Below are 56,052 nucleotides of genomic sequence, written 5' to 3' on the forward strand. Positions count from 1 at the left end.
ATAAGTGTTTGTATAATCTCTTGAATCGTCTCTATCGCTAGTTGAATAAAAAGCATCTAATACAATATTATGATCGTCTTTATTGAAGTCATGCTTATAATTTAAACTATAATCAGAACTTTTTGAATCTGAGAAAATATCATTTTTATTTAAATCACTTTTGTCTCCTTTTATGATATTCGTATAAATTCCGGATGTGTTATTTCCGTTCCATTGGTTTGTATAAACAGTTAATGCATTTTTGTCATTTATAAACCAGTCAAAACCTACTTTGTACGATAAATTATTGTTCTTTTTATTTTCGATATCAAATAATTGGTCAATATTATCTGAAAAATTTTTTCCAATTCCATTTTGTTTTGATGGACGATCAGCATAATTTACGTTTCCGAAAAGGTTAAAATCTCCAATATTTACGTTGGCATTTACAGAAGAATTAAAACGTGCTCTTTTTCCTTGTTCATATCCTGTAACTAATCCTAAATTATATCCTTTCTTTTGACCTTTAACTAAAATAATATTTATGATTCCCGATTTTCCATCTGCCTCGTATTTCGCTGATGGATTGGTTATAATCTCAATGCGTTGAATTTGATTAGAAGGAATTTGTTTTAATAATTGAGCTGCTGACTGTGAAGATGGTTTTCCATCAACATATACTTTTACATTTTCGTTTCCTCGTAACGATAGCGCACCAGATTGTTGATCCACATTTACTGATGGAATATTATTAAGGACAGATGCTGCATCGGTACCAGCAGAAACCAAATCGCTACCTACTTCTACTACACGCTTATCTATCTCATTACGATATTGTGAGGTTTCTTTACGAATGTAAACTCCTTTTAGCTCGATTGAAGCGTCTGATTTAATTTCTACTAATTGGATATTTCCTAAATCTAAAACACCATTATTTACTTCAATTAATTGTTCATGTTGTGCATAACCAAATTCAGTAATGATTAATTTATATTTTCCATCTTCAACATTCTGAAAATTGAAGTTACCATCATCATCTGAAGTAATATCTGTTACATATGTTTTTCCATCTTCTTTATATAACGTAACAGAAGTATAAGTTAGATTTTCATTTTTTTGATTAGCCAAATGCCCTTTTATATGTTGTCCTTCTTGTGCAAAAGCAAACATGGAACATAAGGCAAATGCTAGACTTAGTGTATATTTTTTTATCTTCATTGTGTATAGATTATCAAATTAATAAATAAAGCAAGGTACTTTGTTTTACAAACTACATATGCGTTAGTTTTTCTCATTTTACTTATTAGACGAACAAATTTTAAAAACGTTACAAAATATTTTAAAAAAATTTCATTTTTTTTATCACCTCGCATAAATAGATTACTTTTATGGAACTTGAAAAATTAATACACACACGATCTTGAATTCAATAGTTATTTTAGGTGCCGGAAACGTTGCATTCCACCTAACTCGCGCTTTAATAGAAAATACAATGAATGTTCGTCAGATATTTAACCGAACATTATCGCATGCACAAGAAATTGGAGAGGCAAATCGTATTTCATATACTGATAAAATTTCTGAAATTGAAAAAGCGGATCTATATATTATTGCTTGTGCAGATAGTGGGATTGAAGAATTTTCACATTATATTCCATTTGATGATGTATTAGTGGTTCATACCTCTGGATCTTCTCCAATTTCAGTGCTAAAAGGAGATTACCGCAAAGGAGTTTTGTACCCATTACAAACTTTTACAAAAACTAAAAAATTACGTTACGACGAAATTCCATTTTTTATAGAAGCTGAAAACGCGGAGGACACTCAAAAATTAAAAGAAGTTGCTTTACGAATTTCAAATGATGTTTTTGAGTTAGATTTTGCAAGCCGAATGGAAATACAAATGTGTGGTGTATGGGTAAGTAATTTTGTAAATCATATGTACAAAATTGCAGGGGATTTCTGCGAAAAAAATAATGTACCATTTGATGTCTTATTACCTATTATTAAGGAAACAGCTGAAAAGGTAGATGAAATGAAACCATATGATGCACAAACTGGTCCTGCAAGAAGAGGTGATGAAGTAATTATAAACAGACATTTAGAATTACTACAAAAAGATTCAAGATTATTGCAAATTTACCAAATCTTAACAGATTCAATAAAAAGAGAATACGAATAATGATTAGCTATAAAGAAAAGTTGAATAACATAAAAACTGTTATTCTTGATGTAGATGGAGTTTTGACAGACGGAAATTTAATTCTTTTACCAACAGGAGAAATGGTTCGTAGTATGAATACTCGTGATGGATATGCTATGCAACTCGCTATAAAAAAAGGCATTAAAATAGCTGTAATATCAGGAGGAAAGGATCAGGCAGTTGTAGCTCGTTTAAAAAATTTAGGAATTGTAGATATATACATGGGAGCTAATGATAAGGTGGATGCTTTCCAAGATTTACTTTTTTCTTATGGTTTAGATCCTGATGAAATAGCCTATATGGGTGATGATTATCCAGATCTAGCTGTGATGAGCTTGGTGGGATTATCAACTTGTCCAAACGATGCTTGTATGGACGTTCGAAAAGCTGCAGAATACATTTCTCCAGAAAATGGTGGAAAAGGTTGTGTTCGCGATTTATTAGAACAAATACTTAAAGTACAAAGATTATGGTATACTGAAGATGCTAAATATATTCCATCTGTATAGCTATGTTACTTACCGAAAAATTAAAAGACAAAAATATAATACTCGCTTCTCAATCACCTCGTAGACGAGAATTATTAGCAGGATTGGAAATAGAATTTTCCACCATTTCTTTGGATATTGACGAATCTTTTGATCGAGATTTTTACAAAGCAAATAAGATTACAGAATATTTATCTGCAAAAAAAGCGAATGCTTATATAGATCTAAAGCCAAATGATATCATTATTACATCTGATACTACCGTATGGGCTAATAATGAATCGTTAGAAAAGCCCGAAAATAGAGAAGATGCTTACAGAATGATAAAAGCATTAAGTAATACTACTCATTCTGTTTATACATCAGTAACTCTTAAGTCTACTGAAAAGGAAGTTACTTTTACAGCAGAAACTAAAGTAAAATTTGCTGAACTTAGCGATGAAGAAATTTATTTTTATATCGATCAATACAAACCTTTTGATAAAGCTGGTGCTTACGGAATTCAGGAATGGATTGGTTACATTGGTGTAGAAAGCTTAGAAGGAAGTTATTTTAACGTAATGGGATTACCAGTCCATCAATTGTATAAAGAATTACAGAAATTTTAAATATTTAAAAGACGTTCTTAGGAACGTCTTTTTACATTCAAGTAGATTGTCCACATATTTATCCACAAAAGTTAATAAGTTTGTAAAAATTAATAAGCATGAAAATCGGTTTATACTTCGGCTCATTTAATCCCATTCATATTGGGCACTTAATTATAGCTAATCATTTTCAAAACTTTACTGATTTAGATCAAGTTTGGTTTGTTATTTCACCACAAAATCCGTTTAAGAAGAAATCTTCATTAGCAAGTGAATTTGATCGGTTGGATATGGTTGAAATTGCGACTAGAGATTATCCACATCTTTTAGCTTCTGATATAGAGTTCAGACTACCAAAACCTTCTTTTACAATTGATACATTAGTACACTTAGAAGAAAAATATCCTAATCATCAATTTTGTTTAATTATGGGATCTGATAATTTAGAAGGTTTACCTAAATGGAAAAATAGTGAATTAATTTTATCTAAATATCCAATATATGTATATCCTCGCCCAGGCTATGTACAAGAGGAAAATCTAGAAAATGTAGTAATTGTTGAAGCTCCATTAATGGAAATTTCTTCGACGTTTATACGTTCGGCTATTAAAGAAAATAAAAATATAAAACCAATGTTACCTCATTTAGTATATGAACATTTGGATAAAATTGGTTTATATAAATAAAATACATAAGACACAAATTTTAAAATCAAAAATGATGTTCATTTGTATGAAAATAAAATAAAGAAGGATTGCAATTTGCAATCCTTCTTTATTTTATAATTTAAATTTAACTCCCAAATTGGCTATTGATACTCCTAAACCAAATTCAGCGAAAATTGAAGTATTGTCACCATAAGAAAATCCTATGGGATTTATTTGATAAATAAAATTAGTATCAGATTCTTTATCTCCATCATACTTCGTAGATATAAAAGCAAGTCCTAACATTACATTACCATACATTTTAAATTTATTTCTTTCAAAATATCTATAATCTAAACCAGGCATAAAAGTAACTATAGAATTTTTAACATCTTTTTGATCAATTAAAAAATTCTCTCGATTAAAAGTTTGTGTAGTTCCACTGTAACCAAAATATCCAACCTGAGCACCTATTTTTACCTTATTAGAAAGAGGAAAGCGATAATCAACAAATAAATAAGGAAAATCCATACTGAGATGGGACTGATGAGTGTTGCCTGTAAAAATTGCATCAAAAATATCAACAACAATATTTTCTAAATCGAAAAGTGCTTCAAATGTAGTCGCATCACCAATTCCAACTTTTATTTCTGAAGATTCTTGGGAAAAAGCTGTAGTAGACCCAAAAGATAGCGTTAAAGCTAATAATATTTTTTTCATACGTTAAGTGTTAATCAAATAAAAGTAATAAGTATAAATTACATATTTAATTTTTAAACACTTAAAATACAATGATATAAAACAACTATTCTGTTATGAATAATTCTTTTTTAATTGATAAATTATTTCTTCAAGACCATTAATTTTAATTTCATAAACAGTAGATAATTGAAGTCCTAATTTACCTTTTGGAAATCCACCTTTAGACATAAACCATTCTAAATATGAAACAGGTAGATCACATAATAAATACCCTTGGTGTTTACCGAAGGGCATTTTTGTAGTAACTATATCTTTTAATAATTCTGGTTTTAAACCGTCCATTATTTTTCAATTTGTCCTTTATATGTTAACATACCATCTTGGAAAGTATGTACACTTTTTAAATTATTTTCAAGCATAATTGCCTCCGCAGACTTTGCTCTAACTCCAGAGCGACAATAGATATAATAATTCTTTGTAGAATCTAACTCAGCAACATTCTTCGAGAAATTATCATCCTTAACGTTTAGATTAATTGCTCCTGGTACGTGTCCCTCCGCATATTCTTCCGGAGTACGAACATCAATCAAAATATTACTCCTATCACTCAAGTCAACCAAATCAACATTATTTAACGATACTATAATCTGTTGAATTTCGTCTACTGTAATAACTTGTTCCACTTGGTTAGTTTGACAAGATGTAAAAAATAAACCTACGCCTAAAGCGATAGTTAATCCTAATTTATTTCCCATTGTATTGATTCATTGTATTATTTAAACCTGCAAAAACAAATGATAACGCTGCATCAGCACAATGATTCAAACGTTCATTCAATAATTGCTCTTCTTCTGCGGTCCAACCTCCTAAAACATAATCAGCTTGCTGACCTTTTAAAAATTCATTTCCAACACCAAATCTTAAACGTGGATAAGCTTGAGTCTGAATTTTATTCTGAATATCCTTTAAGCCATTATGACCTCCGTCGCTACCTTTGCTTCGTATACGAATTGAACCGAATGGTAAATTTAAATCATCTGTGATTACAAAAATATTTTCTGGGGATATGTTTTCCTTCTTTAACCAAAATTTAACAGCATCACCACTTAAATTCATATAAGTATTTGGTTTTAACAAAGTCACAGGTCGACCTTTGAATTTAAATTGTGCAATTTGACCAAAATTTGAGGAACCAAAATTTACATTTACTTTTTCGGCTACTCGATCAACAATCTTAAAACCAATATTATGACGTGTATGTTCATACTTGTCACCAATATTTCCCAATCCAATGATTAAAAACTTTTGCATGAAACAAAGTTACAATTTTTACCAACTTTTGAAAAAAAATTAAATTTATTATTCTAATTCTATCACTTTGGTATAGATTTGGTAATACCAAGACGAGTTTACAGAAATGAAAAAAATATTTAGCGTTTTAAGTTTAATTATAGGTTTGTTTGTTTTCGGGCAAAAAATTCCTAATGTAATGAAAACAGAGTTTACAGAAATAGGATTACAAAATACTGTAATATCTACTGAGGGTAATTCTCTTACCATTGATCAAGTTTTAGATCAGTATAAAGGAAAAATTGTTGTATTAGACTTATGGGCAACTTGGTGTGGAGATTGTATTACTGGAATGCCAAAATTGAAAGATTTACAAATAAAGAATAATGATATCGAATTTGTTTATTTTTCTATGGATAAAACAGTTGAATCTTGGAAAAATGGTATTGAAAAATATGATATTAAGGGGCATCACTATTTTATTGGGAACAATTGGAAAAGTGAATTTGCAACTTCTATCGATTTAAATTGGATACCAAGATATTTAGTAATAGACCATAATGGGAAAATTGCTAATTATTATTCAGTTAAAGCAGATGATCCTAAAATTCAGCTTACAATTGACACTTTAAGAAATAAATAGAAAAGTTTAAAAGTTTACACATATTTAAGGTGATTGTTTATAATGAAGCAATCACCTTAATATTTTTACAAAAGAAATTTTCTTATTGATTTTCTTACATTTACAGCTCCTAAAATTAATTTTTAAGTAAAAGTTGATACACTGATTTTTGTATCAAACTTTTAGCTAATATTGCATCAAATTAAAATCCGTTTATATCATATGAAAATATGCTTCGTAATGTACCCTTGGAACAAGGTTGAGCCAGAAAAAGATACCACTATGCGTTTGATAAAAGAATGTACAGATCGTGGTTTTGAAGTATCATATTTAACAACTAGCGACATTTCTATAAGCAAAGGAAGTGTGATTGGAAAATGCAGAAAACTAATTTTCACTGAAACGGAAGATTGTGTTGAGTTTTACCATACAATGCAATTTGAAACAGCTATTAAAAATTTAACTGATTTTGACATGATATTTATGCGAAGTGATCCTCCAGTGGACCCACTTTTATTAAACATGTTAGAAATGATCGAAGATCAAGTGTTTTTTGTGAATAAACCTTCAGGTCTTCGAAAAGCAAATAATAAAATTTACGCAGCATCTTTTGATGATGGTAAAGAATCTATTGTTCCACAAACCCTAATTACCAGAGATATAGATCTAATCAAAGAATTTGTTGAAGAAAATAAATTTGATAAATTTATTATTAAACCATTAGATGGAATGGGTGGTAAAGGAGTTGTTCTTTTTCAAGCAAATGATATAGGAAACTTAAGCGCTATAGCAGATTTTTACATCAACCATGCAGGTAAACCTCAACCTATTATTTGTCAGAATTATATTGAAGGTGCTGAAAAAGGTGATGTAAGAGCTATTGTTATTAATGGTGAGCCAATTGGAGCTATTATGCGTGTTCCAGCAAAAGGAGATCATAGATCAAATATTTCAGCGGGAGGATCAGCTGTAAAACATGATCTTACTGAACATGAAATGGATTTGTGCCGACAGATGGGAAAACGATTAGTAAAAGATGGAATATTCTTCACAGGAATCGATTTAATTAATGGAAAAATGGTCGAATTAAATGTTGTTAGTCCTGGAGGTATTGTTCCTCACAACAATGTAAACGGAAATTTAGACATACAAAAACAAATTGTCTCTATGTTATTAGAGACCTATGAAGAATTCAAATAATGAAAATTTTATCCATACAACAAATCATTAAAAATATTGAAAATGAAATTGTTTTCGAAGCATATGCCGAAGACGAATCATTCAAAATAAAAATTGATGAGTATATTCCTTACGTATGTACTGCTATACATGATGGCGGACAAATGCGTGATGATGTTTTAGAAAAATGTAGTTTATCCAATTATGAACGTTGGTACGAAGAAGATCCTCATACCGCAGAATTTATTGGAAATTTTCCAATTATTGTACAAGGATGTGACTCTAGATTTGAATACGATTTAAATCGTCCACCAGAGTCAGCTATATATGAAGAAGCATGGGGAAAAAATGTATGGTCAACTCCATTAAGTGAATCTCAAAAACAACGTAGCTTAGGCAAGCATCATGCTTTTTATGAAGTATTTGAAGCTCTTATTCAAAAGTTAGAATCTAAATTTAAAAAGTGTATTGTTTATGACATGCATTCTTACAACTGGAAACGTTGGGACAGACCAGTTCCTGTTTTTAATATTGGAGCTGAAAAAATAGATCAAGAAAAGTTTGGAGCTTATGTAGAAAGCTGGAGAAATGAATTAAGTTTAATAGAACTTGGTGATATCCATAACTATACAGCTATAAATGATGTATTCTACGGACGTGGATATTTATTAAGCTTTGTTACAGAAAAATTTAAAAATACATTAGTTTTAGCCACTGAAGTGTCTAAAATATATTGTGATGAACTAACTGGTGAATCATTTCCTGAAGTTATTAATCAAATAAAAGAAGGTTTTAAAAATGCTATTCTACACCATGCGTATTCATTTATTCGTGATGAAACAACTTATAAAGTTTCTAAACAGGTAAATATTTTACACAACGAGCTAGAGTCAGATTTAATTAAAATTGATAAACAGCTTTATAACTTGGTTAAAGATTTTGAACTTTTAAGTGTTATAAATCCTGTTAACCTTCAGTTAGAAAAGAAAAAATTTCTAGCCTCAAAATATACCTACGAACCACAGTTTAAGTATAACCCGTTAAACATCGATCCTTTCGATTTTAAACGTAAACTATCCAATATACAAGTAGAGAAAATTACTGATATTAGTATTCAAAACATGTATGTTGATACAATAAATGCTTATTTTGATAAAGTTGATTTATTAGCAAACCTTGGTACAAATAAATTTCTTTATAATTCGTTGCGCTACTTTGGTGAACCATCAAAGAAAGACGTTGATAATGCAAATTTTGTCCTGTATTGTCCTGAATTTCGTATTGAAAAAGAAGGAGAATATAATGAGCATGATGTTGTAGAATTATTTAAAAATTCGACAAAAGATTATGGGTTCGATTTTGATATTGAAATTTCTGATCATATTGCCTCAAAAGCATTAGTCATCAATTCTAAGAAAAAAGTGATGATTAAAAAAGGTGTTAAATTTGATAAACGTTTTACAAAAGGTTTAATAGAGCACGAAATTGGTGTACATATGGTTACAACAATGAATGCAATAAAGCAACCTCTTAAAATATTTTCGATTGGATTACCTGTCAATACTCTTACACAAGAAGGATTAGCAATTTTGTCGGAATATTATTCAGATTCAATTAATCATGATCGTCTACGAGAGTTAGGATTACGTGTATTAGCTGTAAATATGTTAACAAATGGTAATACATTTAATGAAACATTTTTGACTTTATTAGAAGAATATAAAATGACTCCTGAAAATGCATTTTACTTAACAACACGAGTTTATAGAGGTGGAGGTTTTACAAAAGATGCACTTTACTTAAAAGGTTTAAAAACAATCCTAAATTATATTGATCAAGGTAAAAAATTAGACAATCTTTTAATTGGAAAAACATCTGTAGAATATGTAGATACAATTAATGAATTAGTTGATCGTAAGATGATTAATTCACCCCAGTATTATACAAAAATTTTCAAGAAACATCTTGAAAAGCCAGAAATTAATCCAATCTTACAATATATTTTTAACGGTATAAAAGACTAAATAAAAAAGTCCCTTCTTTTGAAGGGACTTTTTTATTTATTGAATAACAATATTTGCAAAATAAATTCCATCAATCTTAATTTTTTCAAATATTGTATTTTTATTAGTAGAGAATTTAAATTCCTTTAAAGACTTTATCCCATTCACATAAATTGTACGATCAATTGGTAAACGTAAAATTTCATTGATTTGAGATTTAGTTATAAATTCTTTTTGCAACTGTTTGTACAAATAAATTAATATCACACCATCTGCCTTTTCAAAATATGAATCAGATTCCTCCCCTTTCAAAATTTTAATTGAATCTATTCGATCTTGGTCCAAATTCATCCGATCACTTCCAGTTAAAATTACTTCATTATTATAGATAGTGAAGACATTTAGCATTTTCTTTTGTGCGAATCCTAAAATTGAGCAAACGAGTAGAAAGGTTACAAAATAGATTTTCATAAATTATTTATCTTTATCAGGTTTAATTCGCTGATCAAAATAGAACAAGATTATACCTACAAGTATTATACCTAATCCAAATAAACTTTCTTTCGGTTTAGATTGTAAAACAAAATAACAAATGTATAAACTAAAGAGTAAAAATACAGTAGGCAAAACATAAAACAATTTTGACCGAATGATGATTAAATCTTTGGATTTTATAAAGAAAGCTGTTGATATTGCTAAGGTTGCTAAAATTTGTAAAACAAATGATGTGTACGTAAAAATCACTTCAAAATCAACTGTAAAAATTAAACCAATACTAATACATGCATGCACCCAAATAGCACGAATGGGAATTCCATTTTTACTTTCTGGAGCCATAAAGTTCCATAATTTATTTTCTTTTGCTGTGGCTTGGGTTAAGCGAGATCCAATCCATAAATACCCACTAACCGTAGCAACAAGTTGCAAGGCGATAAAAAAACTAACCCATTTTACTCCATTCTCACCTAAAACATTTGCAAAAGCAATATTGGCAACATCTTCTTGGTACGCTAAACTTTCAACAGATGCGTGTTTTATAAAAACATAATTTAACAAGACATAAACAATTGTCACGAAAACAACACCGATAAACAAAGCTTTTGGAAGATTAATTTTAGGATTTTTAATCTCAGAAAAAATGTACGAAACAGAATTCCACCCTGTATAGGCAAACGTAACATACACTAAAGAAGTTGCAAAAGCAGGCAATAATAATTCGTCCGTCCAACTATCGTCTAATAAAATAGAATTTTGAGGAATAGATGGCACAAAATAAATTCCTAAACCAATGAGTAATAATATAAAAACAACTTTAAGAATAGTGAATACATTTTGAAAATGACTACTTAAATTCAAACTATACGATTGAAAAAGTGCAACAATCAAAATAATTCCGACTGCATATTCTTTTCCTAAATCCAAGCCAAAAACATTCAAATATTTAAGCATTGCTAAAGCCGCTAAAGAAATGGGAGCTGAAAAACCAACAAACAAGGAAACCCAACTGGATAAATATCCTAAGACTGGATGATAAGTACGAGAAAGATAAATGTAATCTCCTCCGGATTCTTTGAATTTTGAGGCTAATTCTGAATAAATAAAAGCACCAATCAAGGCTAAAAATCCACCAATTGTCCACAACAATAAAATCGTATAAGTGTTTTTTAAATCCCCAATCTGGTAACCTAAGCTAGTGAAAACACCCGTTCCAATCATATTTGAAACTACCAAAGCGGTGGCAGTTTTCCATCCTATTTTTAGTTTTCCCATTCGTTTAAAAATAAAATCGTGTCATTTATTGACTTATAAAAAATACAATTAAAATGACACGATAAAAAATGATTATATTGGGTTAAAAGTTAAAATTTAATCGAGCAAAATAATATGCTCCTGTCACACCCATTTGTACGGGAGCGTATTGAAATACGCCGTAATATGAATTTTCATACACTTGTTTGTCAGGATAAATATTAAAGATATTATTCGCTCCAATTGTTAAGTTCACATTCTTGGTCAAATTGTAACCAATCGAAGCATCCGTCACCACTTTTCCGCTATGCTCTTGCACACTTCCCCATGGATATCCATCTTTTGTCACTTGTCCGAAATAGGTATTTCGAACCAAGAAATTAAATCGATCAATTGAATATCCTAAATTTAAAGTTCCTTTGACTTTTGGCGATAACGATTCAATGATATTAACTTGGTCAGGACCAAAATATTGATTATAATCTACCGATAATGAACTTGGGAAATGATAGTTGACAATTTTAGTTTCGTTTACATTGGCCGATAAATTGGCATTAAAATTTCCTTTGCCCCATCGCGTTTGGTAAGAAACGACTAAATCAATCCCTTTAGTCTCGGTGTCGATTGCATTCGAGAAAATACGAGCAGCATCCACACCATTTTCTTCTAAAACAGGATCTGTAATATCTGATGTTAACACGATACGATCATCTACTTTAATAAAATATCCATCTAAGGTGATAAATAATTTAGAGGTTGGTCTAAAGGTTAATCCCAAAGAATAATTGATCGATTGTTCTTCTTTTAATTTATCTAAACCGATTACATTTTGAGCGATATTTGATGCATTACGAATAATTCCTTTCGTCACTAACTGCTGTGTTCCGTCATCGTTAACGTATAAATCCGTATACGAATTACTGAAATATTTTTGTTGTAATGATGGTGCTCGGAAACCTGTGGAAACTGCTCCACGAACCGAATATCCTTTGGCATATTCATAACGCAAAGCTAATTTACCATTGATGGTATTTCCGAAATCCGAGTAATTCTCGAATCGCCCTGCTATGTCCGCTGTAAAGTTTCCGAATTGTAAACCTAAATCTGCATATGCAGCAACAGAATGACGATCCCCTTTTACCGCATTATCTGGTGAAAATCCGACAAAAGATTGAGATCCACCATCGATATAAGATCCTTCTTCACCGGCTTCGATTTGGTATTTTTCGTAGCGGTATTCCCCACCAAAAGCGATATTGATGTTCGAATTAATTTTTTTTGAAAAATCTAAATTGACAGTATTTTGCAAGAAACTGTGTTTCCCTGCGTAAAAAGATGTTGGCGAATCAGTACCTAAAGAATAATTGACTGTATTATCGACATTATATTTGAACTCATTGAATCCAAAAGTATTGGATAAATCAATGTTCCAATGATTTAACGTTTTATAACGTAATCCTGTGGAATTCGAATAATCATTGACATTTGAATTTAAAACAGCTTGAAATCCATTTGGGTAAATGGTTTTCGAAGTATCCGGAACCTCACTTGGTAAACGACGGAAACCGAAACCTTTCCCTTGTCGTAAACTTACACCTCCAAATGTATACAGTTCTAACTGATCGGCTAATTCCGTTTCTGCATTCACAAAAAATTGTTGATTACTAATTTGTGCATCTCCAATTTGGAATCTAAAATCTTTACGAGATAATCCATTTGCAGCTATAATGTCATCATCATTCGCACGCGCTCCAGCAGGATCATCCGCAAAATCATAAGCGAAATTATCTCCATAAATATCTAAATTATGATCACCAGTTCGAGTTGTTTTCTTACGTTCAGAAACGACTGCTGAAAAAACAATTGATCCATTTTCCCCTAATTTAGCACCATAACTTCCGTTAAAGTTATATGTTTCACCATCACCTTTAGACGTTTGTCCATATGTTAATGATGCATCTCCTCCGGGTGTATTTTTTAATACAATATTGATGACCCCTGCAATGGCATCTGAACCATATTGCGCGGCTGCACCGTCACGTAAAACTTCTATATTTTTTATGGCCGAAATTGGAATAGCGCCTAAGTCTGTTCCAACCGAACCATTTCCAACTGTATTTTGATAATTGACCAATGATGTAGTATGGCGACGTTTTCCGTTGATTAAAACTAAGACTTGATCTGGACCCATTCCACGTAATGTAACTGGGTCAATATGTTCTGTACCATCTGATGAAGATTGGCGCACAGAATTAAATGAAGGAATTACATAATTTAAGATATCATTTAACGTTAATTGTGGGGCTTGTTGAATCAGTTCTTCCACTTGAATAACATCGACAGGAACTGCAGAATTCACCACTGTACGGTTATTGTTTCGATTTCCTACTAATACAACCTCATCTAATGAATTATTTTCTTCCAATTCTTGTGCAAATATTGCTGTACTTGCCACAAAAGCTAGAGTAGCAAGTAAAAATTTGTTTCTTTTCATCTTTATTAAAATCTTAATAAATCAAGAAATCGAAACCTTAAATAAAAAGTCTGTAGGAATTTGTTTTGAAATTCACCACTCATCTTTCCCTTTTTAAGGTTGGAATTAGCACCTTGATAAATACATCCGGTTGCTAAGGTTTCATCGGGCCAAATCCCTCCACCTTTCTTGATAAGTTGCTGCAAAGTTATATAAAATAACGTATATTCAAAATAACTCTAGTAATTTTATAGATTTTGTAGTAAGATCTGAATATCAAAAGTTTGCGCCTCCTCAAAATTCATCATGGCATTGATTCTTTTGAAAGAATAATATTTGCTTAAGTCACGTATTTTTAAATTTTTTTTCTTGATTTTCCCCTCATCAATTAATGACGCCTGCATTGTCCCATTTAATAAACTTGTGGTAGGAGTATGCCATTCTACCCCATCAAAAAAGATTAAATTGGTATAAGTTGTATCTGTAATATAATTTGCCCGAACTAAAACTAAATCGTCGCATTGAGTTTCTTTTAAATATAAATCAAAAAACCAACGATCTGCATATTTGTAGCCGTAAGTTATTTCACGATCAAGATGATATAATGCTATTTTTTGAATTGGTTTAATTTGATACGGAATTATTTCAATCAGCGTAATTTCTTTTGCATATTCTACTCTAACCTTAAATTTTCCTATTTTTTTATCTTCAGGAATTTCAATCGCTTCTTCCAAACTGATAAAAGGCGCATCTGGAAAATGTACAACGCGTGTATTTTCAAACCTTGCTTGGTGATAAGTAAGGTTTCTTAGTTTTCCGTCTAATAGACAGATGGTTTCAATAAATTGGAACATATACTTTTTGGATCATTTCATTATATTCATTTTCGCAATTACTTTTTGCAGTAATTCCGCCACCACTTTTAAAAATTAGGTGATTATTTTCTTTTTCAATAAATCGAATCATTACTGCAGAATCAACATTTTTACCATCAAAAATGCCAAAAACTCCAGTGTAAAAATTTCTGTTATAATTTTCGGCTCTTAAAATAATTTCTACCGTTTTCTTTTTTGGAGCACCACAAATAGATCCGGCCGGTAATAATTTATCGAAAATAGTTCCGATTTCTGAATAATAATTTTCGCCTAAATCTCCGCTAATTTCTGAACTGACTTGTAACAAAGTTTTATCATTTGTTTTTAATTCATCAATATAGCGATATTTATTAACAGTAACATTTTGAGCAACTAAGCTTAAATCATTTCGAATTAAATCTACAATAGTTGCATGTTCTGCGGCTTCTTTTTCGTCTTCTAAAATAATTTTTTCTGCATTTGTAATTGATGCATCTATTGTGCCTTTCATAGGAAAAGAGCTTATTTTCCCTTGGTTGATTTGTACAAAAGTTTCAGGTGAAAAACATACAAATTGATTCTTATAATTCAGCTTATATTTCGCTTGAGTAAAATGATAAATTTCCTGAAATGATAAATTAATTTCTATCGGTGTTGCACATGTTAAATTGGTAAGATATGAATTTCCTAATCTTAAATTTTCGTGTACGATTTTAAATTGTTTTATATATTCAGAATAAGGAATAGGATTTCTCAGAAAACTATATTGCTTAGGATCTGTATTTTTTTTTGGCGTATGAAAACAGAATTGAATATCATCTGATAATTCACTTATTGGAATGACCTCGCCATTTTCTTTGAGAAAATCAATCATAAAGAAAAAGGGAACTTTTTGAGCTCCCAATTCATTCATTTGTTCAAAAATCAAATGTTTAGCTAACATTCTATAAAAATATTATAATTATTAAGATTGCCCAATAGTATCAATTTCATTTTTATCATCTGTTAGTAAAATATCTTTTACTAATAAATAGGCCATGATATATGCAATAGGAATTGAAGCGAAAACACCTATTAAACATAAATAAGTTCCTATTTGAGAGATGATAGAAAATAGAAGTACGAAAAGTAATAGATACCAAAAATTATTTTTATTAATATTAATACACACTTTTATACTCTCTAATACTCCTATATTTCCGTAATATATAACATATGGTACTAAAAATACAATAGCAGAAACGACAATTCCTAAGATTATAATTACAGGAAAGATAGCAAATAATGAGATGCCAAAAAATGGTACCATATCTGCATTAAGTTGCATCATACTTCCTACTCCGCCTAGTATAATAATGGGAATAAACAAAATGATGATAAGACCTAAGAATAAAAGTAATAGAGGAATAAATTTGGTCCATTGTTTAAATCCTATAAAAAAATCGTTAAATACAAATTCTTCATTATTTTCTATTTTATCAATTACATGTCCATAACCCATTTGCAACGGAAACATAATAAAATAAGGACCAACAATTGTAATGGCTGAGACTAAGGATAAAATCATTGAAACAAAAGCAAATAGCATAAATTGTAACCAATGCTGGCTAAATATTGAAAAAGATTGATTTAAATAATCTCCAATTCTTATATCAACTTGGTTTGTTTTTGCTCTTTGTAATTTAACGGAATCTAAAGTTCTCATCTTTGTTATAAATTTTTGGTTTTAAAAAATGTAAATTTGCAGTATAAGTCGTCTAAAAAATTAATTCGTTACAGACATATGAATCCAACAGAATTATTAGATCTAATACAATCAAGAAGATCTGTATTTCCTCCTCAATATAATCAAGAAGAAATTACAAAAGAAGAATTAAATCAAATCTTTGAAGCTGCAAATTGGGCACCATCACACAAAAAGACAGAGCCGTGGCGTTTTGTTGTATTAGAAGGTCCTGCAAAAGATCGTTTCCGTGAATATGTAAAACGTATTTATGTGCAATCTACTCCACCTGAAGATTTGAGTGATCGTAAAATTAATGCATTAATTGAGAAATGTGATAAATCAAATAAAATCATTTTAATCAATTTTGTAGATTCTTACAAAGTTCCTGAGTGGGAGGAATTAGCTGCAACTGCTATGGCTGTACAAAACATGTGGCTAATGGCCTCAGCTCTAAAAATTGGTGCGTACTGGTCATCACCATTAAATGTAATTTCTAATGCAGATGATTTTGTTCCAATGGAAGAAGGAGAAAAGTGTGTGGGAGTTTTCTATATGGGTAAATATGATGGAGAATTACCAACTGCCATTCGCAAACCAGTTCAAGATAAAGTGAAATATTTAGAATTTTAATTTTTGAATGTTATTAAAATAAAAAAGCTCAATCACTAGATTGAGCTTTTTCTATTTTTAAAACGGAATATTCTTTTTTAAACTTAAAATATATCCCAAATGCATGGCTTCATGTATATTGTTGTATAAAATTGCATCTTCAATACAATTTAACTCAATACCAAATGAGGTCTGATATGTTCTATAACGAGATAATTTTTCTGCACGATAATCTTTGTGCAATTGCATTGGAGTAGACTCTAATAATTCTATTAGTTCTTTTACATCTTCTTCAGAACTTGAATTATTTCCGAAAGTTCCTTTTTTAAACATTCGGATAAACTCCATATCGACTAACATTCTATTTTCTGAAAGATAATAATGTACTAATTGTTGTGTGGCTAAGACATGAGCGGCATTCCAAAAGATATTATTTTTATATCCTACAGGAATGTACAACAACTGATCTAAAGTGTGTTGAGAAAGCTCATCAATTATCTCTCTTCTAATCTTATTTAGATAAATAATATGTTCCTCCATAGTGAGATTTAAAAGTTAAAGATAACATAAATTACTTCTATTTATCAAAAAATAAGGCAAAAGAATTAAAATCACTATGATAGATTTTCTTAAGTTGTATGTTCTTAGTAATTTTGTAAAAATATAAATCAAAAATGGCTTATACAAGAGATCAGATATATCAAGTCTTAGAAGAGCTGGGAATTCGTAACTGGATGCGTAATGCACAAGTTATGGGTAATGATATCATTTTAGATATTGTTTCTCCTTCTCCAGCAATGCACGAAAGAAAGCGTTTAGAAATCGCCTTAAAAAATGCCTTCAAAGAAAATTTACCAGAAGCTAAATTAAAATTAACTATTTCAGTAGAAGCTGAACCTAAGGCAGAAGAAATTAAAGGTTCTGAACTACCAGGTGTTAAAAATATTATAGCAGTTGCTTCAGGGAAAGGAGGAGTTGGAAAGTCTACAGTTTCATCAAACCTAGCCATTAGTTTATCTAAAATGGGATTTAAGGTTGGATTATTAGATGCCGATATCTACGGACCATCTATGCCAATTATGTTTGACTGTGAGGATGCTCGTCCTGTTTCTGTTGAAGTAAATGGAAAAACTAAAATCAAACCAGTTGAATCTTACGGGATCAAAATTTTATCAATTGGATTTTTTGCAGATACAGACCAAGCTATTGTATGGCGTGGGCCAATGGCTGCAAAAGCTTTAAACCAAATGATTCGCGATGCACATTGGGGCGAATTAGATTTCTTAGTAATCGATTTACCTCCTGGAACTGGAGATATTCACCTATCTATCGTTCAACAAGTTCCAATTACTGGAGCCGTAGTTGTTTCAACACCTCAAAATATTGCTTTAGCAGATGCTAAAAAAGGGGTAGGAATGTTCCAAATGGAAGCTATTAATGTCCCAGTATTAGGAATTGTAGAAAATATGGCTTATTTTACACCTGCGGAATTACCAAATAATAAATATTATATTTTTGGACAGAATGGTGCTAAAAATTTAGCAGATCAAATTGGAGTACCTTTCTTAGGTGAAATTCCAATTGTTCAATCAATCCGAGAAGCTGCTGATGTTGGACGTCCTGCTGCATTACAAGAAAATACTATTGTAGCTGATATCTATACTAATATTGCAAGAAATGCTGTAGCTAGCTTGGTAGAGCGTAATAACACGTTACCTCCTACAGAAGCTGTTCGTATTACAACAATGGCGGGCTGTTCGTCTAATAACAATAAATAAGAAATGACTGCAGAAGAAAAATATTTAGAAGTAGAAAAAGCGTTAGCAGAAATTCGTCCTTTTTTAAATTCGGATGGAGGTGATATTGAATTATTATCTGTTGAAAATAACATAGTAAGAGTTCGTCTAACTGGTGCATGTATAGCTTGTTCAGTTAATCAAATGACTTTAAAGTCAGGTGTAGAGATGACAATTAAAAAATATGTTCCAGAAATTGTTCAAGTAATTAATGTTTCGCCTTTAGAAACTTCTACTGAAGCAGTTGACATTGACAATCTTGATATAAATGATATTATAGAAGGATAATATTATTTTAATAAAATAATAATATATTTAACTCGTTTTCAAATCACTTAATGGGATTTTGAAAACGAGTTTTTTTTTGGCAAACCTTTTGAATCTTATAAACCACAAATTATTAAAAATGAAAAAACTATTTATCTTACTTATTGCTTTTATTTTTTCTTTTTCATTTGCCAATGCTCAAAATTTTAAGGTTGGAGAGTTTTTAAAATTTAGAATACATTATACTGGTCTTAATGCTGGATATGCAACAATAGAAGTAAAAGATGCTAAATATAATGGAGAAAATCATTATCATATTGTAGGTAAAGGAAGCTCTAGTGGTGCTGTAAAAGCATTTTACAAAGTAGAAGACTTATACGAATCTTACATCAATAAATCAACCATGAAACCTTCTAAATTTGTACGAGATATATATGAAGGTGGCTATACCCGAAACCAGATATATTATTTTGACCATGCACGTAAACAAGTAAAAGTTGATAATATAAAACATAAAAAGGTTACGTATGAAACTATTCCTTCTGATGCTCAAGATTTATTATCTGCTTTTTTTAATTTAAGAAATGTTGACAATAGTAAATTAAAAACTGGTGATTATATTAATGAAAATATATTTATGGGAGAGGAAACTTTTAAGTTTAGATTAAAAGTTTTAGGTCGTGAAGTTAAAAAAACCAAGTTTGGTAAGATTAATACGATTAAAATACGTCCATATGTTCAATCTGGACGTGTATTTAAAGAATCTGAATCTGTTACAATGTGGGTTACAGATGACGATAACTTAGTCCCTGTGCATATAAAAGCCTCGTTAGTAGTAGGCTCTTTAAATGCTGAATTATACGAATATAAAAACCTTAAATATCCTATAAAATTTACAAAATAAAAATATAAAGCGGCTAAAGTTATAGCCGTTTTTTTTATTCTTGAGAATCTAAATAATTTAAGAATATATCAGATGGAATTTCAATTGCACCTAAAGAAGCTAAATGCTCTGAATAGACTTGACAATCTATAACTTCATATTTTTTATGATATTTAGCGACAAATTGAATAAAACCTGCTTTGGAAGCGTTACTTACTTTTGCAAACATACTTTCTCCACAAAATACATTACCCATATCCAATCCATAAAATCCGCCTACTAACTCATCATTTTGCCAAACCTCAATACTTTTAGCAACTCCCATCTCGTGTAATTTGCAGTAAGCTTCAATCATCTCGTTAGTAATCCAAGTACCATCTTGGTCTTTTCTAGGCGCTTGAGAGCAATTGGTAATTACTTCTCTGAAAGCTTTATTTTCCGTATATGTAAATATTTTATCTCTAAAAACCTTTTTCATGGATTTAGAAACATATAGATTTTCAGGAAACAGTACAAAGCGATCATGAGGGAACCACCATAAAATAGGTTCATCTTCATTAAACCATGGAAAGATTCCTTTCTTGTAAGCTAATATAATTCGTTCTGGAGAAAGATCTCCTCCTACTGCAATAATTCCTTCCTCTGAAGTCTCTGAATAATCAGGAAAGCTTAAATCTTGACTTAACCAATACATTTTACTACAATTAAAAAAACGTACCCCGCAAAGGATACGCTTAAATTATTATTTCTTTTGAAAATTTCCAATATTAGAATGGTAAATCATCATCATCAGATGATCCAAAAGTATCTACTGGTGGAGCAGGTGCAAAATCTTGGTATCCTCCTCCATTTTCTGTTGGTTGCTCTGGAGTAAGTGCTTCAATTCTCCATCCTTGGATAGAATTAAAATATTTAGCCACTCCTTCTGGATTAATCCACTCACGACCACGTATATTGATTGAAACTTTAACTTCAGCTCCTTCTTTGTATGCATTTAAAACATCAGTCTTATCTTGAGTAAATTCAATTAAAATATCTTGAGGATATTGTTCTTGAGTAGTAACAACAAGTTCTCTCTTCTTAAAACTAGCTGTAACATTCTGTGTTTCAAATATTTTTTTAATTCTACCTGTAATTTCCATAATTTCTAAATGCTTTGTGCAAATTTAAATTTTAAAAAAAGATTAAAAAAATTTTATTTGTAAATTTTGTTAACTAGAAAACTTGTGTATATTTGCACTCGTAATCAGTAAACGATTCAAGCGGGCGTGGTGGAATTGGTAGACACGCTAGACTTAGGATCTAGTGCCGCAAGGTGTGGGAGTTCGAGTCTCCCCGCCCGTACAACTTCAAAAAAGGGAACTAATAAATTAGTTCCCTTTTTTTATTTCATATAATTTTATAAATATAAAAAAACAGATTAAGAAGAATCCTAACCTGTTTGTGCTTATTATATTCTATAATTTTTTTTCTAAATTATTTATTTTGCTTTCTGTTAAATACATATAATATGTAAATAAATGAAAGAACAACCATTCCGAAGAATAAAAGCAACATCTGCATAACATCAATATTTTAAGTGAATAATATTTATTATTAAATATTAAACCAAATTATCAATCAAAATTAGTTAAATCTATCGAGATTGTATTTAATATTTTATCAATTAATTCTTTAAATCCATAATACTGATAAATTTCGTCACATTAATTTATATAATTCAAAAATAAATTTAATCATTCATTAACAAATACTTATAACTATTTTAATAATTATTAGATTTTGATTTACGTAACTTTAAATTAATAATAACCAAAACTATAAATTACAATGGAAAATTTAGAATTAGAAGGAAAATGGAATCGCGTAAAAGGAGCTGTTAAACAAAAATATGGTGAATGGTTTGACGATGATAAAGTTTTTGCTGAAGGAAAATGGGATGAAATAGTAGGTAAAATTCAGGAAAAATCTGGACGTACAAAAGAGGATCTTGAAAAAGAGATTTCTGAATGGAAAGAAGATAATGAAGTGAGATAAAATCTCTTTTTATAATATAAAATGGTCAGTGCATGCACTGACCATTTTATATTATAAGTCTTTTCTGAAAGTTTTTCTTCTTTTGTGAATCACAGGATTGAATTTACTCCACAGTTGTAAGATTTTTGTATTCTCTTCTAATAATGGATTAGTCTCTATCGTTTTAATTCCTCTACGTTCAAAGTTTTCATGCAATTGTTTAAAAATTAAAGCATTTATTCCTTTATTTTGATATTCAGGATCTATTCCTATTAAATAAAGCTCTACATGGTCGTTATGCTTCATTGCGCGCAATAAGTGCCACCACCCGAAGGGAAACATACTTCCATTTGCTTTTTGGAATCCTGCCGAATAAGAAGGCATAGTTATGGCAAATGCTACCATTTTTCCTTTTTCATCTTTAACGCATGAAATAAAATCAGGATGTATAAACTTTAGATATTTTTTCTTGTAATGCTCAACCTGAAATTTTTCTATAGGTACAAAACTTTGTAAATCTGCATATGTTTTATTTAGCAAATCAAACATTTCGTCAACATGAGGCATTAAGTCTGAAATAGATTTAAAATGATAGTTAGAAACCTTATAACGCTTTTCTATAATTGCATTTAACTTTTTTGATTTTTCAATTTCTATATCATCAAATCCAAATTTATATTCTAACCATTGTGCTTCAGGTACAAATCCTAATTCTTTGATGTGTTTTGCATAATATGGATGATTATAAATGCCAATCATCGTTGCGCGACTGTTAAAACCTTCGGTCAACATCCCTGCTTTGTCCATATTAGAAAACCCCATAGGACCTTCCATATATTTAGTCCCATGCTGTTTACCTAACTCCTCTACCTTATTTAATAAAGCTTTTAAGATTTCGATATCATCTTCATAATCTAACCAACCAAATCTAACTTTATTCTTATGTAGTTCATTAATCTCTGTTAAGTTAATTATTGCGACAATACGACCTACAACCTTATTATCTTTATACGCTAATAAAAATTTAGCTTTTACAGTTTTAAAAATGTCATTAGAAGGATTAAAACCCTTTAATTCATTTTTTTTTATTGGAGGAACCCAATAAGGATTATCCTTATAGATTCGAAAAGGTAAATCGACAAATTCTTTTCTTTCTTTTGAAGATTTTACTTCTCTAATATTAATCATTAGGATTATTTTTTTTAAAATGAAATCAGAATACAAATATACTACGGAACAATTTTTTCTACGACAGATTTATCATTTTGATTTCTTCCGTATATCAATATATATTCAACTTTAGTCTTTAATGCTGAGGAGTTTTTTTCTGTTTGAATAAAAATTCTATCTACTTTAATAATTTTCCCATTTATAACAACTTCTACCCAATAGGATTTTCCTACAGATTTTATCTTAAATGGTAACTTTTTTTGGGCAGATAATACAAATTGATTTTTAGTTGAAGTTAAATATGTAATTCCATATGCAAACTCTTTCTGAAGAGTCGTTAACTCATCTTTCTTTCCATCCTTTTCATAATTTATTCTATATACATTTATAGGATTTACTTTTTCTAAGACGTTATTTTTTACATTAGCATGATATACAAATGTGTTTTTATTTTTATTGTGCTGTATATAGAATAGTAAAAAAGGATGTGTAGGAATTGGATAATTTTCTTGACTAAATGCCAAAGATAAAGTTGAGAAAAATAATAGAAAAAATTTTAATTTCATGGTTCGTAAAAGACTAAAACAATCTAATAAATTTATAACAAAAAACCATTAAAACACTGAATATGTTGACTTAAAATGAATTTTAATTAAAAATTTAGTAAAATAAATTATAACTATATTCTTTTTGATTTTATCCATTCTATCATCATCGGAAGTATAGAAAAAAGTATAATTACACCCACAACTATCTCAAAATTATTTTTAACAACAGGAATATTACCTAAGAAGTAGCCTAAAAGTGTAATCCCTAAGACCCAAATAGTTCCCCCTAGAATATTATATTTTATAAATGTAGCGTAATGCATTTTAGATATTCCTGCCACAAAAGGAGCTAACGTGCGTACAATAGGTACAAAACGTGCAATAACAATTGTTTTAGATCCATACTTTTTAAAAAAATCTTCTGTCTTATACACTGCATCATCTTTAATAATTCTTTTACCAAAAATCGTTTGATGCACTAATTTATAACCTAGATATTTCCCTATCAGATAATTTACTGTATCTCCTAATATTGCAGCAATACATAACATTATAATGATTATATACACATTAATTTGATCTGGAAATGCAGCAGATAACATACCTGTCGCAAACAAAAGTGAATCTCCTGGTAAGAAAGGTAAAACAACTACCCCAGTTTCAATAAAAATTAAACTAAAGAGAATAATATAAAACCAGTTAGGATATAACATTAAAAAATGTTCTAAATATTGATCTATATGTAATAGATAATCTAAAATTTCCATGATATAAAATAAAAAACTCGGTTCAAATATTGAACCGAGTTTTTTGAAAAATTATTTAGTTGATGTTTCTTTTTTTGAAAATTTCTCTTTCAAGAATTCAAATATAATTGGTAACACTGAGATAATTGTGATAGCTAAGATTACTTTAGAAAAATTTTCTTTAATAAAAGGTACATTTCCTAAAAAGTAACCAGCCAAAGTAATGCCGACAACCCAAAGTATGGCACCAATTACATTGTATGTTAAGAACGTTTTATAGGACATTCTACCAATTCCCGCAACAAATGGAGCTAAAGTTCTTACAATAGGCACAAAGCGTGCAATAACAATTGTTTTAGATCCATATTTTTCATAAAATTGATGAGTTTTATCAATATGCTCTTGTTGAATAAATTGTTTTCCTAAAATTTTTACTTTAGTAGCTTTATAACCGAGATTCTGCCCAATTTTATAATTTAATGTATCTCCTAAGATGGCTGCAATAAGCAATAATCCTATAATAATCCAAACACTCAAATCGTTTGGTTGAGCGGCAAGCATACCAGCTGCAAATAACAAGGAGTCTCCAGGTAAAAAGGGCATTACTACAACACCAGTTTCTACAAAAATGATTAAAAATAATATAGCGTACAGCCATAATCCGTAATCATTTGCAAATTGACTTAAATGTTGGTCAATATGCAATAAAAAATCAAATAAATTTAATAAAATTTCCATTATAAAAGTTAAAGTTCGATAGCACTAAAGGCATTGATAATATGATTGGTTTCCCATTCACCTTTTTGCTTTAGAAGCGCTAAAATATCAAATCTTACTTCACCATCAATGCCATTTTTTAAAATAAAATCATTTGCGGCTGAAATAAGTAATTTTTTCTTTTTGGTTGTGACTGAATTTTCAGGCAAATTTACATGATTTGTAGTTCTTGCTTTAACTTCAATTATTAAGATAACGTTATCTTTTTCAACGATTAAATCTATTTCTGCTTTCTGAAAAAAATAATTACGCGCTAGTATTTTATAATCTAAATTTTCAAAATAATCTACTGCGAAATTTTCTGCTTCTTTTCCGAAATCATAAGATTTACTCATTCCACACTCAATTTTATGCTCTATTTAGTTCCGTATAAACGATCACCTGCATCTCCCAAACCAGGAACGATGTAACCATTTTCATTTAATTTTTCATCCAAGGCTGCTAAATAGATCGGAACTTCTGGATAAACAGCTTGTACAGCAGTTACACCCTCAGGACATCCTACTAAGCAAGCTAAACGAATAGAAGTTGCACCTTTTTCTTTTAAAATTTCTATAGCTTTAATAGCCGAACCTCCAGTTGCTAACATTGGATCTACCAAAATAACATCTCGTGATGGTAAATCTGTAGGAAGTTTACATAAATATTCTACCGGTTGTAATGTATCATGATCACGGTAAAGACCAATATGACCTATTTTTGCTGTTGGGACCAATTGGTGAATTCCTTTTACCATTCCTAATCCAGCACGTAAAATTGGAACAATAGCAATATCATTTCCTTTTACTTTATAACCAACAGTTTTTGTAATTGGCGTTTCAATCTCGATTTCTTCCAATTCTAAATCACGTGTTATTTCATAGCACATTAATCCAGAAATTTCATCTACCAACTCACCAAATTCTTTAGTTGTCGTGTTTTTATCACGCATTTGCGTAATTTTTGCCTTAACTAATGGGTGTGTAAATACTGTTAAATTATTTTGTTCCATATGATTTTATTATATAGAATACAAATTTACTGAATTTGCATCGACTTTTAGGTGTACTTTATCACCCATTTTTAAAGATAAATTGTAACCCGTATGACCTGCAGGAAATTCGTAACCTATTGGTATATTTAAAGTTTTTGTCAACTCCTGTATTACGTTATATGTGTTGGGATCATAAGGATGATAATAATTTTGGCTATTTTCTTCTTCAGTATCCATATGGGTAAAACTTCCTAAAATAAGTCCATTAATTTGATCAAATATTCCATTACGTTTTAAATTCATCAACATACGATCTACTGCATACCAATTCTCAAACCAATCTTCTATGAATAATATTTTCCCCTTCGGATTAATTGCAGATATGCTTCCTAACAAAGAATATATGATGGATAAATTTCCACCCACTAACTCACCCTCAGCTTCCCCAACTTTATTAAATAGATGAGTTGTAGGTATTGTATAATTTATTTTTTCTCCAACCAAAGTTTTATATAAACTTAAATATGAATTTTCATGATAATCTACTCCTACTAATTTTTTAGCTGTAACACCATGAATTGTTTGAAAGCCTAATTGATTTATGTGATTATGAAAAACAGTAATATCTGAGTAACCAATTATCCACTTAGGATTTTGTTTAAATGTTGAAAAATCTAATTTATCAATGATTTTAACGCAACCATATCCCCCACGTGCACACCAAATTGCTTTAATAGATGGATCATCCAAAGCCCATTGAAAATCTTCTGCTCGCTCTTCATCCGTTCCTGCGTATAAATATCCGAGATTGTATTCCTTATAAATATTTTTTCCTAATGTTACTTCAAATCCCCATTCTTGGATTAAATTTATTGCTTCTTCTAGTTCACCTTCAATCATTCGTTTTGCTGGTGCTACAATGGCTATTTTATCTCCTTTTTGTAAATATGCAGGTCGAATCATATAATTTTTAAAAATTTTGATAAAGTTAAACACAAAAAAAAGACGAACTTGAAAGTTCGCCTTTTTTATATATGTAAGATTTAAATCTTATTAGAATGTGAATTTAACAGAAGCATTCCATGTTCTTCCGTAACCGAAATAAACTTGGTTGTTTACGTTAACACCATTGTACATTCCTGTAGTACCATTTTTGTCTGTGTAACCATCTTGGTAGTTTGTAGACGATTCAGAAATATAAATATGGTTTAATACATTATTTACGTTAAAACGAACTGTTAACTTATTTTGTTTTGTTAAGTTATAGTTCCAAGTAACTCCAGCATCCATTAAGTTGTAAGATGGTAATTGTAAGTTACCGTTTGCTTCGTCAACTTTAGATGAATAGAAATCTCCATTGTAACGGTAATCAGCATCGAAAGATAAACCTTTGATTAATTCGTAAGTAAATCCAGCACCAAATTGTGTTTGTGCAGCATCACCAACTTTTAATTTATCCCAGTTTTGAGGAGTTTCGTTCTCTACTACATTTTGATCTTCATCATATTTAGTTGAACGAGTGTTTCCTTTATAAGTCCAATCTCCTAAAGACGCAAAACCTGTTAAAGTTAAAGTACGTAATGGTTTGTAGTTAAGTTCTAATTCTAAACCTTTATGAACTTCTTCTACACCACGGTTTACAGTATAAATGTATTGATTATATCTTGGGTTACTCTCATCAGTGATTAAAGCACTTGTAGATGTAATACGGTTTGCCCAAGTAGTGTAATATGCATTTAAGTTTGCCCAGAAGTTTTTAGATTTGAATTTGTACCCAGCTTCAACACCGATAATTTCTTCGTTTTCAGCAAATTGATTCACATCATTTTTGTAGTTCATAAACAAATTGTTTTGGAACGGTTGACGTGAGTAGTAACCTGCGTTAGCAAATACTTGGTGATTTTTAGAAATTGTATAACTAGCACCCCCTTTTAAGTTGTACCCTACATTTTCTAATTTCTCTGATTTTTGTTTGCTATCTGAATCTAAATAGTTGAAACGATCTAAACGTTGGTTAGTTTGGTCAGATACTGCTCCTTGGAAAAATGCTGTAAAGTCTTTACCTGCATATTCAAATTGAGCAAATAAACCACCGTAGTTGATTTTCTCATCATAATCCCATCCTAATTTTTCATCTGCATTTCCTGCATAGCTTGTTACGGCTTTCCATGGATTTTGAGAGTAAATTCTTGAAACATTTGTTCCATTAGGACGGTTTTTATTAGTTTTGTCTACAGCGTAATCTCCACCTAATAAATTATTTAATTGTTTGTAGTGCTCACCTTTAAATGTTCTAACATCTACCCCAACATTGAAGTTGAAATGTTCGTTAATTTTATAATTTAAATTTGATACAGCTCCAAACCATTGGTGGTTATTTACTGATGAATAAATATATCCTTTAGACTCTCCTCCGTTTGCTTGGTTATCAAATACATCTTGAATATTTTTTAATCCTGTTGAAGAATCTGAAGAGAAAGCACCTGCAGTTTGAGATCCACCACCTCTACCATAAGAAGCATAAACTACTGTTGATAAAGACAATTGGCTATTAATATCCCAATCCCAGTTTAAGTTAACTACTGGTTTGTGGTAATAGTTACGTCTTACGTTGTATTCTTTACCGTTTAAATCACCAATATTTGGATTATATTTTCTACCATATTTTAAGTAAGTAGCAATTGTACTTTTTGAATTTTGATCGTGCCATTGTGGAGCACCAGTAATCAATAAGTTAATTGTATGTCTTCTTGTAGGTTTATACCCAAAAGATAAAAAATAGTTTTGTCCTTGACCTCCAGTACCTAAATTGTACCCATTACCTTGCCAGTGAGAAAACATTAATGAAACACCAAACTTGTTGTTGATTAAACCTGTGTTATAAGCAATTGTAGATTTGTATAAATGGTTATTACCAATCCCTGCACTAAAGAATCCTCCTTGTTTCTTATCAGTTGCTTTAGTAACAAAGTTATACGTACCTCCTACAGAAGAAATCGCTAGTTTAGAAGATCCTAAACCGCGTTGAATTTGAACTGCATTAGCTACATCAGACATTCCAGACCAGTTAGACCAGTAAACTTTACCGTCTTCCATTCCATTAATTGGTTGCCCATTTAATAAGAAAGCTGTATTTGATTGATCAAAACCACGTGTTACAACTCTAGACTCACCAAATCCTCCTGATTGTCCCGCAACAGTAATAGATGGTGTATTCACAAAAGCTTGTGTAATATCTAATCCACCAATTTTTTGTTCAATCGCTTCCTTTTTAATAGTTGTAGCAGCGATTGGAGTTTTACGATCGTCTTGTAAATCAATAACCCCTTTACCAATAATTAATGTTTCTCCTAAAGATACATTTTCATCTTCTACGATTGGTTGGATTGAAATTGAATCTGTTGGTTGAACTTTGATTGAATCAATTGGTTCTGCAACTTGTGCATAAGATAATGATGCCGTTAAGGCGAAAGCTCCTACGAATAAAAGCTTCATTGAGTTTAACCTCATCTCTTGAAATAGTTTAAAAGTTTACGAGTGCAAAGTTGAGAAGTAAATTTATTTTACCATCGTATTTCTAAACATTATTCTGTATAAATATTAATCAACAGAAAAAAATCATGTATAAATATTATATTAAGTTAATTAATAATCATTTTATAATTTTATTACGAGTATGATATTTTTATTAAAAAAAATTTAGGTAATTGATTTTCGAAACAATCCTAAATGGATAAATTATACTAATTTTTATTCAAATTTAATTCTTAATATATTCTTAATATTATTTTATTTAGAACTAGTTTAAATAACTTATCTTATTAAACTACATTATTTTGAATTTATTTGTATTAAAACAAACTGTTAAATTAAGTGCATAAAAAAAGGCGAACATTCGTTCGCCTTTTAAAAATAAATATTGAGTTTTTATCTCTTTATTATTAGAAGTTATAAGTAACACCTGCATTCCAAGTTCTACCTACACCGTATCCATAACCGTTTCTATCAATTTTAGAGATATATTGATCATTGAATAAGTTTCTTACATTACCACGGAATTTAATTTTCTGTGCACCAAATTTGAATTCGTATGCAATTCCAGTGTTAACTCTTGCGTAAGGGCTAATTCTCTCTGCTTGGTAAGTTTCTCCTTTTAATTTACTTTTAACTACTTCTTCAGGATTTACTTGTCCATATGTAGACCCATTAAAGTTGAAATCTACATCCCAGTAGAATCCTCTTGCAAAAGTAACTTTAGTTCCTAATCCAAAAGTAAATTGAGCAGCTTCACCAATATATGTACCAGTTAAATCTACATTTCCTCTTTCAAAAATTGTATTATCGTCATTGAATTGAGATTCGAATGGAGATTCTCCATCATATTTCCAATCACCAATCGATGCAAATCCATATAAGCTAAATGCTTTTGAAATTTTAGTATCGAAGTCAACTTCAATACCTTTATGAATTTGAGCTACGTCAGTATAAGATGTGTAAATAGAACGGTTTTGTATTTCACCATTTTCATTTTCAACTTGTACACTTCCTGAGATTCCTAAGAATCTATTCCCCCATCTTGTGTGGTATGCATTAACATTAACTCTTAAATTTCTTGTTTGGTATTTATATCCAACTTCAAAACCTGTAATTTCTTCGTTTTTAACTTCTGGCTGACGTAAATCAACTTTGTTGTATTCAAAAACGTTATCTAGGAATGGTTGACGAGAATATTGACCTGCGTTACCAAAAACTGTATTTTCATCGTTTAAGTTAAAAGAGATACCTCCTTTTACATTCCAACCAGTTTTATTTACTTTTTCAGATGCAGTTTCTACACCTCCGTAGTTCCACGTATCAAATTTTTGGTAAAATTGGTTTGATATTGCCGCTTGTCCAAATACTGTAAATACATCATTTGAATATTCAGCTTGTCCGAAAACACCTTGATAATTTATATCTTCAGAATAATCTCTTGCAGTTCTTTGATCTCTATCTGCATGTTTGAATAATGCTGACCAAGGGTTTGTAGAGAAAGTTTCTGTAACTACAACATTTTGTCCGTTAGAAGCATTAGTTTCTTGCCAACCTTTTAATCCTAATAAATCAGTCATTTGTTGGAAGTGATCTCCGTGATAAAAACGAACATCTGCTCCTAAGTTGAAATTCCAACCTGTTTTAGTATCAAAATTTAAATTTGTTACTGCTCCATACCAGAAGTGATTATTTACAGATGATCTAATTGCACTACCATTTCTGTAATTTGCAATACCTCCATCAATAGCAGCATTATCTGTAACTATTTTATCAAAGTTTACTTCAAAGTTATCATTTAAGTTTGCAGAATTCGTTGCACGACCAACTCCTGAAGTACCTCCTCCTGTTCCTGTAGATGCATAAACAACTGTAGATAAACTAAGGTTATCATTAATGCTCCAGTCCCAGTTAAGGTTAGCTACTGGTTTGTGGTAATAATTTGTTCTTAAATTTTTACCTTCACCGTTTAGGTAACCGTATGTATTGTTGTATTTTTTATCATGTTTACCATTCTTCCATTGTGAAGCACTTTTTGTAGAATAGTTTTGCCCATGCTCTTGTGGTGCACCAAAAATCATCAAGTTAATATTATGACGCTCATTTGGCTTATACCCTACAGAAACAAAGTAAGATTGTCCTGATCCATTTGTACCTTTTGCATAACTTCTGTGCGCTTGCCAATGGTTAAATAAGATCGAAGCTCCCCATTTACCTTTCATTCCTGTATTGTATGCTACAGTTGCTGATTGGTAACTATCATTTCCTACATTATATCTTACGTATCCTCCTTGTTTTTTATCTGTAGCTTTAGTTACCATGTTTACAGTACCACCAACAGAAGAAATAGCTAATTTAGAAGATCCTAAACCACGCTGAATTTGTACTGCGTTAGCAATTTCTGTAACTGCAGACCAGTTAGACCAGTATAAGTTACCATCTTCCATCCCATTAATCGGTTGCCCGTTTAATAAGTAGGCTGTATTTTGACTACTAAATCCGCGTAAAAACATTTTTGAATCACCAAATCCTGAAGATTGGTCAGAAACGTATACAGATGGAGTTGTTGTGAAGATTTCAGGAAAATCTACGTTTCCTATCGCTTTATCTTGTATTGTTTCTGTTGTAATTGTAGAAACAGCTACTGGAGTTTTACGATCCTCTACTATATCGATAACACCTTTACCAATAATTAAAGTTTCGTTTAAATTAACATTATTGTCATTTGAAGTCGAATCAATCGGTTCAGTAATTTGACCAAAAGATAGTGTTGCCGTTAAAGCAAAAGCTCCTACGAATAAAAGCTTCATTGAGTTTAACCTCATTGTATGAAATAGTTTAAAAGTTTACGTTGCAAAAATGGTAAATTCAGTTTATAAATCACTCATTTATAGGTTAAAAAAACGTAAAGCTTTTAATATTTTTTTTCATCAATACATTATTTGCAAAAAAAAAAGCTATTTGTTGAAAGAATTTCAAATAAGGCGGCATATTTTAACATAAAATTTAACAATTTCATAAAATTATCTTAAAACAAAATTGATCTAAAACATTATCAAACAACCAATATGAATAAATAAGTGTCGAAAATTAATATTTACAAAAGTTTAATTATGTTAATTTTTACTTAATTAGAACCAGTATAAATAATTTTAATGACGTGTATTGTATTTTTATTTTAGATTAGAAAATAATTTTCTCTAAACAATAATTGTTTTTTTTTATTAAATTAAGTCATAAGAATTAATTTTTCAGAAAATTATTTCTAAAATCTAAAATTGTAAATCTTTTAAAAAATGATGAGGTGTAAACTTTATTAGAGATGAAGAATCTTCTCTACTACTTCATTTGTTTTATAAATCTAGTAGGTTTTTCTTTATTAAACAAGTAATATGAGAAAAAAAACAATAGAATTCTAATAATCTTTGCGGATTATCCAATCATAATAGGGAGATTGAATAAAATCTTCCAATGTTGTATATTTTCTTAACTGCTTAATTCGTTTTCCTTTTACTTGTGAAACTATAAAAATCGTAGCAAAATTATCATTCTGAAAAATATTTTTACTTTGTAAAATAAATTTCTCTTTTCCAAAATTAGATTGTGCTAAGGTCACTAGTTCCTGCATATCTTGTATACTCTCTTTGTAGGGTAATGTATTTTTTATTTCTTGTAACGAATTATACTTTCCTAAATAAATTGGTTTAAAGTCCGATAGTTCATAAATTTTTAATTCATGATCTGGTGTAATTACAATTTCGTATGTAGAGTTATTGTTCTCTATTACAGAAATAATTCGAGAGTTAGTTTCTAAAACCTGTCTTGATAATTTAAATCCTACAGGAAAATTCAGCGCGATTGTAACATTTTTATCTGTTAATATAGATTTGGCAGGAGTAATTTTATAATCTTTTGCAAAATCTTGAAATGCGAGAATGTTATAATCTCTAAATAAAGGTTGAGTTGTTTCAATATTTTTTAAAATTAATTCACCGTTCTGATTTACTAAAAATGAAAGTTGTGATTCTCCAAAAGGAATATTTAGATACTCAAATGATTCAAGGTATTTCTCTAAATAAGAACTGTAAGAAGTCGTAATATTCTGTTGAAAGCATTTGAATTGATCTTCTTCTGAAATTAGTTTCTCACAACCAGGAAAAATAGGCATTTTATATTTTGTGCTAAAATCTTCTTCTACTTGCGCAAATAAATTACATCCAACCAATAATGCAACAACAATTGTGAAAAGCTTTTTGTCCATTTAATAAATATATTGATTAAATTCTGATTTGAATAATTTTTTAAGATACATGAATTCATAAAAAAACCCTCACTTAAACTATTTAAGCGAGGGTTTTATAATGTTATATATGAAATTATTATTTTATGGCTTTAAGACTTAAATCAAAATTTGAAGCAGAATGTATAATTGCACCAGAAGAAATAAAATCAACGCCAGTTTCTGCAATAGCTCGCACAGATTCTTTTGTAATTCCACCTGAAGCTTCAGTCTTTGTAAGACCATTGATTGATTGCACCGCTTCTTTCATTGTAACCAAATCAAAATTATCTAGCATTATAAAATCTACATTTGCATCCAATGCTTCTTTAACCTCATCTAAATTTCTTGTTTCAACTTCAATTTTTAAATCTAGCTTATTCGTTTGTAAATATTTTTTTGTTTGTTCTACTGCTTTGGTTATGTTACCACAAAAATCTACATGGTTATCCTTTAACATCACCATATCATATAAACCAAAACGATGATTTTCTGCTCCACCAATTTTTACAGCCCATTTCTCTATCATTCTAAAATTTGGGGTTGTCTTACGAGTATCTAAAATTTTTGCATTTGTTCTATCTACTAACTTTACAATCTCGTTGGCATATGTTGCAATTCCGGACATACGTTGCATACAATTTAGTACAAATCGCTCACACGTTAAAATTGATTGAGCTGATCCTTTCAACTTAAAAGCTATATCCCCAAATTTCACTTGATCACCATCATTTAAAATTTGAATAAATTCTAAATCAGGATCAAAAGTGTCTAAAATAATTTTAGCTAATTCGATTCCTGCAATTATACCGTTATCTTTTACTTTTAGTTCAGCTTCTTGTATTGCATCATACGGAACACTAGCTAATGTAGAATGATCACCTTCGCCAATATCTTCTAAAAAGGCTTGACGAATAAATTGTTGTAATTTTTGTTCAGTTATATACTTTGGAAATTCCATTTTATCGATAAGTTAGTTTTGCAAATTTGGATTGGTTGAATTCTTCTTTCGTTTTATAAGCAAAATATTCTGCCCATGAATTATTTTCTTCTCGAATAACTTCTATTAATACTTCATCATCAGGTTTATTACTGAAGAAATTTTTCATACGTATAGTATATTCTTTATCCTGAATTTTACCTTTAGTTATAAAAGTATAAGTTGATTGATATGATTCATTAATTTTAGTGGCATAAGGTTCAACTGTAGCTAATTCAAAAAGATTAGAATATTTACCTAAGTAAAATTCACGTTCGCCATTATTTCCAACTGTACGAAGCATATTGTTTTTATCCATACGAATTTCAATTATTTCATTTTCAAAATCGATGGTAAATAAAACACGTTCATCTACCGGAAATTGATCATAAACTTGTTGAGAATATTCAGATTTAAATTTCACAGGAATGGAAAGCGCTATATCCATTGGTTGATTTTTCTGATTGATTCCGGGCTGAATTTTTAATTTTAATTCATCCATTTTATTTTGAACCATCACTAAACTTGACCATACAAAACTGTTAAAAATAGGATTAATCCCATCTACTCCTGCATTTATAAATTTACCTTCTGTAGAAATTGTAAATTTTAATTTAGCTTCTGTATCACCGATGTGTAAATAATCAGCAATATTTGAAAAAAAATCAATTTCATGCTGAATGGCTGTTCCTATATTTGCATTAAAACATTTTTTTAAATCTGTATTATCCGAAAATTGTTCGCACCCGAAAAAAACGGGCATTTTCTTCATTTTATCTTTATCCTGGGCATGCAAGCTTGTAAAAGCAGCTATACAGCCTACTAAAAACAATTTTCGTGTATTCATTTCTATAAATCTTTATTATAAAATGTACCCTTATTTTCTTGTTGAGCAATACTTTGTTCAATAATTAATTGGGCAACATTTACTAAATTTCTTAATTCTAATAATTTTGGAGAAATTACTGAAAAATCATAAATTTCTTTTACCATTTTCTCGATTTCTATAATTCTTTTTTGAGCCATTATAAGGCGAGAATTACTCCTCACAATCCCAACCAATTCACTCATCATTGCTTGCATTTGTTTTCGGAAATATGAAATTAAAACTAATTCATCTTGGAGTTGAGTTCCTTCTGCATTCCATTCCGGAAATTGATGATTGTTAATTTTAAATTCATTTTTTTGTAGTAATTGTACACTTTTGACAGCTGAACGATGACCAAAAACCATTGCTTCTAATAAGGAATTAGAAGCTAATCTATTTGCCCCATGCAACCCTGAATTTGAACATTCGCCTACTGCAAATAAATTTTCTATAGATGTTTTTCCATCAAGGTCTGCATCTATTCCTCCACATAAATAGTGTGATGCTGGAACTACTGGCACTAATTCAGTAAACATATCATAGCCCTCAATTTTACATTTTTTATAAATATTAGGAAAATGTTCTAAAAATTTTTCTTGATCTAAGTGTCTACAATCTATATATACGTAATCATCTCCTCTAAGTTTCATTTCATTGTCTATTGCACGTGCTAAAATATCACGCGAAGCTAATTCTTCTCGCTCATCATATTTATGCATAAATAAATTACCATCTTTGGTTCTTAATTTAGCGCCAAATCCACGCACAGCTTCTGAAATTAAAAATAACTGCCCATCAAATTCGCTGTAGAAAGCGGTTGGATGAAATTGAATAAATTGCATTCTAGATACTGATGCACCTGCACGAATTGCTAAACCAATACCATCTCCCGTTGCTATAATTGGGTTTGTGGTATTCTTATAGACATGTCCTACGCCTCCTGTTGCAAGCAAAGTTACTTTGGATAATTGACGAATGATAGTTTGAGATTCAATATCTAAAATATAAGCGCCATAACATGTTACCTCATCTTTTAGATCTAATCCAAGATGATGTTCAGTAATTAAATCAACCACAAAGTGATGAGTTAAAATCTCAACATTTGTAATTTTTTTAATGGTTTCCAACATTGCACGTTCAATCTCCCTACCCGTTATATCTTTGTGATGAACGATTCGATTTTCGGTATGACCTCCTTCTCTTCCTAAATCATATAATCCTTCTGGATTTTTATCAAAACGTACGCCCCAATCTACAATTTCTTTAATACGCTCCGGAGCTTCTTTTACGACAACTTCTACAGCAGCTAATTTACAACTTCCATCGCCCGCTATTAGTGTATCTTCTATATGCTTCTCGAAGCTATCTTGAATAAAATCTGTTACTACTGCAACTCCTCCTTGTGCATATTTTGTATTAGTTTCATCTTCGTTCCCTTTTGTAACAATCTTAATTTTTGCTTCGGGATATTGATTTGCGATTTTTAACGCATAGGAAAGTCCAGCAATACCAGAACCTATAACTAATACATCTTGAACTACCATTATTTTATTTTTTCAGATAATTCTAACATACGATTAATAGAAGCTAATGCTTTAATACGTAAATCTTCATCCATCGTAATTTCTGGCAATTCATATTTCATGCACAAGTACAACTTTTCTAAAGTAGACAACTTCATATAAAAACATTCAGAACAATTACATGATTCGTCTTGTACTAATGCCGGTATTAATTTTTTATTAGGTGCTAATTTTTGCATTTCATGAAGAATTCCTTCTTCTGTAGCAACAATAAATTCTTCTGCTTCATTTTCTACTACATAATCTAATAAACGAGATGTAGAACCAATAAAATGTGCGAATTTTAATAAATCTTCTTGTGCTTCTGGATGTGCAATTAACTTGGCTTTTGGGTATTCAGCCATTTGTTGAGCAATACGTTCTAATGAAAAAGCTTCGTGTACAATACAAGCTCCATCCCACAAAATCATATTTCTATTACACACTTGATTTAAATATCTTCCTAAATTACGATCGGGAGCAAAAATAATTTCTTGATTTACTGGTAAAGAATTAATAATTTCTTCCGCATTAGACGATGTTACAATAATATCCGATTCTGCTTTTACACCTGCATCACAATTAATATAACTTACCACAATTGCATTAGGGTGTTGCTCTCTTAAACCTCTTAAACCTTCTGCTGAACAAGAATCTGCTAAAGAACATCCTGCTTTTGTATCTGGAAGAACTACTTTTTTAGTGGGATTAAGAATCTTCGCTGCCTCGGCCATAAAATGAACTCCACAAAAAACAATCATATCTGCTTCCGTCTTTGCAGCTGCCCTCGCTAATTGTAAAGAATCACCTAAATGGTCTGCTAAATCTTGAATTTCTCCTGATTGATAATAATGCGCCAAGATAACGGCATTTTTTTCTTTACGGAGTTTATTAATCTCTTCAACTAAATCAATTCCTTCAGGAATTTCTAAGTTAAGATATCCTTTTTGGTCTAGTTTCTCAATTGCTTGATCAAGTGTATTATTCATGATGGTTTTATGAAAGTATTGGTAATTCTCATTTTAATTGCATTCAAAAATAAAATTATTTATCGAAGAAATCATTTAAAAATATCTCCAATAAAATGTTATCAATTTATAAAATTACATTTATAACCAATTTACTATGTTCTTATTGAATGTTTATTGTATTTTTATACAAATCGAAAAGAATTTGAAATAAAATGTTCTATAAGAGTCAAAAAGCTATTAACTTTGCTCAAACATTACACAAATGCAACAACGCGAAGATTTCTTATTAAAAGCTTACGAGCTTGGAATTATTAAATTTGGAAACTTTACTTTAAAAAGTGGGATTGAATCACCTTTCTACGTAGATTTAAGACCTTTAGCTTCTAGCCCTCAATTACTAAAAACATTAGCCAATAATTTATTAGACTTAGTTGACGATATACAATACGACTTAATCTGTGGTGTACCGTACGCAGCCTTACCAATGGCAACTACAATGAGTTTAACTTCTAATATTCCTTTAATCATCAAACGTAAAGAGAACAAAGGTTATGGAACAAAACGTATGGTTGAAGGTGTTTTTGAAAATGGACAATCTTGTTTATTAGTAGAAGATGTTATTACTTCTGGACAGTCTTTATTAGAAACTGTTGACCAAGTAGAAAGAGAAGGTTTAAAAGTAAGAGACATTGTTGTCGTATTAGATCGTGAACAAGGTGGTGTAGATAAATTAAAAGAACAAGGTTATAATGTTCGTACATTATTTACAATAAACCAAGTGATTGATATTTTACATAAATATCATCGTTTATCGGATGATGAAGCAAAAAAAATCAAAGACTTTTTAGCTTTACCTCCCGAAGCTGTTCCATCTAAACAACGTATCGCTTTAGAAGATAAAAAAATTGTACATCCTGTAGGAAAACGTTTAGTAGAATTAGCACTTAAAAAACAATCGAATTTAATTGCTTCTGCTGATTTAATTACAACAGAAGAAATTTTAGATTTTGCTGATAAAGTTGGGGAACATATTGTTGCTTTAAAATTACACTCAGATATCATCCAGGATTTCTCGGATAACTTAATTGTTGAGTTGAAGAAAATTGCTCGCGAAAAAGAATTCTTATTATTCGAAGACCGCAAATTTGGAGATATCGGAAATACACAAGAATTACAATTCAAGAAATCAATTTATAAAATTTCTGACTGGGCAGATTTAGTTACTGTACATCCAATTGGAGGATTTGAATCATTAAAAGTTTTTGAAAATACAGGTGTAATCACAATTGTTGAAATGTCTTCGAAAGGAACTTTAACAGATGATTATTACTTCTCTAAAGCTATTAATGTTTCTGAACAATCTGGAAATGTATTAGGAGCTGTTGCACAACGTCAAATTCCGGATAATTTATTATTATTTACTCCTGGTGTTAGTATTTCTTCTACTGGAGATAGTAAAGGTCAACAATACAACACGCCAGAGTTAGTCTTCAAAAATTACCATACAGATTTTATGATTGTAGGTCGTGGAATTTACAAATCTGCTGATGTAAAAACAGCGGCTAAAGAATACCAAACATTAGGATGGATTTCTTACTTACAAAGTTTAAATGATTAATCGAAAGATTTAACTATAACAAAAAAGGAACTCGATTGAGTTCCTTTTTTTTATTTTAATTTATCGTAACACCTTAGTTTCCTTAATTCCTGACTTCAAGAAAAAATCATCCAATAAATTCATTTTCTGCATACATTTATCTCCTAATGTAATTTCTTCATTACTTGTTCTAAATTCATTACAATCAAAACATATTTCAATAAATTCTAATAAATTATCATCTTTATCTAAAAATAAAATAGCATTATTAGGCATATAACATAAAGAATGCATACCTATGTTTAAATTTTTCTTATAACCGTAATTAAAAATAATATCTGTTAATTCATTTTTTTGATTGTCATTTAAGTAAATAAACTCTTTGAATCTTTTTTTATCAAATAAATTTCTATCTTCTTTTAAGCTTCTGAAATAATCTTGCATTTCACTACCCATCACACTCACTCCTTTTTCTTTTGGTAAATACGTAGCTAAAACAACTTTAGCTGATATGTTATAAGGATATATTTTATTCCTTTCAGAAACAGTTAATTTATCCTGTTTTACACATGACATATTTTTATAAAATAATTTTTGTTTGTATTGACTACCACAACTTATCAGTGTAAATAACCCAATTATTATAAAAATATATTTCATCAATTATTTCAAAATAAATTTATACGTTAGTTTTTCACCAGAAGTTGTTTCTAATAAAATTATATATGCTCCTTTTGGTAACTGATTCAAGTTTATTTTATCGTTGTTATTTACTTGATTTTTTGTTGCAACTTTTTGTCCTGCTACATTAATAACAGTCGCAGATTTTATTGTTTTATTGGACGGAACTTCAAAACCAACCGCTTTTTGATCTACATAAAATTTGGCTTTAGTTTTATTTAAATTTACAACATCCAAAACCTCTGATCTTTTAGCTGCCTCAACAACAAATTCTAATCCTAATTTGGCAAATTTAGCGGCATGCGAACCATCTCCATTTTTATCAAAAGTATCGCTTGTGGTATGGATGTATGGATTAGAATCATTGAATGATGCTTCAAACGGGAATGCTGCGGGATATCCTTTCATAGCCCAAGAATAATGATCTGAACATCCATAGTTACAACGCGTAGTTGCATATGTAAACTTATGGTCTCCAAATGAATTATATTCTTCCATCAACTCATATAAAAATAAGTTTAAATCATTATTATTAAAACTATCAATAGATACATATACATCTTTAGAAGAACCTTTGTAAGCTGTCATATCAAATTGTACATATCCAAAAACGTCTTTTCCTTGGTTTTTGTATTGAGTTGCAATTTCGTTAGAACCTACTAGCCCTATTTCCTCCGCAGCATAAGCCATAAATTCAACGGTTTTTTGAGGCTTATAATCATTCGCTAACAAGACTCTTATAATTTCTGTAATTGTAGCAATTCCTGACGCATTATCATCAGATCCTGGCGCATAAGTTTTATTTGACCCTCCAACTATAGAATCTAAGTGTCCGCCCACTATAACATATTGAGAAGCGTTTTCATTCCCTTTTATTGTTAAAACAACAGATTTCATTGGAGTGTTCACATGGCTAACTATCCGAACACTAATATCCTCTGTCCTATTAGCAGCGGCAATCAAATTTTCCCATCTTACTTTTAAATCCTCCGCAGCTTCATTAGCTTGGGCTGAGAGATGATATCTAGATCCGTAAGATTCTAAATGTTGCATAACTTCTTCGATGTTCTGTTTATTTACATCATCTAATAATGTTTTTACATATTCTTGATTAGTAATCGAATATTCTAATACCGTACGTGACATTTCTAGTGGACTATTAATCGTATTTAATGCATTACTTTCAGTAGCATGAAACATATAACCTGGTCCATGAGAAAGAATTTTCTGATGCAATTCATGTGTCACTTCTGGATGAATATATACAGAGGCTAAATCATTATTAATAGCAATTATTTCAATTAAATCGGAATGAGATAACTTTAGTTCTTGTGCATGTTTTGCCTCCATAGAAGCATAAATAAATTCTTCTCTATTCTGAGCAAAAAGATTTGCCGCAAAAAGAAGACTTAAAGATAAAAATGTAGATTTCAAATTCATATAGTGTTAATTAACAATCTAAAATACTATTAATTAAATGAAAAATATCGTTATAAATAAAAAAAGTCGTTGCAATGCAACGACTTTTAAAATCAAATAATTTGATGAAAATCAATAATTAGTCTTTAAACTGAAACTTGATATATGTAATTGTTTTACCTAATGCTTTAAATTTTTCTTCGTAATAAGTCTGTACTTCTGTTACGATTTTAGGCAATTCTGTATTATCTGGATGATACACATTATGCGATGACTTGATTACCTTGTGTCCTAATAACTGAATCATACCATGCGTATAACCGTGTAAAAATTCTGAATCAGTTTTCAAGTTGACAGTACCTTCAGGTTTTAGAATCTTATTATATTTTTCTAAAAACTCAGGATTAGTCAAACGATGCACTGTTCTTCTAAATTTAATTTGTGGATCTGGGAAAGTAATCCAAATTTCACTTACTTCATTTTCAGCAAATATTTGATCGATTAATTCAATTTGAGTTCTTATAAATCCAACATTATTTAAGTCTTCTTCTAAAGCAGTCTTGGCTCCTCTCCAAAAACGAGCACCTTTAATATCAACTCCAATAAAATTACGATCAGCCTCACGACGAGCCATTGCAACAGTATATTCTCCTTTTCCACAACCCAATTCTAATACAATTGGATTATCGTTTTTAAAGAAGTCTTTATTCCAATTTCCTTTTAAAGGAAAATTATTTACTGCTTCCTCACGTGTTGGTTGAACTACATTTTCAAAAGTTTTGTTTTCGTTAAATCTTCTGATTTTATCTTTTCCCATTTCGGACTAATTAATTTTGGCAAAATTACAAGAATTTACTGAATACTAAAAACATCCACTTTTTATAAAATCGGACAATATGCTATTAATTTATTAATAATGTGAAAAGGTTTACTATTTTTGTAAAGATTTAAAAAATTAAAAAATGGATTTTATTAAACAATTACATAGTGGTTGGGCTTATTTAACGATCTTAATGGGTGTTATTTTTGTAGTATTAACTTTAGTTTACGCAATATCTAAAAAAGATACTGATAACGTAATTAAAAAGATTGGATTAATTACTACAATTGCTTTCCACGTACAATTATTAGTAGGTTTAGTATATTACATCATGCGTTTTACAGCGATGGAAGGTGCTGGAAACATTATGAAAAGTGATATCTTACGTTTTACATTTTTAGAGCATCCAATGATGATGATTGCAGCTGTGGCTTTTATGACAATAGCGAATGCAAAATTAAAACGTTCTAATATTGTACCTATGACTGTTGTTATTTTTGCTCTAGTATCTATGGCATGTTTATTATCAAGAATTCCTTGGACAATTTGGTTAGGATAATCTGACTTTAAAATAAAAAAAAAGAGTATTAATATTAATACTCTTTTTTTTATTTTTACTTTTAAGTTATCTTAAAAATATATATGTTAATTCTTTTTATAATGCTTATTTGGCATTAGAATTGAATGTTTACCATTACAAAGTTAAAATATTATTGAATGAAAATGTGGAAATATATACTCTCTTTAGTATTGATTGTTACATCTATTAATTTATTTGCGCAACAACAATTCAATACTTCAAATACCAACATTGATTACGAATTAGAAACTGGAACATTAAATATTACATCTCGTTTATACACTGTCGCTATTGAGAAAGCTGTTGGAGAAAAAACAACGAATAAATCTTCTTTTGATGCTAAGCTTAAAAATTATATCAATAATAAAGTAGATCTTAAAATAAATGGTAAACCTGTAAATGTATCTTATTACGGTTTCCAAACAAATGAACAAACTACGAGAATATATTTGAAAGTAGAAAAGCTAAATGATATTTCTTCCTTAGATATAAGACTTGCACTATTAATGGATACTTATAGTGATCAACAAAATTTTATGAAAATTGATATAAAAAATAATCGTAAAAGTTTTGTGATAAGAAAAGATACTGAAGTAGTAAAAATAAATTTTTAATAAAAAAAGCGCCTCACAAATGAGGCGCTTTTTCTTTATTAAAAATTATCTCTTACTAACCTGATTAATTTTTCATTTTCGTTTCTTACCCAAGAAGCATTTTTAGTTACATGATCATTCATTAAACTAAAAATATAAGTTTTACCAGAATTAGATTTTACATAACCACTTAGTGTTATGGTATGAGATAAAGTTCCTGTTTTTGCAAAAACATAAGGTTGGACTCCATCTTTATATCTATTTTTTATAGTTCCTGTTTTTCCTCCGACTGGGAAAATGGAAAATAATCTTGATTCAGGAAACTCTTTATACATTTTATCTAAAACTTGTACCAAATTTTGTGGGGTAAACATATTATATCGTGATAATCCTGATCCATCTACCCAAATTGGTTTTTGTTTAAGATCCGTAAAATATTTATCAGTAATTGTTTTAATTGTTTGTACTGAACTTAATTTACCGTTCATTGTACTTGAAGAAACAATTAATAAATGTTCTGCCAAAAAATTATCACTTTCTTCCATCATTTCTTTATAAACTTTATCTGCCAAAGTGCTATAAAAAATACTTGAAGGCGAAGGCATTGGTGCTTTCGACATTTCTACAGGTTTACCTACAATTTCAATAATTGTGTTTTTAATGACATCTTCTTGCACAATAAACGGAACCTTTACTGTAGATGAACGTGCTCCTATATAAAATTGATTGGTATAAAAATCCCTTGCTTCTGCAGATTCTTTTACCTTTATATTGTCCTTAAATACTGTAGGAAAAGTTTTTAGATTTGTACCAGATTTAGAAATTGTTAATAAATTTTCATTAATAGGAAATTGACTACGTTCTGGTGAATATTTTTTTCTAAAATCATCCCATGTCCAACCTGGTAAAAAAGATTCTTCATCAAAATTATTCCAATGCAAAATAATCTTTGATCCTTTATTTTTTAAAAATTCTAAAACTTTAGGATTTTTGAATTTTGGATGCATAAATGTAGGATCTCCTGTTCCTTCGATATGCAATTCGTCTCCTCTAATTGCATATTTAAATGCAGGAATCGAATCGGGTAAAGATTTCATTGCAGCATATAAAGTGAAAATTTTGGCATTAGATGCTGGAGTAAAAAATTTATTACCATTATAGCTAAAAACCTCTTTCTTTTCTTGTGGATCGTATAAATAAAACCCAGTAAACTGTGTTTGATAAAATTCACTGTCTAGATGTTTTTGTAACAATTCAGTTTGGCCAAATAATAAATTTGATAAAAAAACAGCTAGTAAACTATAAATTAATTTATTCATTATTTCGCTACATTTTCCTCTGTTGGCTGATTTCTTACAATCATTTCCGTATGTGGATATGGAATAGAAATATTATTTTTATCTAATGCATATTTTACATTACGATGCATACGCCAATATGCAGACCAATAATTTTCTGATTTTGTCATGCATCTTACAGCAAGATTTACACTACTATCTCCAAACTCTAAGATCTCAACTGTCATGTTCTGATCTTGTTCTACTAATTCTTCATTTTTCATTACATTTAAAATAACCTCTTTAGCTTGATCAAAATCATCATCATAAGAAATTCCTATTTGAACATCTAAACGACGAAATTCTTTTGTGGAATAATTAGTAATTGGATTATTAAACAAACTTCCGTTAGGTAATGTGATTATTTGCCCTTTTGCAGTTGCTAAAACTGTATTTAAAATACTAATTGATTCTACAGTTCCCTCATTTCCTTGAGAAACAATATAATCTCCAACTTTAAAAGGTTTAAAAATAATAATCAAAATTCCGGCAGCAAAATTAGATAGTGATCCTTGTAATGCTAAACCAACTGCTAATCCTACCCCACCAATAGCTGCGATAAATCCTGATGCATTAAGTCCTAAACGGTCAACAACAAAAATAACGATGACAATTTTAAGAACGATATTAATAATTGGAATTAAAAATGTACGAATGGATAAATCTACATTTCGAGCAATCATTCTTTTTTCTACAAGGTTTTTTAATTTTGATGATATCCAAAAACCTATTGTTAATGTTAGGATGGCAGAAACTAAACTCCATCCAATGTCAGAACCTTTTGTAATTAATATATTGGTTAAATATTCAATATCTTTTAGAGGCATTTTTACAACATCTTCTAAACTGTCGGGCTGATTAACTTGAGGCATATTTTAATTTTTTATTTATTCTATAAAGATAAAAATAATGTAATTTTTTAGATCATATATACTACATACAATATCTAAAAATAAGATTAAACTTTTCATAATATTTTTGGCATAATATTAGTTGTTATAAGTAATTAATAACCAACACTTTTAAATAACATTCTATGAACATTATTGAATTAGCAAAAAAGTATTTGACTCCAGATACTATTTCAAAAGTTGCCACTGAAACTGGAGAAAAAGAGTCAAATGTAAACCGTGCAATCAGTGCGTTTCTTCCTATCATATTAGGAAGTGTAATTGATAAAAACTCAGGTACACAAGGCTTATTACATACATTAAAATCTTTTGGTGCATCTCGTGGGTTATCATCATTATCAACACAAACAGTAGACTCTCCTATTTTATCACAATTGATTAATTCCGTATTTGGATCTAATCAATCTACGATAATTAATAAAGTTGCTGAATTTGCTGGAATCTCATCAAATTCATCTTCAAAACTATTTAACCTTACTTCAGAAGCTACATTGGGTTCTTTAGGGAAATATGCAAATGATCAAAATTTAGGAGAAACTGAATTTTCTAATTTATTGAATACGAATAAATCTACTCTTAAGAGTTTATTACCTGCAGGATTAGGGTTAGGCGCATTAGGATTAGGTAATATTTTTGGTTCTGATAAACCTGCATTTACTTCTCCTGATCCGGTGATAGAAACTCCTTCTAGAAAAATTGAGCCTGAAAAAAAGCCTTATGTAGATCCAGTACGTTATGATGAGCCTGAAGAAAAATCAAATATTTGGAAATGGTTACTTCCTTTACTTTTATTATTAATCGGAGGATTTTTAGTGTGGAAATATCTTCAAAAAGATGATGGTGATGTTACAAAAACTACTACAACAGTAGACACTATGCAAGTAGATTCTGCCAATACAGTTATTTCTACTGAAACAACTACTAAAACCTATGGAGAAGTTGACTTAGACGGTGCAAAATTAAAAGCTTATCCTGGTGGTTTAGAACAACAAATTATAGATTTTATTAAATCTCCTGAGTATGCAAATTCTACAGAAGAGCAATTAAAAGATAAATGGATTAATTTTGATAACGTGAATTTTGTTTTTGGTAAAACAGATCAATTAGAAGGTGATTCTCAATTACAATTAGAGAATTTATCTCAAATTTTAAAGAAATATCCAGATGCAAAAATTAAAATTGGTGCATATACAGATAATGTTGGTAAACCAGAAGACAATAAAGCTTTATCTCAGAAACGTGCAGATTATTTAAAATCAGCATTAGATAAACTAGGTGTTGGTTCTCAAGTTATTTCAGCTGAAGGTTATGGAGCAGAGTTTGCAACAGTTGATGCATCAGCTTCTGATGAAGAGAGAGCAGTTGACCGCAAAATGTCTTTAAGATTTTCTAAATAATATATAATTAAATAACATTCTAAAAAATAAGGAGTAATACAATTGTATTACTCCTTATTTTTTTATTAAAATTTTCATTAGTTAAAGTATATGATTACAAACAATTAATATCTTTGCACACTATGAAATTTTCAATCGATAAAAAAGACGAATTTTCAAAGGCAAGAGCTGGTGTTTTAGAAACTGATCACGGTACTATACAAACTCCAATCTTTATGCCTGTGGGGACAGTTGGGACAGTAAAATCTGTGCATCAACGTGAATTAGAAGAAGATATTAAAGCACAAATTATCTTAGGAAATACGTATCATTTATACTTACGTCCAGGAACAGACATTCTTCATAAAGCTGGGGGGTTACACCAATTTATGAATTGGCAAAAACCTATCTTAACAGATTCTGGAGGATTCCAAGTATTCTCTTTGGCATCAAGCAGAAAAAAATCTGAGGAAGGAGTACGTTTCAAATCGCATATAGATGGTTCTTATCATATGTTTACGCCAGAGAAATCAATGGAAATCCAGCGTTATATTGGTGCAGATATATTTATGGCCTTTGACGAATTAACTGGTATTCCTGCCAAATATCATGATGCAAAACGTGCTATGCATGTAACTCATCGTTGGTTAGAACGTTGTAGAACATGGCTTAATAATAATCCTGAGTATTATGGCCATAAACAATCTTTATTTCCAATCGTTCAAGGAAATGATTTTAAAGATTTACGTCAAGAATCTGCAAAGTATATATCAGATTTTGGTGCTGAAGGTAATGCCATTGGAGGTTTATCTGTTGGTGAACCAGAACCTGTAATGTATGAGATGACTGATATTGTTACAGAAATATTACCACAAGACAAACCTCGTTACCTAATGGGTGTAGGAACTCCATGGAATATTATAGAATGTATTGCCTTAGGTGTAGATATGTTTGACTGTGTGATGCCTACTCGTAATGCTAGAAATGGAATGTTATTTACATGGAATGGTGTTATGAATATGAAAAATGCTAAATGGAAAGATTGTTATGAACCATTAGATGAGTCTGGTACAAGTTATGTAGATAGCTATTATAGTAAAGCTTATGTAAGACATTTATTTAATGCACAAGAATCGTTAGGTAAGCAGATTGCTTCTATTCATAATTTAGCCTTTTACTTAGATTTGGTTAGAGTAGCAAGAGAACATATATTAGCTGGAGATTTCACTCAATGGAAAGAACAAATTCTTCCACAACTTAAACAACGTCTATAGTTTGAAAATTATTGATAAATACATCGTTAAGAATTTTGTTAGTACATTTATCTTTATGGTGCTAATACTTTCCTCTATTGCAATTATTATAGATTTAAGTCAGAAATTAGCCCGTATTAATGATAGTGGTTCTACAGCAACAGAAGCCTTATTATATTTTTATCCATTCTGGGGGATTTGGGTAGTAAATACTTTTCTTCCTATTGCCGTTTTTATAACTGTTATTTATTTTACTTCTCGTTTAACGGATTTAACAGAACTAGTCGCAATCCAAGCAGGTGGAATAAGTTTTTACCGTATAACAAAACCTTATATTTGGGTATCGTTATTCTTAGCAGGTTCAGCAATGTTAATGAATAATTTTGTTTTACCATGGGCTAACGTTAAAAAAAATGCATACCAATACGAACATTTACTAAATTCAACTAAAAAGGAAGAATATTATAAAAGACAACGTGTTGGATCACAAATTTCACCAAACGAATATGTTTTTATTGATAGTTATGATCGTGTAGAAAGATTAGGAAATTCATTTACCTATCAAAAATTTGATTCAGTTGTATTAAAAGAACAAATTATTGCATCTGCTTTTGATTGGAATGAAGAAAAGAAAGCATACGAATTAAGAAATGTATATGTACGCCAAATTAATCCAGATAATACAGAAAAATTAGAATATCATCCTAATTTGACAAAAAAACTAGCTGCTACACCCGATGAAATATTACCAGAAGGATATGTAGCTGAAACAATGAATACTTTCGAATTGAAAAAATTTATTGATAGTCAAATACAAAAAGGATCAGCAAATGTAAATGCATATCAAAATGAATTAAACTCTCGTTTAGCAAATCCATTTTCTACGATAATTCTTACTATTCTTGCCTTATCGTTATCCTCACAAAAACGACGTGGAGGTATCGGAATTAATTTAGCAATCGGAATTACACTCGCATTTATATATATATTCTTTTCACAAATCACATCGACTTTTTCTGAAAAAGGATTTGTATCTCCATTAGTTGCATCATGGATCCCGAATATAATTTTCGGTCTACTCACATTAGTTTTATACATAAAAAGAGCAAGATCTTAATATACATATCAAAGCTGTTTTCTAAGAAAACAGCTTTTTTTATACATCTAATTCATTTTCATATCAAAAGTTTTAAAAAACTTTGGTTACAATAGTGCAGTTCTTGCCTCAATAATTTTTACAACTACATAGTTTTACGTAATTTTGCCTCTTTAATTAATCGTATAAAGGCACAATGATAAATGTATCTCTTCCCGATGGAAGCGTAAGACAGTATGAGAGTGGCATTACTCCTATGGGAGTTGCTCAAAGCATTAGCGAAGGTTTAGCGCGTAATGTTATTTCTGCATTGGTAAATGATAAACAAGTAGAGGTTACAACCCCTATTACTGAAGATGCTACGATCAAATTGTTAACCTGGAACGACGATTTAGGAAAACAAGCATTTTGGCATTCTTCTGCTCACTTACTAGCACAGGCAATCGTAGAATTTTATCCTCAAGCAAAATTAACAATCGGACCATCAATAGAAAATGGTTTTTATTATGATGTTGATTTTGGTGATGAGAAATTTACAGAAGCTGATTTTGCTAAGGTGGAAAAAGCAATGTTAGAAAATGCTAAAAAGAAAGCAGAATTTAAATTATATCCAGTTTCTAAAGCAGAAGCATTAGAAACATATAAAGATAATGAATACAAAACTGAATTAATTTCTAACCTAACAGACGGAGAAATTACATTTTGTACTCACGATAACTTCACAGACTTATGTCGTGGAGGTCACATCCCACACACAGGAATTGTAAAAGCTGCGAAAATTTTAAACGTAGCTGGAGCATACTGGAGAGGTGATGAAAAAAATAAAATGTTAACTCGCGTCTACGGAATCACTTTCCCAAAACAAAAAGACTTAACAGATTACTTAACTTTATTAGAAGAAGCTAAAAAACGTGATCACCGTAAATTAGGAAAAGAATTAGGTTTCTTTGCTTTCTCTGAAAAAGTTGGGCAAGGTTTACCATTATGGTTACCAAAAGGAGCATCTTTAAGAAGAAAATTAGAGAACTTCTTATTAAAACAACAAACTCGTTTAGGGTACGAAATGGTAATTACACCACATATTGGTCAAAAAGAATTATATGTTACTTCTGGTCACTATGCAAAATATGGTGCGGATTCATTCCAACCAATTCATACACCAAACGAAGGAGAAGAATTTTTATTAAAACCAATGAACTGTCCACACCACTGTGAGATTTATAAAACTTCACAATGGTCTTACCGCGATTTACCAAAACGTTATGCAGAATTCGGAACTGTATATCGCTACGAGCAATCAGGAGAATTACATGGGTTAACTCGTGTACGTGGATTTACTCAAGACGATGCTCACATTTTCTGTACACCGGATCAATTATTAGAAGAATTTAAAAAAGTAATTGATTTAGTATTGTACGTTTTCAGAAACTTAGGATTTGATAACTACTCAGCTCAAATTTCTTTACGTGATCCTGAAAATAAAGAAAAATACATTGGTTCTGATGAAAATTGGGCGAAAGCTGAACAAGCAATTATGACAGCTGCTGCAGAAAAAGAATTACCTACAGTCGTAGAATACGGAGAAGCTGCATTCTATGGACCTAAGTTAGACTTTATGGTGAAAGATGCATTGGGACGTAAATGGCAATTAGGAACAATCCAAGTGGATTATAATTTACCAGAACGTTTTGATTTAAATTACACAGGAGCAGATAATGAGAAACACAGACCTGTAATGATTCACCGTGCACCATTCGGTTCTATGGAACGTTTCATTGCAATCTTATTAGAAAATACAGCAGGAAATTTACCACTTTGGCTAACACCAGACTTATACACTATTTTACCAATTAGCGAAAAATATGTGGAATATGGAGAAAAAGTATTAAATTTGCTTGCTGAAGAAGAAATTAACGGATTGATTGACAGTAGAAATGAGAAAACTGGAAAGAAAATTCGTGATGCCGAAATGAAGAAGATTCCTTTTATGCTAGTCATAGGAGAAAAAGAAGCAGAAAATGGTACAATTTCTGTGCGTAGACACGGAGAAGGTGATCTTGGTGAAATGACTGTAGAGGAATTTATCAATTTCATTAAAAAAGAAACAAAATTAAAATAATTTAAAAACAGAATACTATCGCAATTAGAAGAAAAGGCGGCAGAGGACCAGCCAGAGTAATTAAGGAAGATCAACACAAGATCAATGATAAGATTGACGCGCAAGAAGTGCGTGTTGTCGGAGAAGGCATAGAAGCTGGAGTATATCCAATTGCTAAAGCTAAAGAATTGGCACAAGAACAAGGTTTAGATTTAGTAATGATCAGTGAAAAGGCCATTCCACCTGTTTGTCGTGTCGTAGAGTATAAAAAATTCTTGTACGAACAAAAGAAAAAAGAGAAAGAATTAAAAGCTAAACAACAAAAAGTTGTCGTTAAAGAAATTCGTTTTGGTCCTCAAACTGATGATCATGATTATGAATTTAAAAGACGTCATGCTAAAGCTTTCTTAGAAGAAGGATCAAAATTGAAAGCGTATGTTTTCTTTAAAGGTCGTTCAATCATCTTTAAAGATCAAGGTGAAATTTTATTATTACGTTTAGCTCAAGAACTTGAAGAAGTTGGAAAAGTTGAACAAATGCCTAAGTTAGAAGGTAAAAGAATGATTATGATGATGGGTCCTAAAAAGTAATTTTTAGGCTTATCTCAAAAAAATATAAAAACGTTTTAATTTTAAATACAATTTGTAATCATGCCAAAATTAAAAACTAAATCTGGAGCGAAAAAACGTTTCAAATTAACAGGAACAGGTAAAATTAAAAGAAAACATGCTTTTAAAAGCCACATCCTAACAAAAAAGGAAACTAAACAAAAGAGAAATTTAACTCAAACTGGTTTAGTTGACAAAGCTGATGTTCATTCAGTAAAACAACAATTAAGATTAAAATAAGAAGAAATTCTTATTTGGTTTATTAATTAAACTTTAACCCTGTAGATGGGCCTTAAAGTAGATTTTAGGTCTCGCCCACTTCAAAAAAATTAAAAATTATGCCAAGATCAGTAAATGCTGTAGCGTCAAGAGCGCGTAGAAAAAAAGTTTTAAAACTTGCTAAAGGATATTTCGGAAGACGTAAAAACGTTTGGACTGTTGCTAAAAATGCAGTAGAAAAAGGTTTAGTTTACGCTTACCGTGATAGACGTCAAAAGAAAAGAAATTTCCGTGCGTTATGGATTTTAAGAATCAACGCAGGTGCAAGATTACACGGAATGTCTTATTCTCAATTCATGGGAGCTGCTAAAAAGGCTGGAATCGAGTTAAACCGTAAAGTATTAGCGGATTTAGCAATGAACCACCCAGAAGCTTTCAAAGCAATCGTAGAAAAAGTAAAATAATTTAAACATTATAAATTAAAACGTTTTAAAACTTGGCTTTTGCCAAGTTTTTTTTTATCCTTACTTTTGGTTAAACACCAATTTTTACTTACATGGATAAAAAGGATTTAATCCAACGAATTTGGCCTTTCTTTATAGTCTTCTTTCTATATACATTTATTTCCTCTGCCATGATTCAGTATTTTGGCAGAAATCAATTACATTTATTTATAAATAAATTTCACACTCCAGTTTTAGACTATTTTTTTAGATATTATACTGATTTTGGAACCACAGGTTTATTAATTATTCTTAGTATATATATTGTTTGGAAATCAAATTGGATCACTCTTGGTTATTTAATTATTACAGAAATTATAGCATCAATACCAAGTGTATTTACAAAAAAATACTTTTTTAAGCACGTTCATCGTCCATCCTACTATTTTCATCAGAATAATATTGAATTACACCTGATTGAAGGTGCTAAACTTCAAATTCCATATACATTTCCATCCGGACATACTTTATTAGCTGTAATCATCGCTATGACATTATGTACTATGACAAATAAGCGTGGATTACAATTTATATTTGCCTTACATTTTCCATTAATTGCATATAGTAGGATGTATTTGTCAAAACATTTTGCGATAGATACAATTGGAGGTGCAACTTTAGGATTTTTCACCTTTATATTCGTATATTATTGTTTAAATAATTTAAATATCCAATTCAAATTTCAACCTATATATAAGCGCAATGATAACAGAAACTAAATCTAAACTAAGAATAAGTTTAATAGAGTATGATGTAGTTTGGGAAGATGCTAAAGCTAATCATCAATATTTGGATGAATTATTACTAAATCATAAGTCAGATATCGTTTTACTGCCTGAAATGTTTGCTTCTGGATTTTCAATGTCTGTAGACAAAATTGGAGAAAAACCATTTGGTCCTACATTCGAATGGATGCAGCAAAAAGCTAATCTAATGAATTGTGCAATTGCAGGTAGTGTTTCTACATTAGAAGGAAATAAATATTACAACCGTTTTTATTTCGTAAGTCCTAATAATGGAATATATATCTACGATAAAAAACATTTATTTAGCTATGGAAAAGAAGCAGAAGTATATTCTGCGGGAGACAAAATTGTTACTATAGATTATAAAGGTTGGAAAATTCGACCTATTGTATGTTATGATTTAAGATTTCCGGTATGGATTCGAAATACGGAAGAAAATCCTTATGACTTATTATTATGTAATGCAAGCTGGCCAAAAGCTCGTAGAGAGGCTTGGATTTCGCTTCTAAAGGCAAGATCTATTGAAAATATGTCCTATGTTGCTGGAGTTAATAGAAAGGGTATAGATGGCTATAATCTGGAATATAAAGGAGACTCACATCTATTCGATACGTTAGGAGATGATCTAGTAATGATTAATAATCATCCTGAGATATTACAATTCGAAATAGATAAAGAAAAGCAAGATAAAACACGTCTACATTTTAATTTCTTAAATGATCGAGATTCATTTTATTTTGGATAATTTTATAAAAATTCCTTCTGGTTAAGAATAGTTTTTTTAGAAACTATTTTAAATCTGACTACAAATTAATTTACTATATATACTCAGTATTCGTTAATTATATATCAATATCTTTTATAAGTTATTACAAAAAAATGCTATTTACAGTTCTAAATTAAAATAAAGAAAGATTTCTAATAATTAAAAAGAATATCAATTGTAGAAGTTAGAACTTAAACAGAGGTTAGAATAAGAATACATTCTACAAGAAGCTAACCTTAATATAAATTAAAATTAGGAATAAAATAAACTACAGAGATTTTACTTGATCACTCGTTCACATATTCGCTTTTTCACTATTTAACCTATTAACATACCAGTTTAATCCGGGCGTTAAGAAAAAGAAAGATAAAGTAATTTAAACTAACTATAGAAGGGATCACGATTTAAATAGAGATATACAAAATCAATATCTATGTATTAGAATTAAGTTCACTTCTTCAAAACTTCTCTAATCGGCCTATAAGTCTATAACGTTAAAAAATGAAATAGAATGGAGGATAAGAAAGATTTAGCGAGCGACAGCGAGGCATTTAAATCTTTCCCGCAATGAAATTTAATTTTAGTTAAATAGATTTGAAGCCTTGATTTTTTTGGTTCCTTTTTCATCAAGGAAAAAAGAACATCTAAATAGAAAAATATTCTTCAGTAAATTATATTCCAAAGCTTATTAAGCTTCTCCTTTCAAATTCAAATGTTTTGTGTCAAGACAAAAATGAACATAATTATTATAAAATGAATATTTACTTTTTAAAACAAGTTTACTCGATTAATCGTTCACCTGTTCACAAATAACAAGTTCCCTTGTCCCTATAAAAGTTTAGGGCATAAAAAAAGCCCAATCTAATTAAAGATTGAGCTTTGTTATAAAGACTGGCGACGACCTACTCTCCCGCAATAGCAGTACCATCGGCGCTGAAAGGCTTAACTTCTCTGTTCGGAATGGGAAGAGGT

56 protein-coding genes, 1 tRNA gene, 1 rRNA gene, 1 pseudogene and 1 riboswitch (1 of these 60 only partly in view) are annotated in these 56,052 nt (G+C 30.2%); of the genes and pseudogenes, 25 read left to right on the forward strand and 34 right to left on the reverse strand.

Features of this window, described 5'->3' with window-relative positions:
- Positions 1-1,197 carry the 5' end (the start) of a TonB-dependent receptor family protein gene (locus IM532_RS09060; RefSeq protein ID WP_194183131.1) on the reverse strand. It extends 1,206 nt beyond the left edge of the window, so the window shows 1,197 of its 2,403 coding nt (coding positions 1-1,197); it begins with the start codon at positions 1,195-1,197; the stop codon falls past the left edge of the window.
- 202 nt (positions 1,198-1,399) lie between these two features.
- Between IM532_RS09060 and IM532_RS09065 the strand changes: the two genes are divergently transcribed.
- From IM532_RS09065 to nadD, 4 genes are all read left to right on the forward strand, one after another.
- Positions 1,400-2,161 carry a Rossmann-like and DUF2520 domain-containing protein gene (locus IM532_RS09065; RefSeq protein WP_194183132.1) on the forward strand — a complete coding sequence of 254 codons (762 nt, stop codon included), beginning with the start codon at positions 1,400-1,402 and terminating at the stop codon, positions 2,159-2,161.
- Entirely contained in the window at positions 2,161-2,691 is a 531-nt protein-coding gene (locus tag IM532_RS09070) for a KdsC family phosphatase (RefSeq protein WP_194183133.1), read from the forward strand. Before IM532_RS09065 ends, IM532_RS09070 begins: the two co-directional genes overlap by 1 nt.
- A gap of 2 nt (positions 2,692-2,693) precedes the next feature.
- Positions 2,694-3,278, forward strand: a complete 585-nt coding sequence (locus IM532_RS09075) for a Maf family nucleotide pyrophosphatase (protein ID WP_194183134.1) — start codon at positions 2,694-2,696, stop codon at positions 3,276-3,278.
- Between the two features lie 98 nt (positions 3,279-3,376).
- Positions 3,377-3,943 carry a nicotinate (nicotinamide) nucleotide adenylyltransferase gene (gene nadD / locus IM532_RS09080; RefSeq protein WP_194183135.1) on the forward strand — a complete coding sequence of 189 codons (567 nt, stop codon included), beginning with the start codon at positions 3,377-3,379 and terminating at the stop codon, positions 3,941-3,943.
- Between the two features lie 93 nt (positions 3,944-4,036).
- On the opposite strand, the gene IM532_RS09085 is transcribed toward nadD, so the two are convergent.
- The 4 genes from IM532_RS09085 to pth all read right to left on the reverse strand — a co-directional run bounded on the left by IM532_RS09085 (position 4,037) and on the right by pth (position 5,917).
- Entirely contained in the window at positions 4,037-4,624 is a 588-nt protein-coding gene (locus tag IM532_RS09085) for a hypothetical protein (protein WP_194183136.1), read from the reverse strand.
- 93 nt (positions 4,625-4,717) lie between these two features.
- Entirely contained in the window at positions 4,718-4,948 is a 231-nt protein-coding gene (locus IM532_RS09090) for a DUF3820 family protein (protein WP_194183137.1), read from the reverse strand.
- Positions 4,948-5,361, reverse strand: coding sequence for a rhodanese-like domain-containing protein (locus IM532_RS09095; protein ID WP_194183138.1), 414 nt, complete (start codon positions 5,359-5,361; stop codon positions 4,948-4,950). The genes IM532_RS09090 and IM532_RS09095 overlap by 1 nt, the downstream gene beginning before the upstream one ends.
- A complete protein-coding gene (gene pth, locus IM532_RS09100) occupies positions 5,351-5,917 on the reverse strand; it encodes an aminoacyl-tRNA hydrolase (RefSeq protein WP_194183139.1) in 567 nt (188 codons plus the stop codon). Before pth ends, IM532_RS09095 begins: the two co-directional genes overlap by 11 nt.
- A 106-nt stretch (positions 5,918-6,023) precedes the next feature.
- Here pth and IM532_RS09105 point away from each other — a divergent pair, with 106 nt between their 5' ends.
- The 3 genes from IM532_RS09105 (at position 6,024) to IM532_RS09115 (ending at position 9,721) form a co-directional block, all read left to right on the forward strand.
- Complete coding sequence (locus IM532_RS09105; protein ID WP_194183140.1) at positions 6,024-6,539, forward strand: TlpA family protein disulfide reductase; 516 nt, start codon at positions 6,024-6,026, stop codon at positions 6,537-6,539.
- Positions 6,540-6,740: 201 nt separating this feature from the next.
- Positions 6,741-7,718 (forward strand): glutathione synthase, encoded by a 978-nt coding sequence (gene gshB, locus IM532_RS09110; RefSeq protein ID WP_194183141.1) that lies wholly within the window; start codon positions 6,741-6,743, stop codon positions 7,716-7,718.
- On the forward strand, positions 7,718-9,721 hold the full coding sequence (locus IM532_RS09115; RefSeq protein ID WP_194183142.1) for a flavohemoglobin expression-modulating QEGLA motif protein: 2,004 nt from the start codon (positions 7,718-7,720) through the stop codon (positions 9,719-9,721). The genes gshB and IM532_RS09115 overlap by 1 nt, the downstream gene beginning before the upstream one ends.
- Positions 9,722-9,757: 36 nt before the next feature.
- Here the strand turns inward: IM532_RS09115 and IM532_RS09120 are convergent, their stop codons facing one another.
- The 6 genes from IM532_RS09120 to IM532_RS09145 form a co-directional block, all read right to left on the reverse strand.
- Positions 9,758-10,171: a hypothetical protein gene (locus IM532_RS09120; protein WP_194183143.1), complete on the reverse strand. Its 414-nt coding sequence runs from the start codon at positions 10,169-10,171 to the stop codon at positions 9,758-9,760.
- Positions 10,172-10,174: 3 nt separating this feature from the next.
- On the reverse strand, positions 10,175-11,470 hold the full coding sequence (locus IM532_RS09125) for an APC family permease (RefSeq protein WP_194183144.1): 1,296 nt from the start codon (positions 11,468-11,470) through the stop codon (positions 10,175-10,177).
- An 82-nt stretch (positions 11,471-11,552) separates the two neighbouring features.
- Positions 11,553-13,943 (reverse strand): TonB-dependent receptor plug domain-containing protein, encoded by a 2,391-nt coding sequence (locus IM532_RS09130; protein ID WP_194183145.1) that lies wholly within the window; start codon positions 13,941-13,943, stop codon positions 11,553-11,555.
- A 76-nt stretch (positions 13,944-14,019) separates the two neighbouring features.
- A riboswitch (SAM riboswitch) is annotated at positions 14,020-14,121 on the reverse strand.
- A gap of 49 nt (positions 14,122-14,170) precedes the next feature.
- Entirely contained in the window at positions 14,171-14,776 is a 606-nt protein-coding gene (locus IM532_RS09135; RefSeq protein WP_194183146.1) for an aminotransferase class IV, read from the reverse strand.
- A complete protein-coding gene (locus IM532_RS09140; protein ID WP_228063696.1) occupies positions 14,760-15,719 on the reverse strand; it encodes an aminodeoxychorismate synthase component I in 960 nt (319 codons plus the stop codon). Before IM532_RS09140 ends, IM532_RS09135 begins: the two co-directional genes overlap by 17 nt.
- A 21-nt stretch (positions 15,720-15,740) precedes the next feature.
- Positions 15,741-16,481, reverse strand: a complete 741-nt coding sequence (locus IM532_RS09145; protein ID WP_194183147.1) for a hypothetical protein — start codon at positions 16,479-16,481, stop codon at positions 15,741-15,743.
- Between the two features lie 78 nt (positions 16,482-16,559).
- Between IM532_RS09145 and IM532_RS09150 the strand changes: the two genes are divergently transcribed.
- The gene (locus IM532_RS09150; RefSeq protein WP_194183148.1) at positions 16,560-17,132 is read left to right on the forward strand and encodes a nitroreductase family protein; all 573 of its coding nucleotides are present in this window, start codon (positions 16,560-16,562) and stop codon (positions 17,130-17,132) included.
- A 57-nt stretch (positions 17,133-17,189) separates the two neighbouring features.
- Here the strand turns inward: IM532_RS09150 and IM532_RS09155 are convergent, their stop codons facing one another.
- Positions 17,190-17,651: a DinB family protein gene (locus IM532_RS09155; protein WP_194183149.1), complete on the reverse strand. Its 462-nt coding sequence runs from the start codon at positions 17,649-17,651 to the stop codon at positions 17,190-17,192.
- 134 nt (positions 17,652-17,785) lie between these two features.
- Between IM532_RS09155 and IM532_RS09160 the strand changes: the two genes are divergently transcribed.
- The 3 genes and pseudogenes from IM532_RS09160 (at position 17,786) to IM532_RS09170 (ending at position 20,078) form a co-directional block, all read left to right on the forward strand.
- On the forward strand, positions 17,786-18,889 hold the full coding sequence (locus IM532_RS09160; RefSeq protein ID WP_194183150.1) for an Mrp/NBP35 family ATP-binding protein: 1,104 nt from the start codon (positions 17,786-17,788) through the stop codon (positions 18,887-18,889).
- Between the two features lie 3 nt (positions 18,890-18,892).
- A pseudogene (locus IM532_RS09165) lies at positions 18,893-19,123 on the forward strand (NifU family protein); the annotation flags it as partial.
- Between the two features lie 190 nt (positions 19,124-19,313).
- Positions 19,314-20,078 carry a DUF3108 domain-containing protein gene (locus IM532_RS09170; RefSeq protein ID WP_194183152.1) on the forward strand — a complete coding sequence of 255 codons (765 nt, stop codon included), beginning with the start codon at positions 19,314-19,316 and terminating at the stop codon, positions 20,076-20,078.
- A gap of 34 nt (positions 20,079-20,112) precedes the next feature.
- Here the strand turns inward: IM532_RS09170 and aat are convergent, their stop codons facing one another.
- Positions 20,113-20,751 (reverse strand): leucyl/phenylalanyl-tRNA--protein transferase, encoded by a 639-nt coding sequence (aat, locus tag IM532_RS09175; RefSeq protein ID WP_194183153.1) that lies wholly within the window; start codon positions 20,749-20,751, stop codon positions 20,113-20,115.
- A 73-nt stretch (positions 20,752-20,824) separates the two neighbouring features.
- On the reverse strand, positions 20,825-21,199 hold the full coding sequence (locus IM532_RS09180; RefSeq protein WP_194183154.1) for a DUF3127 domain-containing protein: 375 nt from the start codon (positions 21,197-21,199) through the stop codon (positions 20,825-20,827).
- Between the two features lie 120 nt (positions 21,200-21,319).
- Here IM532_RS09180 and IM532_RS09185 point away from each other — a divergent pair.
- Together IM532_RS09185 and IM532_RS09190 are read left to right on the forward strand one after the other, a co-directional pair.
- Positions 21,320-21,401, forward strand: a tRNA-Leu gene (locus IM532_RS09185).
- A 486-nt stretch (positions 21,402-21,887) separates the two neighbouring features.
- Positions 21,888-22,094: a CsbD family protein gene (locus IM532_RS09190; protein ID WP_194183155.1), complete on the forward strand. Its 207-nt coding sequence runs from the start codon at positions 21,888-21,890 to the stop codon at positions 22,092-22,094.
- Between the two features lie 51 nt (positions 22,095-22,145).
- Here the strand turns inward: IM532_RS09190 and IM532_RS09195 are convergent, their stop codons facing one another.
- The 14 genes from IM532_RS09195 to nadA all read right to left on the reverse strand — a co-directional run bounded on the left by IM532_RS09195 (position 22,146) and on the right by nadA (position 38,495).
- On the reverse strand, positions 22,146-23,261 hold the full coding sequence (locus tag IM532_RS09195) for a GNAT family N-acetyltransferase (RefSeq protein WP_194183156.1): 1,116 nt from the start codon (positions 23,259-23,261) through the stop codon (positions 22,146-22,148).
- Positions 23,262-23,302: 41 nt separating this feature from the next.
- Positions 23,303-23,809, reverse strand: a complete 507-nt coding sequence (locus IM532_RS09200; protein WP_194183157.1) for a DUF4833 domain-containing protein — start codon at positions 23,807-23,809, stop codon at positions 23,303-23,305.
- 113 nt (positions 23,810-23,922) lie between these two features.
- Entirely contained in the window at positions 23,923-24,558 is a 636-nt protein-coding gene (locus IM532_RS09205) for a VTT domain-containing protein (protein ID WP_194183158.1), read from the reverse strand.
- Positions 24,559-24,609: 51 nt separating this feature from the next.
- Entirely contained in the window at positions 24,610-25,275 is a 666-nt protein-coding gene (locus tag IM532_RS09210) for a DedA family protein (RefSeq protein WP_194183159.1), read from the reverse strand.
- An 8-nt stretch (positions 25,276-25,283) separates the two neighbouring features.
- Positions 25,284-25,649 (reverse strand): YraN family protein, encoded by a 366-nt coding sequence (locus IM532_RS09215; RefSeq protein ID WP_194183160.1) that lies wholly within the window; start codon positions 25,647-25,649, stop codon positions 25,284-25,286.
- Between the two features lie 20 nt (positions 25,650-25,669).
- Entirely contained in the window at positions 25,670-26,305 is a 636-nt protein-coding gene (gene upp / locus IM532_RS09220) for a uracil phosphoribosyltransferase (RefSeq protein ID WP_194183161.1), read from the reverse strand.
- Positions 26,306-26,314: 9 nt separating this feature from the next.
- The gene (locus tag IM532_RS09225; RefSeq protein WP_194183162.1) at positions 26,315-27,250 is read right to left on the reverse strand and encodes a S66 peptidase family protein; all 936 of its coding nucleotides are present in this window, start codon (positions 27,248-27,250) and stop codon (positions 26,315-26,317) included.
- A 90-nt stretch (positions 27,251-27,340) separates the two neighbouring features.
- Positions 27,341-29,782, reverse strand: coding sequence for a TonB-dependent receptor (locus tag IM532_RS09230; protein ID WP_194183163.1), 2,442 nt, complete (start codon positions 29,780-29,782; stop codon positions 27,341-27,343).
- Positions 29,783-30,228: 446 nt separating this feature from the next.
- Positions 30,229-32,628 carry a TonB-dependent receptor gene (locus IM532_RS09235; protein ID WP_228063697.1) on the reverse strand — a complete coding sequence of 800 codons (2,400 nt, stop codon included), beginning with the start codon at positions 32,626-32,628 and terminating at the stop codon, positions 30,229-30,231.
- A gap of 605 nt (positions 32,629-33,233) precedes the next feature.
- Positions 33,234-34,079: a hypothetical protein gene (locus IM532_RS09240; RefSeq protein ID WP_194183165.1), complete on the reverse strand. Its 846-nt coding sequence runs from the start codon at positions 34,077-34,079 to the stop codon at positions 33,234-33,236.
- Between the two features lie 118 nt (positions 34,080-34,197).
- Positions 34,198-35,058 carry a carboxylating nicotinate-nucleotide diphosphorylase gene (gene nadC, locus IM532_RS09245; RefSeq protein WP_194183166.1) on the reverse strand — a complete coding sequence of 287 codons (861 nt, stop codon included), beginning with the start codon at positions 35,056-35,058 and terminating at the stop codon, positions 34,198-34,200.
- Between the two features lies 1 nt (position 35,059).
- Positions 35,060-35,923: a hypothetical protein gene (locus IM532_RS09250; RefSeq protein WP_194183167.1), complete on the reverse strand. Its 864-nt coding sequence runs from the start codon at positions 35,921-35,923 to the stop codon at positions 35,060-35,062.
- A 2-nt stretch (positions 35,924-35,925) separates the two neighbouring features.
- Entirely contained in the window at positions 35,926-37,488 is a 1,563-nt protein-coding gene (nadB, locus tag IM532_RS09255; protein WP_194183168.1) for an L-aspartate oxidase, read from the reverse strand.
- Positions 37,488-38,495 carry a quinolinate synthase NadA gene (gene nadA, locus IM532_RS09260; protein ID WP_194183169.1) on the reverse strand — a complete coding sequence of 336 codons (1,008 nt, stop codon included), beginning with the start codon at positions 38,493-38,495 and terminating at the stop codon, positions 37,488-37,490. The genes nadB and nadA overlap by 1 nt, the downstream gene beginning before the upstream one ends.
- A 244-nt stretch (positions 38,496-38,739) precedes the next feature.
- Between nadA and IM532_RS09265 the strand changes: the two genes are divergently transcribed.
- Entirely contained in the window at positions 38,740-40,095 is a 1,356-nt protein-coding gene (locus tag IM532_RS09265; RefSeq protein WP_194183170.1) for an orotate phosphoribosyltransferase, read from the forward strand.
- A gap of 60 nt (positions 40,096-40,155) precedes the next feature.
- On the opposite strand, the gene IM532_RS09270 is transcribed toward IM532_RS09265, so the two are convergent.
- The 3 genes from IM532_RS09270 to trmB all read right to left on the reverse strand — a co-directional run bounded on the left by IM532_RS09270 (position 40,156) and on the right by trmB (position 42,991).
- Entirely contained in the window at positions 40,156-40,734 is a 579-nt protein-coding gene (locus IM532_RS09270; RefSeq protein ID WP_194183171.1) for a hypothetical protein, read from the reverse strand.
- 3 nt (positions 40,735-40,737) lie between these two features.
- Positions 40,738-42,195 carry a M20/M25/M40 family metallo-hydrolase gene (locus IM532_RS09275; protein ID WP_194183172.1) on the reverse strand — a complete coding sequence of 486 codons (1,458 nt, stop codon included), beginning with the start codon at positions 42,193-42,195 and terminating at the stop codon, positions 40,738-40,740.
- A 118-nt stretch (positions 42,196-42,313) separates the two neighbouring features.
- Entirely contained in the window at positions 42,314-42,991 is a 678-nt protein-coding gene (trmB, locus tag IM532_RS09280) for a tRNA (guanosine(46)-N7)-methyltransferase TrmB (RefSeq protein ID WP_194183173.1), read from the reverse strand.
- 145 nt (positions 42,992-43,136) lie between these two features.
- On the opposite strand from trmB, the gene IM532_RS09285 reads away from it, so the two are divergent.
- Positions 43,137-43,553 (forward strand): hypothetical protein, encoded by a 417-nt coding sequence (locus IM532_RS09285; protein ID WP_194183174.1) that lies wholly within the window; start codon positions 43,137-43,139, stop codon positions 43,551-43,553.
- Between the two features lie 158 nt (positions 43,554-43,711).
- On the forward strand, positions 43,712-44,188 hold the full coding sequence (locus tag IM532_RS09290; RefSeq protein WP_194183175.1) for a DUF6702 family protein: 477 nt from the start codon (positions 43,712-43,714) through the stop codon (positions 44,186-44,188).
- 38 nt (positions 44,189-44,226) lie between these two features.
- Here IM532_RS09290 and IM532_RS09295 read toward each other — a convergent pair whose 3' ends face one another.
- Together IM532_RS09295 and IM532_RS09300 are read right to left on the reverse strand one after the other, a co-directional pair.
- On the reverse strand, positions 44,227-45,486 hold the full coding sequence (locus IM532_RS09295; RefSeq protein ID WP_194183176.1) for a D-alanyl-D-alanine carboxypeptidase: 1,260 nt from the start codon (positions 45,484-45,486) through the stop codon (positions 44,227-44,229).
- Positions 45,486-46,376 (reverse strand): mechanosensitive ion channel family protein, encoded by an 891-nt coding sequence (locus tag IM532_RS09300; protein ID WP_194183177.1) that lies wholly within the window; start codon positions 46,374-46,376, stop codon positions 45,486-45,488. The genes IM532_RS09295 and IM532_RS09300 overlap by 1 nt, the downstream gene beginning before the upstream one ends.
- Positions 46,377-46,540: 164 nt before the next feature.
- Between IM532_RS09300 and IM532_RS09305 the strand changes: the two genes are divergently transcribed.
- From IM532_RS09305 to IM532_RS09345, 9 genes are all read left to right on the forward strand, one after another.
- Entirely contained in the window at positions 46,541-47,812 is a 1,272-nt protein-coding gene (locus tag IM532_RS09305) for an OmpA family protein (protein ID WP_194183178.1), read from the forward strand.
- 122 nt (positions 47,813-47,934) lie between these two features.
- Positions 47,935-49,065: a tRNA guanosine(34) transglycosylase Tgt gene (gene tgt, locus IM532_RS09310; RefSeq protein WP_194183179.1), complete on the forward strand. Its 1,131-nt coding sequence runs from the start codon at positions 47,935-47,937 to the stop codon at positions 49,063-49,065.
- 1 nt (position 49,066) lies between these two features.
- Positions 49,067-50,161 (forward strand): LptF/LptG family permease, encoded by a 1,095-nt coding sequence (locus tag IM532_RS09315; RefSeq protein ID WP_194183180.1) that lies wholly within the window; start codon positions 49,067-49,069, stop codon positions 50,159-50,161.
- A gap of 175 nt (positions 50,162-50,336) precedes the next feature.
- Entirely contained in the window at positions 50,337-52,259 is a 1,923-nt protein-coding gene (gene thrS, locus IM532_RS09320) for a threonine--tRNA ligase (protein WP_194183181.1), read from the forward strand.
- Between the two features lie 59 nt (positions 52,260-52,318).
- Positions 52,319-52,828: a translation initiation factor IF-3 gene (infC, locus tag IM532_RS09325; protein ID WP_317173004.1), complete on the forward strand. Its 510-nt coding sequence runs from the start codon at positions 52,319-52,321 to the stop codon at positions 52,826-52,828.
- A 60-nt stretch (positions 52,829-52,888) separates the two neighbouring features.
- Entirely contained in the window at positions 52,889-53,086 is a 198-nt protein-coding gene (gene rpmI, locus IM532_RS09330; RefSeq protein ID WP_019976848.1) for a 50S ribosomal protein L35, read from the forward strand.
- Positions 53,087-53,184: 98 nt separating this feature from the next.
- The gene (gene rplT / locus IM532_RS09335) at positions 53,185-53,529 is read left to right on the forward strand and encodes a 50S ribosomal protein L20 (protein WP_194183182.1); all 345 of its coding nucleotides are present in this window, start codon (positions 53,185-53,187) and stop codon (positions 53,527-53,529) included.
- Positions 53,530-53,621: 92 nt separating this feature from the next.
- A complete protein-coding gene (locus IM532_RS09340; RefSeq protein ID WP_194183183.1) occupies positions 53,622-54,287 on the forward strand; it encodes a phosphatase PAP2 family protein in 666 nt (221 codons plus the stop codon).
- The gene (locus IM532_RS09345) at positions 54,271-55,059 is read left to right on the forward strand and encodes a nitrilase-related carbon-nitrogen hydrolase (RefSeq protein WP_194183184.1); all 789 of its coding nucleotides are present in this window, start codon (positions 54,271-54,273) and stop codon (positions 55,057-55,059) included. Before IM532_RS09340 ends, IM532_RS09345 begins: the two co-directional genes overlap by 17 nt.
- Before the next feature lie 910 nt (positions 55,060-55,969).
- Here the strand turns inward: IM532_RS09345 and rrf are convergent.
- Positions 55,970-56,052, reverse strand: a 5S ribosomal RNA gene (gene rrf / locus IM532_RS09350); the annotation flags it as partial.

Source organism: Faecalibacter rhinopitheci, assembly GCF_015234135.1.
In the GTDB taxonomy this organism is placed as follows: Bacteria; Bacteroidota; Bacteroidia; order Flavobacteriales; family Weeksellaceae; genus Empedobacter; species Empedobacter rhinopitheci.

Excerpts from the sequence above, each read along its gene's own strand:
- IM532_RS09070 (WP_194183133.1), top strand. The coding sequence starts at position 2,161 with ATGATTAGCTATAAAGAAAAGTTGAATAACATAAAAACTGTTATTCTT.
- IM532_RS09075 (WP_194183134.1), top strand. The coding sequence starts at position 2,694 with ATGTTACTTACCGAAAAATTAAAAGACAAAAATATAATACTCGCTTCT.
- nadD (WP_194183135.1), top strand. The coding sequence starts at position 3,377 with ATGAAAATCGGTTTATACTTCGGCTCATTTAATCCCATTCATATTGGG.
- IM532_RS09085 (WP_194183136.1), bottom strand. The coding sequence starts at position 4,624 with ATGAAAAAAATATTATTAGCTTTAACGCTATCTTTTGGGTCTACTACA.
- IM532_RS09090 (WP_194183137.1), bottom strand. The coding sequence starts at position 4,948 with ATGGACGGTTTAAAACCAGAATTATTAAAAGATATAGTTACTACAAAA.
- IM532_RS09095 (WP_194183138.1), bottom strand. The coding sequence starts at position 5,361 with ATGGGAAATAAATTAGGATTAACTATCGCTTTAGGCGTAGGTTTATTT.
- pth (WP_194183139.1), bottom strand. The coding sequence starts at position 5,917 with ATGCAAAAGTTTTTAATCATTGGATTGGGAAATATTGGTGACAAGTAT.
- IM532_RS09105 (WP_194183140.1), top strand. The coding sequence starts at position 6,024 with ATGAAAAAAATATTTAGCGTTTTAAGTTTAATTATAGGTTTGTTTGTT.
- gshB (WP_194183141.1), top strand. The coding sequence starts at position 6,741 with ATGAAAATATGCTTCGTAATGTACCCTTGGAACAAGGTTGAGCCAGAA.
- IM532_RS09115 (WP_194183142.1), top strand. The coding sequence starts at position 7,718 with ATGAAAATTTTATCCATACAACAAATCATTAAAAATATTGAAAATGAA.
- IM532_RS09120 (WP_194183143.1), bottom strand. The coding sequence starts at position 10,171 with ATGAAAATCTATTTTGTAACCTTTCTACTCGTTTGCTCAATTTTAGGA.
- IM532_RS09125 (WP_194183144.1), bottom strand. The coding sequence starts at position 11,470 with ATGGGAAAACTAAAAATAGGATGGAAAACTGCCACCGCTTTGGTAGTT.
- IM532_RS09130 (WP_194183145.1), bottom strand. The coding sequence starts at position 13,943 with ATGAAAAGAAACAAATTTTTACTTGCTACTCTAGCTTTTGTGGCAAGT.
- IM532_RS09135 (WP_194183146.1), bottom strand. The coding sequence starts at position 14,776 with ATGTTCCAATTTATTGAAACCATCTGTCTATTAGACGGAAAACTAAGA.
- IM532_RS09140 (WP_228063696.1), bottom strand. The coding sequence starts at position 15,719 with ATGTTAGCTAAACATTTGATTTTTGAACAAATGAATGAATTGGGAGCT.
- IM532_RS09145 (WP_194183147.1), bottom strand. The coding sequence starts at position 16,481 with ATGAGAACTTTAGATTCCGTTAAATTACAAAGAGCAAAAACAAACCAA.
- IM532_RS09150 (WP_194183148.1), top strand. The coding sequence starts at position 16,560 with ATGAATCCAACAGAATTATTAGATCTAATACAATCAAGAAGATCTGTA.
- IM532_RS09155 (WP_194183149.1), bottom strand. The coding sequence starts at position 17,651 with ATGGAGGAACATATTATTTATCTAAATAAGATTAGAAGAGAGATAATT.
- IM532_RS09160 (WP_194183150.1), top strand. The coding sequence starts at position 17,786 with ATGGCTTATACAAGAGATCAGATATATCAAGTCTTAGAAGAGCTGGGA.
- IM532_RS09170 (WP_194183152.1), top strand. The coding sequence starts at position 19,314 with ATGAAAAAACTATTTATCTTACTTATTGCTTTTATTTTTTCTTTTTCA.
- aat (WP_194183153.1), bottom strand. The coding sequence starts at position 20,751 with ATGTATTGGTTAAGTCAAGATTTAAGCTTTCCTGATTATTCAGAGACT.
- IM532_RS09180 (WP_194183154.1), bottom strand. The coding sequence starts at position 21,199 with ATGGAAATTACAGGTAGAATTAAAAAAATATTTGAAACACAGAATGTT.
- IM532_RS09190 (WP_194183155.1), top strand. The coding sequence starts at position 21,888 with ATGGAAAATTTAGAATTAGAAGGAAAATGGAATCGCGTAAAAGGAGCT.
- IM532_RS09195 (WP_194183156.1), bottom strand. The coding sequence starts at position 23,261 with ATGATTAATATTAGAGAAGTAAAATCTTCAAAAGAAAGAAAAGAATTT.
- IM532_RS09200 (WP_194183157.1), bottom strand. The coding sequence starts at position 23,809 with ATGAAATTAAAATTTTTTCTATTATTTTTCTCAACTTTATCTTTGGCA.
- IM532_RS09205 (WP_194183158.1), bottom strand. The coding sequence starts at position 24,558 with ATGGAAATTTTAGATTATCTATTACATATAGATCAATATTTAGAACAT.
- IM532_RS09210 (WP_194183159.1), bottom strand. The coding sequence starts at position 25,275 with ATGGAAATTTTATTAAATTTATTTGATTTTTTATTGCATATTGACCAA.
- IM532_RS09215 (WP_194183160.1), bottom strand. The coding sequence starts at position 25,649 with ATGAGTAAATCTTATGATTTCGGAAAAGAAGCAGAAAATTTCGCAGTA.
- upp (WP_194183161.1), bottom strand. The coding sequence starts at position 26,305 with ATGGAACAAAATAATTTAACAGTATTTACACACCCATTAGTTAAGGCA.
- IM532_RS09225 (WP_194183162.1), bottom strand. The coding sequence starts at position 27,250 with ATGATTCGACCTGCATATTTACAAAAAGGAGATAAAATAGCCATTGTA.
- IM532_RS09230 (WP_194183163.1), bottom strand. The coding sequence starts at position 29,782 with ATGAAGCTTTTATTCGTAGGAGCTTTCGCCTTAACGGCATCATTATCT.
- IM532_RS09235 (WP_228063697.1), bottom strand. The coding sequence starts at position 32,628 with ATGAAGCTTTTATTCGTAGGAGCTTTTGCTTTAACGGCAACACTATCT.
- IM532_RS09240 (WP_194183165.1), bottom strand. The coding sequence starts at position 34,079 with ATGGACAAAAAGCTTTTCACAATTGTTGTTGCATTATTGGTTGGATGT.
- nadC (WP_194183166.1), bottom strand. The coding sequence starts at position 35,058 with ATGGAATTTCCAAAGTATATAACTGAACAAAAATTACAACAATTTATT.
- IM532_RS09250 (WP_194183167.1), bottom strand. The coding sequence starts at position 35,923 with ATGAATACACGAAAATTGTTTTTAGTAGGCTGTATAGCTGCTTTTACA.
- nadB (WP_194183168.1), bottom strand. The coding sequence starts at position 37,488 with ATGGTAGTTCAAGATGTATTAGTTATAGGTTCTGGTATTGCTGGACTT.
- nadA (WP_194183169.1), bottom strand. The coding sequence starts at position 38,495 with ATGAATAATACACTTGATCAAGCAATTGAGAAACTAGACCAAAAAGGA.
- IM532_RS09265 (WP_194183170.1), top strand. The coding sequence starts at position 38,740 with ATGCAACAACGCGAAGATTTCTTATTAAAAGCTTACGAGCTTGGAATT.
- IM532_RS09270 (WP_194183171.1), bottom strand. The coding sequence starts at position 40,734 with ATGAAATATATTTTTATAATAATTGGGTTATTTACACTGATAAGTTGT.
- IM532_RS09275 (WP_194183172.1), bottom strand. The coding sequence starts at position 42,195 with ATGAATTTGAAATCTACATTTTTATCTTTAAGTCTTCTTTTTGCGGCA.
- trmB (WP_194183173.1), bottom strand. The coding sequence starts at position 42,991 with ATGGGAAAAGATAAAATCAGAAGATTTAACGAAAACAAAACTTTTGAA.
- IM532_RS09285 (WP_194183174.1), top strand. The coding sequence starts at position 43,137 with ATGGATTTTATTAAACAATTACATAGTGGTTGGGCTTATTTAACGATC.
- IM532_RS09290 (WP_194183175.1), top strand. The coding sequence starts at position 43,712 with ATGAAAATGTGGAAATATATACTCTCTTTAGTATTGATTGTTACATCT.
- IM532_RS09295 (WP_194183176.1), bottom strand. The coding sequence starts at position 45,486 with ATGAATAAATTAATTTATAGTTTACTAGCTGTTTTTTTATCAAATTTA.
- IM532_RS09300 (WP_194183177.1), bottom strand. The coding sequence starts at position 46,376 with ATGCCTCAAGTTAATCAGCCCGACAGTTTAGAAGATGTTGTAAAAATG.
- IM532_RS09305 (WP_194183178.1), top strand. The coding sequence starts at position 46,541 with ATGAACATTATTGAATTAGCAAAAAAGTATTTGACTCCAGATACTATT.
- tgt (WP_194183179.1), top strand. The coding sequence starts at position 47,935 with ATGAAATTTTCAATCGATAAAAAAGACGAATTTTCAAAGGCAAGAGCT.
- thrS (WP_194183181.1), top strand. The coding sequence starts at position 50,337 with ATGATAAATGTATCTCTTCCCGATGGAAGCGTAAGACAGTATGAGAGT.
- rpmI (WP_019976848.1), top strand. The coding sequence starts at position 52,889 with ATGCCAAAATTAAAAACTAAATCTGGAGCGAAAAAACGTTTCAAATTA.
- rplT (WP_194183182.1), top strand. The coding sequence starts at position 53,185 with ATGCCAAGATCAGTAAATGCTGTAGCGTCAAGAGCGCGTAGAAAAAAA.
- IM532_RS09340 (WP_194183183.1), top strand. The coding sequence starts at position 53,622 with ATGGATAAAAAGGATTTAATCCAACGAATTTGGCCTTTCTTTATAGTC.
- IM532_RS09345 (WP_194183184.1), top strand. The coding sequence starts at position 54,271 with ATGATAACAGAAACTAAATCTAAACTAAGAATAAGTTTAATAGAGTAT.